Source organism: Acinetobacter sp. 5862 (assembly GCF_024494585.1).
In the GTDB taxonomy this organism is placed as follows: domain Bacteria; phylum Pseudomonadota; class Gammaproteobacteria; order Pseudomonadales; family Moraxellaceae; genus Acinetobacter.
Map to the genome: position 1 here is coordinate 1 of NZ_JANHGP010000021.1, position 57,671 is coordinate 57,671.

A 57,671-nucleotide genomic window follows, 5' to 3' on the forward strand; every position below is an offset into this window, starting at 1 on the left:
TGCGGGATGGAGCAGTCTGGTAGCTCGTCGGGCTCATAACCCGAAGGTCGTTGGTTCAAATCCAGCTCCCGCTACCAAGTTTCTAAAAGAGGCTCACAATAAGGTGGGCCTTTTTGCACAGTGGACTTCGGTTTTCTGTGTAACATAGGGGCGATTTACGCCCTTTTTTATTGGTTGTTTAGCTATCGTGTAGTGTTCGACATCAATTGGTCAAATAGTCGTGCTTCACTATACGGTTAAGATTGATTGGCTCGCATGAGAGCGACGAGAGTAAATGAAATTATCAAATAAATCTCAAGCATTGAATGATCTAATCGCGCCAGCAGTAGCTGCGTGTGGTGTAGATCTATGGGGGATTGAATTCCTACCACAAGGTAAACGTTCTTTATTACGTATTTATATTGATAAAGCAGTTGATGAGAATGTTGAACCTATCTTGAATGAAGATGGCGAAGTTGAACAAGGGCGTGGTATTGGCGTTCAAGATTGTGTTTTAGTGACACAACAAGTGGGTGCAATGCTTGATGTTCATGATCCAATTTCAGGTGAATATGCTTTAGAAGTCTCTTCACCAGGCTGGGATCGTCCATTTTTCCAACTCAATCAATTGCCTGCTTATATTGGGCAACAAGTGGCTTTACGATTAATTGCTGCCGTCGAAAATCGTCGTAAGTTTCAAGCGAAATTACTTTCTGTAGACTTAGAAAATGAAATTATTCAAGTTGAAGTGGAAGGTAAGCATGTACTTGAAATTGATAGTAATAATATTGATAAAGCAAATTTAATCTATCAAGACTAATATTAACTTAATTTTATAAGAAATCGGTAGGTGACTTATGGGCCGCGAAATTCTTACCGTTGCAGAAACGGTTAGTAATGAAAAAGGTGTTAGTCGTGAGGCGATCTTCCAAGCATTAGAGCAAGCACTTGTTGCAGCAACGAAGAAAAAGTTTTACGAAGGAACCCATTCAGAAGAAGCACAGCTTCGTATTGAGATTGATCGTAAAACAGGTGATTATCGCACTTTTCGTCAGTGGACAGTTGTGGCGGATGAAGATCATGAAATGCCAGCTTGCCAAGATGCAATCTCAGATGTTGATCCATCAAAATGGTCAATCGGTGATGTGCGTGAGCTAGAAGTTGAGTCAATTGAGTTTGGTCGTATTGCTGCTCAAATTGCGAAACAAGTCATTGTACAAAAGATTCGTGAAGCTGAGCGTGCTTTGGTTGCCGATGCCTATGAATCTAAAGTGGGTGAGTTGATTTACGGCGAAGTCAAAAAACAAACCAAAGATGGTTTCATCATTGATCTAGGTGATAACGCTGAAGCTTACTTGGCGCGTGAAGAAACCATTCACAAAGAAATTTTGCGTCCTAAGCAACGTATCAATGCCATTTTATACAGCGTAAACCGCGAAGGTCGTGGCGCGCAATTATTATTATCTCGTGCTCGTCCTGAGATGTTAATTGCATTGATGAAAAAAGAAATTCCAGAAATTTCTGAAGAAATCATCGAAATTAAAGCAGCTGCTCGTCAACCGGGTGTTCGTGCTAAAATTGCAGTGAAAACCAATGACCATCGTATTGACCCTGTAGGTGCATGTATTGGTATGCGTGGTACACGTATTCAAGCAGTACAACAAGAGTTGAATGGTGAGCGTATTGATGTCGTGGTGTGGTCAGATGATCCAGCACAATATATTGCAAGCGCATTAGAGCCAGCTGATGTATCAGGTATTGTACTAGATGAAGATGCACGTAGTGCAGATATTATCTTCGCAACGAATGATCAGTTAGCACGTGCAATTGGTTCGCAAGGGCAAAATGTTCGTTTAGCATCGGAATTGACGGGTTATAAACTCGACATGATGTTAGAAGAAGAGTATCGTGCTCGTCAGCAAAATGAAGCACAACAGTATTTAGATATGTTTGTTACACGTCTCGATATTGAAGAAGATTTAGCAATGGCATTGGTGGAAATGGGCTTTACTTCATTAGAAGAGATTGCTTATGTTCCAGCTGAAACATTTGATGAAATTGAACTAGATGCGGATTTAGTTGAATTGCTTCAAAGCCGTGCTAAAGAAGCTGCTTTAACTGATGCACTGAAACAGCAAGAAAATATTCAAGAGCCAAGCGCAGAACTTCTCGGTATGGATGGTATGACCACTGAGATTGCTTATGCATTGGCGGCGCGTGGTGTGATTACAATTGATGATTTGGCTGATCAAGCGACTGATGATATTTCGGATATCGAAGGTTTAGGTCATGACAAAGCAGGTCAATTGATCATGAAAGCACGTGAATCATGGTTTAACTAGGAGATAATAGATGACGGACAAGTCGATTCAAGAGTTAGCGCTCAGCGTAGAACGTCCTGTAGAGAAACTCCTAGAGCAGGTTCGCGAAGCAGGTCTACCACAGCGTAAAGCAGATGACATTATTACCGCTGAACAGCAAAATACTTTGGTCAATCATTTGAAAAAAGTACATGGTCAGGACAGTGGTAACACAGGAAAAATTGCGTTGAAACGTAAAACAACCAGTACTGCTAAAGTAACAAGTACTTCGGGTAAAGCAAAAAACATTAATGTTGAAGTTCGCAAGAAACAAGTTTTTGCTAAACCAAATCCAGAATTACTTGCAGCAGAAGCGAAAGCACGTGCAGAAGCAGATGCTAAAGTACGCGCAGAGCAAAATGCACGTGATTTAGCTGTTCAAAATGCACGTAATGTAGCTGAACAAAAAGCCAATGCAACGTTAGAAGCAATGCGTGCAGCACATACTTCTGAGAGTGCTTCACAAGCTCCTGCAAAAACCGCAGTTGTGGTGAAGAAACGGGGTAGCGACAAGGTAATTAAAGCACCTGTTGTCAAGCCAACAGAAACACCTGAACAGAAAAAAGCCCGTGAAGCAGAAGCAGCCAAGTTAAAGGCGACTGAAGAAGCTGTACGCCGTAAAGCTGCGGAAGAAGCACAGAAGCGTACACTGGAGCAAATGCGCCAGATGGCTTCAAAATATTCAAGTGATGATGCAACCACAACCATTCGTGTGATTGATGATTCACCTTTAGCCGCTGGACTTGTTGGTCAGGCATATGAAGATTCTTTCAACAAGGAAGACCGTGAAATCAAGCGTGGTGGTGCGACTGCAAATCCACGTGCAAGCAAGAAAGGTGGCCGAGGTGGTGATGCTCAGGCTGAGCAGAGCTTCAGCAAAAGTCATCATAAGCGCGGTTTGAAAACCAGCCAATCCAACAAGCATGGTTTTGAAAAACCTGTGAAAAAACAGGTTTATGATGTTGAGATTGGTGAGAAGATTATCGTTGCCGATCTTGCACAAAAAATGGCGGTTAAGGTTCGTGAAGTCATTAAGACCCTGATGAAAATGGGTGAACTTGTTACTCAAAACCAAGCGATTGATCAAGATACAGCAGTATTGGTAGTTGAAGAATTGGGTCACAATCCAGTTTTAGTTTCTGATACACAAGCAGAAGACAACTTATTAGTTGCAGCTGAAGAAGCTCGTGGCGAACAAACGACTCGTCCGCCAGTGGTCACAATCATGGGTCACGTTGACCATGGTAAGACATCGTTACTTGATCGCATTCGTCGTTCTAAAGTGGCAGCAGGCGAAGCGGGTGGTATTACCCAGCATATCGGTGCATACCATGTTGAAACTGAGAAAGGCATTATTACTTTCTTAGATACACCAGGACATGCTGCGTTTACATCAATGCGTGCACGTGGTGCGAAAGCGACTGATATCGTGGTACTTGTTGTTGCTGCTGATGATGGTGTGATGCCACAAACAGCGGAAGCAATTGACCATGCGCGTGCTGCGGGCACACCGATTATTGTTGCTATTAACAAGATGGACAAAGAATCTGCTGATGTCGATCGTGTATTAAATGAATTAGCACATAAAGAAATCGTGCCTGAAGAGTGGGGTGGGGATACACCTATCGCTAAAGTTTCAGCACACTCTGGTGCGGGTATCGATGAGTTACTTGATCTCATCTTGATCCAAGCTGAATTGATGGAGCTTAAAGCTTCAGCAGAAGGCGCGGCGCAAGGTGTGGTGATTGAAGCACGTGTTGACAAAGGTCGTGGTGCAGTAACATCAATTCTTGTACAAAATGGTACATTGAACATTGGTGACTTGGTTCTTGCGGGTTCATCTTATGGTCGTGTACGTGCGATGGTTGATGAAAATGGTCAACGTATCACTTCAGCGGGTCCTTCAATTCCAGTTGAAATTTTAGGTTTACCTGATGCACCAATGGCAGGTGATGAAGTTCTTGTCGTGAATGATGAGAAGAAGGCACGTGAAGTTGCAGATGCTCGTTCAGATCGTGAACGTCATAAGCGTCTAGAGCGTGCCAGTGCAATGCGTCTTGAAAACATCATGGCATCTATGGGTAAAAAAGATATTCCTTATGTGAATGTCGTACTCAAAACAGATGTACGTGGTACTTTAGAAGCATTACATGTTGCGCTTGATGAACTTTCTACAGATGAAGTGAAAGTCCGCATCATTGGTTCTGGTGTTGGTGCAATTACTGAGTCAGATGTGACTTTAGCTGAATCTTCAGAAGCAGTATTATTAGGTTTCAACGTTCGTGCAGATAACACGGCTCGTCAAAAATCTGATCAAGATGGCATCGATATTCGTTATTACAGCGTCATCTATCATTTAATTGATGATGTAAAAGCTGCAATGAGCGGTAAGCTTGCACCTGAACATCGTGAAACGATCTTGGGTGTTGCAGAAGTACGTGAAGTCTTCCACTCAAGTAAGTTTGGTGCAGCAGCTGGCTGTATGGTACTTGAAGGTACATTGCATCGCAATAAACCGATTCGCGTATTACGTGATGACGTGGTTGTATTCCAAGGTGAACTTGAATCTCTTCGTCGTTATAAAGAAGTGGTTGAAGAAGTTCGTGCTGGTATGGAATGTGGCCTTGCAGTCAAAGGTTATAAAGACATCAAAGTTAAAGACAAAATCGAAGTCTATGATGTTCAATTGATTAAACGGAGTCTTTAATGGCGGGTAGCCAACGCTTAAAGCGCATGGCGGATTCAGTACAACGTGAGTTGTCTGAGCTGATCCGTCAAGAGCTTAAAGATCCTCGCTTAGGTGGTCTAGTGACCATCTCTGCGGTGAAAGTTAGTGCAGACATGGGTTATGCTGAAGTTTATGTCACTGTGATGGGACGTGAACTTGGTGATGAGCAAAGTGAAGTCGCAAATAAAGAAACTTTAGATGTATTGAATAAAGCTTCTGGTTTCTTGCGTCATGAATTGAGCCGTCGTATCAAGACACGTATTACGCCAAGATTGCGTTTCCATTACGATAAAACGAATGCCTATGGTAACTATATGTTTGGTTTGATCGCGGAAGCTGTGAAGGATCTGCCTGAACAAGGGCAAGACGATAAAGAATAAGTTCTAAAAGAAAGCCACCTTCGGGTGGCTTTCTTTTGTGCTATAGATCATTGTTTAGATTGATATGATTTTTTCTATTAAAATTATATCTTTCAGCGAGTTAATTGGTTTAGGCTTTCTAAAACTTAAAAAAATACATTGAGCTCAATAAAAAGACCAACTTACAGTTGATCTTTCTTTTCTGCATTACGACGATAACGTTGCCACGGTAGCGGACGATTTAAAGCTTCTGGAACATCACCACTGGTTGAACGCAAACGTAAATGAATTGCAGCTTGTGCCATTAAATTTGCTGATACTGGGGCAGTAATAAAGGCAAATAAAGTAATCAATAATTCAGCAAAACCGAAACGACCTTGAGTCGCTTCAAATACCATAGCTGCAATTAAAAAACTCCCCAAGCCTAACGTACTTGATTTAGTCGGTGCATGCAGACGCATAAATAAGTCGGGTAGGCGAATCATTCCGATGGAACCTACGAGCATAAAAAATGCACCAAAGATCAAAAAGAACGAAATGATAATCTCAAAAATTATTTGCATAACCTCTCTCCTTAATCAATCACATGTCCAGTGGTAAAATAGCGAGCCAGTGCAACAGTTGAAACGAAACCGAGCATCGCTACCAACAAAGCACCTTCAAATACATTGGTACTTGCCCAATAGATGCCTAACACCACAATTAGGCATGTTGCATTAAGAAAAAGAGTATCGAGTGCTAACAGGCGATCAACAACAGATGGTCCAATGATCATGCGGATGAGACAAAGAAACATGGAAATAGTGATTGCCACTAAACTAATCGCAAGTGCATAAGGTAAAATGGTCATTTTGCTGCTCCTTCTGCAATCTTTACATCAAAGATTTCGAGCAAAGGTAGCTCATAACGATTTTTGATGTCTTGAATATCTAATTCAGCATTATCGGTACTGAGTGCATGAACTAAAATATCTCCTCGCTCTTGATCAATCCCTGCTGATACTGTACCTGGCGTCGTTGTAATGATCATTGCGAGTAGCGTATTTACTTGCTCATGTTCAGTTTCTAATGGCACGCGATACCATTTTGGACGCAACTCATCCATTGGTCCAAGCACCATTTTAGCTACACGAAAGTTGGAAATCACAATATCCCATAACACCACAAAAAAAAGTTTGATTGCAGGTAACCAATGAATATGGGGTGTGCGTGCAATAAAAGGACTTACCAAACGTGAAACAAAGATACCTAATAGAATTGCAATAAAAATATCTGTGATGTCTAAACTATGTGACAGCATGAGCCAAGTCACAAAAATTAAAAATGACACAAAGGGGTGGGGAAACCAACGATCAAGCAAAGCACGTTTTTGCATTAGTGTTCCTCCATCGGTTTTAATTGTGTGGCATTTGGAATAGTTGGATTTGATAAAGTTTGCTCAGCAATTTGACGTTGTTTATATTCCGAAATATGTTCGCCTTGTAGCATCGGTTTTGAGATAACATCTGGAATTAATACCGCATTATGATCCTCAACCTCACCGCCATATTTAGTTTCAGGTAAATATGCTGCATCAAATGGCTGCACGCTAATGGCACGACCTTGACTATCATGTTTTAGAATCGCTTGTTGATAAAGCGCATGATTTTGAATTTGTTGTGCAGTTGAAGTTGTATAACTTTGAATTGGTGCTGCAAATACAACATAACTCATCAAAGCAATCAGTAATACATAGATTGCTTTTTCATTCCGATGAGGTGCTGTATCAGGTAGTGATTGATAAGCGGTATATGCTGGTTCTTTAGGATTTTCTTCGGGTGGACTAGCACGCCAAAAAAGGATAAAACCAACACGTGTGAATGCGATAATGCTAAGTAAGCTAACAATCAGAATAACAGCAATAATCCAACCCTGATAAGGCGTTTCAGCGGTAGCCTGTAAGATAAAAACTTTACCTAGAAAACCACTGAAAGGAGGTAAACCTGCCATCATGAGTGCAATGGTAAAATAAGTAAAAGCAGCCGCTTTTTCCTGTTTGATTTTCGGTGCAACTTTTAAATGATCTTTGAATGAACCACGTTGCGCAGTCATCCAACCACAAAACAAATAGAATGCAGCCGCAATTAGGGTGCTGTGGACTAAATAATACAATGCTGCTGACCATGCTTGGGTATTCAACATGGCAATAGCGATGAGTAATGTTCCAATCGATGACAACACCATAAAGCCAACAAAACGGCGTAAGCGTTCAGCAGCAATTGCGCCGATTACACCATAGAGTGAAGTAATCAAACCAATCATTAATAAGCAGTTTTTGAAAATACTCTGTGCCATTGCATCATCAAAAACAGTACCATTGACACGCAGAATGGCATAAATACCAACTTTGGTCATAATAGTAAAAATTGCAGCAACGGGTGTGCTTGCAACAGCATAGGTTTTTGGTAGCCAAAAGCCGACAGGTAGCATTGCTGCTTTAATTCCAAATACCACAAACAGTAACAAGCCACCCGCGATTGCAAGTTTATGTTGATCGCTGTCTAAGGTTGGGATAAGGCGACTCACATCAGCCATATTTAAACTACCAACGCTGCCGTAGATCATCCCTAAACCAATCAAAAATAGCGCTGATGCGAGTAAGTTAATCGTGACGTAATGTATGCCTAGCTGGAAACGTGGTCGCCCTTGACCATGTAATAGCAATACATAAGATGCCATTAACAGGATTTCAAAAAACACGAATAAGTTAAATAAGTCACCTGTCAGGAATGCACCCGCTATACCCATTAACAAAAAATGGAACATGGTGTGGAAATAGCGCCCACGGGTATCCCAGTTATCACTTGCATACCAAATGACAGGCACTGCAAGTGCATAAGTGAGTACCAACATGAATGCAGCAAGACGATCAAGAACTAAAACAATTCCAAAAGGAGCAGACCATTCACCAAGTTGGTAAACGGTAACTTGCCCTGTATTGGCGATCATCAAATAACTGATTGCTGTGATTAAGCCTAGAAGTGCAGAACCTAAGCTAATGCCACGTCGCCAAGGTTGGCGCCAATCTTGTTTTAGAGAACCAGAACCGGGATTGCCTAATAAAAGTAATAAAAAACTCGTAAATGCTGGAATCAAAATACTTAAAATAGGAGTATGAGCATGCCAAAAATTATTGAAATCAAACATTATGGCTCATCCTCACGTGGGTCATAAGTCACAGTTGCTTCTTCTTTGGAGTCAACATGATCTGTTCCAGATTCATAACGACTGCGTAAAGCAAGCTGTACAATAAAAGCGGTTGTTGCAAAACCAATCACAATCGCAGTGAGTACCAACGCTTGCGGTAACGGATCTGTTACTTTAGTTGTTTCTGTAATGATTGCAGGTGCATTAATTTGAATACGACCGACTGCAAATAAAAATAAATTTACGGCATAACCGATCATGGCCAGACCGAGTACGACAGGAAAGGTTCTAGCACGTAAAATTAAATAGATGCCTGTTGCTGTTAGCAGACCAATTCCTGAAGCGAGTAAAAATTCAATACTAACCATGTTTATTTATCTCCACTTGGAACAGGTCCTGACATACTTGAGTGACGCGAATCCCCTAAGACTGAAATTAGCAGCATTGTCGCGCCAACAACGGTCATATAAACCCCGAGATCAAATGACACAGCCGAAGCTAAATGCATTTTTCCAAATAATGGTGGTTCTATATAAATATGTGCTGTTGTTAAGAATGGGCGTGTCCAAAACCAAGCTGCAATACCTGTTAAACCTGCAATTGCTAAACCTGAGCCAATCCAAATCTCATATAAACGACCAGATTTTGCTTTGATCAGTTGTTCGGTTCTATCCTGACCTAAAACAATATATTGAATAATCAGCGCCATTGCCGTAATCAGACCTGCAATGAAGCCACCCCCCGGATAGTTATGACCACGCATAAAAATGTAGATACTGACGACAAGGGCAAGGGGAAGTACCCATGAGGCTGAAATTCGTAACATCAATGGTGAAGGGTTAAAACGATAAGATAAACCTTGTGTCATGGTGGTGCCATGTGCACGCATACCATCCATGAGGCACAGTGCTCCTATTGCTGCAATACCCAATACTGTAATTTCACCGAAGGTATCAAAACCACGGAAATCAACAAGGATAACGTTGACGACGTTTGAACCACCGCCTAATGGGAGGGATTGCTGTAAGAAGAACCATGAGATTGAATTATGTTCTCGCGTTAATATTAGCCATGTAATCCAACCAATACCGATACCACCTGCGATTGCTAAGCTTGCATCTCGCCAACGGCGTGGACGGCTCGATTCGTAAGGGGTTAACTGCGGTAATAGTGATAAGCTCATCAACAATAAAACAGTAGTAACAACATCAACAGTAATCTGCGTAAGTGCAAGATCTGGTGCAGATAAGGTGACAAACACCATGGTGACGACAAGTCCAACAGCACCACTAATTAAAACAGCTTTAATCCGTTCGTGGTGGAACCACAACATCATCCAACAGCCAGAGAATAATGTGAGCCATAAGACTACGGCAATCCATGGGGCATGGGTAAGCTCTCGTGTGCCAGTTGTTAAACCCTGATTAAATAAAGGTAAACCCACCATAATAATGCTAAAGAAAACAATCCAAAGAAGATAACTTTGTAGAGAACCTGTTTCAGTCTTTTGTTTGATTTTTCGACTGGTAAGTAAGAGATGCTTCAGGAATGATTCAAATAAAAGTTTGCCTTGGAATTTACCTAAATAAGGGTCTAAGTCAATTTTACGTAAATGCTGATTTTTAATGAGGCTAAAGTAAAATAAACCACCACCCATTAATGCAACTAGACTCATGATTAAAGGTGCATTAATACCGTGCCAAATCGCTAAATGAACACCCTCAAATTCAGGTTGAGCCAAACTCGCGCGCGTTACACTATTCACGACTGTTCCAGCCAATAGTGCAGGCAGAATGCCGACCAGAATACATAATGTCGCTAATATAATCGCAGGTAAGCGCATTCCGAGAGGCGGTTCGTGTGCATCTTTATTAGGAACGTGTTTACCAAGCCCACCATCAAAGAACACGCCATGTACCAAGCGAATAGAATAAGTAACAGCAAAAATACCGGATAAAGTTGCCACGATCGCTGCAATTATCATTACTGGACCTGATAGGTTTGCCAGTAATTCCGTAAAGAACATCTCTTTGGAAATAAAGCCATTGGTTAGCGGTACACCAGCCATCGAAGCAGCGGTGATCATGGTTAAAGTACCTGTGAACGGAAGAAGTTGCCAGATACCACTGAGCTTACGTAAATCACGTGTTCCTGTTTCATGATCAATAATACCTGCAATCATGAAAAGAGCAGCTTTGAATGTTGCATGATTAATGATATGAAAGATTGCTGCTGCAACAGCGAGTGGTGAACCGATGCCGAGTAAACAAACAATCAAACCTAAATGGCTGATAGTTGAATAAGCTAAAAGCCCTTTGAGATCTTCTTTGAATATGGCGAAACCCGCTGCCATACATAAAGTGAATAAACCGACGAAAGTTACGATATTGTGGTACAACGCTGCCCCAATAAAGAGCGGAGCTAAGCGGGCTAATAAAAATATACCTGCTTTCACCATCGTTGCTGAGTGGAGATAGGCTGAAACAGGCGTAGGTGCTGCCATTGCATTTGGCAACCAAAAGTGAAATGGGAATTGCGCACTTTTGGTAAATGCACCTAGTAAAATGAGCAGTAGAGTGGGAACAAATAATTGATGCTGCTGAATAGACTCTTTCATTAACACCAATTGGTCAATCTGGTAAGTACCTGCCATCTGTCCTAAGAGGACAAAGCCCCCTAGCATCGCCAAACCGCCCATCCCTGTGATCGTGAGTGCCATACGCGCACCACGTTGGGCGGCATCATATTGACTCCAATAGCCCACGAGCAAGAATGAAGAAATACTTGTCAGTTCCCAAAATACAAGTAAGATAATCAAATTGTTGGAGAGTGAAATTCCAAGCATCGCTGCCATGAATAGCATGAGCAACTGATACAGTTTACTGAGTGAGTTTTTAGGGCTGAGATAATAATAGGCATAAATATAAATCAGTGTGCCGATCCCACTAATGAGTAAACCGAACAATAATCCTAATGCATCAAGGCGAAAACTAAGATTGATGCCCAGTTGTGGAAGCCATTCCCAACTCTGTTGCAGGGCATTACCCTGTAAAACCGTTTCAGCTTGGCTAAGCAGTAAAATAAAACAACTCAGGCTAATGCCAATTGCTCCAATTGCCGTCATACCCCGTGAAATACGTTGCAATTGTGAGACAAGGGTTGTGCCAAGTATGAGTGGTAATAAAATAATAATCGGTAGCACACTGGTATCCATGTCGATGATTTAGGTCGAGAGAGACCTAATGGTGGATTTTCTTCCAAGACTTAAGGCATTCAAAGAGAAAGCCAAAGTTTCAAGTCTCGAAACCCAATCAAGTTAACGGAAAGGGCAAGTTGTATTGCACAACTTGAAAGTAAAAAATGAATTTTATTTTACTATAAAAAATCAACAAAAATCTGATGTTATTACATGAAAATAACAACATCTTTGTCGCTAAAACTTGTCTATCAACGTTTTTTGTTCGCTATTTAATTGAATATTTTCCATTCGATTATCTGTGTACCTAACAGGGATAGAGATCTGGTCTTGGATCAAATGCTTGTCCCTACAATCTAGTGTTTCAGTACAGAAGACCTATTCAAAAGAAAAAATTGACCTCTAGTTTATAAGGATTAATGATGCAATCAATCTTAAAGTGATGTCTCTTGAGGGGTATCATCAATTTTAAGTAGATGAAGTAAATGACTCTTTTCTTGTTCATCAAGCGCTTGGATTTGATGAAAGAGTTCATCAACTTTACTGACCAAATTTTCTGATTCTAATAAGTGTTGATTCTGCTGCAAGAGAACGCTTTCTGATTGACTTAACTCATTATAGAGTTGTGAAAGTTGTTGTTGAGATTTCTCAAGATTAATCTCATAAATTTCTTTATCACCTAACCTGAAGTATTGATATTCTAACGCATGTTCTAATAATTCATCGCGATTGCCTGAAGCAATAATTTGTAGTCTTGGAAATGCTTGATGCAAACGCTCTAAAATTTCAGCACTCATATTTTGATCTAACTGATGCTCAATTTGATCAATTAATAATATGCCTTCACCTTCTAAACATGGGTCGAAACAATGTGGATTAAGCAAGCATAAACGACGTGTAATGTCACCGACCAATGCAATCCATGATTTAAGAGAGGCCGATAATTGCTGAAAGGGAATGGTCTGATCTTTGTAACGCACCATTAATTGAAGTTTAGGAATATATTGAATATAGATATCATTCAATTCTGGAAAGATGGTATGTAAGCTTTTTTTCAGCGCATATAAATTAGGTGCTGAAAGTTGTTTAGGATGATTCATCAGTTCTTGTTGTAATTGCTGCAAAACCTCTGATTGATTCTGCTGACTGAAATCGTTGCCAATAAGACGTCTGACGATATGGGCAGAGTGAGCATTTTCAACATCACTAATTTCCCGTAGCCACTCAAAGAAACGCGCAAAAGTTGTGTATGGAATCGCTGTTAAATCGTAGGCAGCAATATCTTGTAGTGTTCCTGGTGCATTCTTGCTTTGTAAATTAACCTCTTGTACAAAGCGTTCGGCAGGATAATACGCAATTAACGGTAATCCAAATAATGGATCTTGAAGACTGGTTTTTTGGTATAGCGATACCATTTGATCAAGTTGCTGCGTTTCAACTTGGCTAATTCCAACGCCTTGACTGTTAAACGTTTTAAATAACTTCCAACTACAATTCTGAGTATCAGTCGTTTGTGCAGAGCTACTTTCTGGTAGATGATGAGTTAATTCACTGCTCATTCTAACTTGGACTTGAACTTTGGCTTGTAAGCGTGTCAACAAAATATCTTGATCAGCAATCACGACACCTGCAGTACGAATATCTTTATAACGTGCGGAAAACCACGTTAAGGCTTGATAGATATTTTTTAAAATTGTAGTTTTGCCTGTAGCTTGCTCACCTAAAATAAGTGTAATTGGACGTTGAGTCGGTTGAAATTCAATAGTTAAGTCGCGAAACATGCCAACATGTTTAAATAGCACTGATTCAAGTTGCATAAGCTCTCCCTGAACATAAGCGCTTTAACCTACGGACTGGCGAAGACTTGAGGGAGCGCCCCGTTTTAATTGTTGTATTAAATCGTAAAGATGATGAATATTTAAACTTACTTTAGCACGAGTACAGGCAACATAAAGTAGTCTTAATTCCTCATCTGTAATTTTATGTTCTAGGCCATTTATTTTAAATTGGTAATCATCTTCAATATGCACACGATTCCATTCCAAGCCTTTGGCTTTGTGTGCAGTTGAAATGACATAATCTGCTTGCTCAATCGGCGTGATTTTGGCAAGTGCTTTCTTGAGTGGCTCAGTACCATGATCATCGACCAGTTTGACCAAAGGTTTGATGTCGCTCCCGTCATTGGTTTCGCAATATTCATGTACATCATGCCATGAATTAAACCAAGCAAGCTCTGGTACATCAGTGATTCGTTTGCCTTGTTTGAGTAAACTAGCGGCATCCACAAAACGACTGAGTTTCTGATGATCAGCTTGTAGGCTGACTTTGTCGCCATGCACTAAACCAGAAAGTAGGAGTTCCATTGCACGCGCATTGGTACGACACAAAATTGCATCGCGCATTTTGGTATGGGGTTTATTCACTATACTTGATTTAACATTTGGATTACCCAATAGCGGAACAGTTTCGTTTAATGCACCAAGCAGACTATTGGCAACATCAGCAATCGCATCACCAAAACGGAATGAAGTCGTTAAGCGACTTTCATGTAAAGGCATCTGTTGCATTGCATTGACTGCACCACGCCACGCATAGATTTGCTGATGTGCATCACCGACATAAATCACTTGTGTGCTTTTTTGACGTAGTAAAATACCCAACATGAGTGGGTCAGCATCTTGTGCTTCATCAAACAGAACATAATCTGTTGGAATATTAGGTTCTGATAATGCCCAAAGTTTGAGGTAAATATCGTGACCAATCCCTGCTTGATGGTTTTGATCAATTGACTCTAACCAACGGCGTTCAACTGCTGGATATAAGTGTTGTTGTAACGATTCAATATCATCTTGATGCAACCAGCTTGGCGCTTGAATATGGCGAGGGGCAGGATATTGTGAGCTGGTCGAGCAGAAATAGCTGACAGCATTGGCAACCAAACTCGCAAGGCGACTTGGCATCAGCACATATTTTTCGTAACGTCCACCCATTAAACGACGGAGCGTAATAGGCTCTAAACGATATTCTTTAGCAATAAAACTTGGGCTTAAACGTGGTAGTCGTAATTTATCAGTCACGCCACGGGGTACGCTACGAAAGGCAAGAGAGTGAAAGGTACGACAATTGACATTGCCGTGAAATTTACTCTGTGCTTCAGATGCAATCGCTTTGTTAAAAGCCAAATACATACCACGCCGTTCGGGCATGGCATCACTGATCATTTGTAAAGTCGTGGTTTTACCTGTGCCAGCATACGCAATCACTTTAAAGGATTGACCTAAACGCGCGTTATCTATTGCAATCGCTTGCTCGTAGGTAGCTTTGGGTTTCTCGATATTCGACACAGGCGAGGTTTACGCTTCTTGACTACGATTGGCTTTTTCAACCAAGCCAGATAGACCTTGGCGACGAGCAAGTTCATCAAGGACTTCTTGTGGATCAAGGTCGAAGTAGCCGAGCATGACAATACTGTGGAACCATAAATCTGCAACTTCATAAATCAGATCGTGCTTATTTTCTAAAGAAGCATGTGCTGCATAATCTTTGGCTGCAATAATGCTTTCCACACTTTCTTCGCCGACTTTTTCTAAAATTTTATTGATGCCTTTTTTGTATAGGCTGGCAACATAAGAACTATCTGCTTCAGCTTTTTTGCGTTCTTGCATCAAACGACCTAAGTGACTAAGTACGTCAACTTGTTCAGCCTGACCATGATCGTGTGCTTCGACTTTCGCAGATGCACCGTAAATTGCAGTTGGATCTTTCAGTTGAGCATCAACAATTTCCCAACCTTGTGGTGTGAGTTTACGATAAAAACAAGACTCACGACCCGTATGGCAAGCAATTCCGCCGTGCTGTTCAATTTGTAGAATAATGACATCGGCGTCGCAATCTAAACGAATTTCATGCACTGTTTGAAAGTGCCCTGATTCTTCGCCTTTGTGCCACAATTTTTGACGTGAACGTGAGTAATACACGGCTTGATTTTTTTCAGCCGTCAGTTGTAATGCTTCACGATTCATCCATGCAACCATTAACACTCGACCAGTCTGATGATGTTGTGCAATGGCAGGAATAAGACCATTGGAATCAAATTTAACTTCATCTAACCAGTTTGACATGAGTGAAAAATCCATTGAGTGGAAAGCCGTTAGTGTAGCGTTTGTGGCTTAGGTTGGCTATGCTTGTTGGGTAAAAAGTCATGGATCAGGCTTTAAAGATAGTTCGAGATTTCAATCAAGTTCTGATCTGGATCACGTAAATAAACCGAAAGAATTTTTCCGATTGCCCCAGTTCTTTCGATTGGACCTTCAACGATGTCAATATTCTGTACTTGAAGATATGCGATCACTTCCTCTAATGGCGTTTCGGCAATAAAACATAAATCTGCTGAACCAGCGGTGAGGTGAAAAGCTTTGGGTTCGAACTCTTTACCAACCTGATGCAGGTTGATTTTTTGATGACCAAATTACAGTGCTTTGCGGTTTTTACCAAAAGTAATGACTTCAAAATTCAGGGCAGATTGATAAAACTGACAACTGATTTCAATATCAGCGACTGTCAGAACTAAATGATCTAAATGACTTATTTTCATTTTTAATTCAAATCCTATTTTTGCGCTTAGTCATATTCAGGTAGTGATTGATTGTTTTGAATTAACGCATTTTCATTGTGTGGGTATGTCGCAATCTGTTGATAGCTCATTTGTTCGAACATACCCTTTTTTAAGCCTGAAATGGTAATCGCCATTTCTTTACGGAAATAGGGGATTTGATACATCCACGGGAAAGTAAGATCACGTATGCTACCCGCCCACCAATGATCAGATTGATAAAGTGGAGTCAGTAAACGACTAAGGAACTGATAGAATTGAGTCGAGGATCGACGCTGTTGGTGATAGTGTTGCCATAATATTGACCAGTCAATTTGCTGATTTTTCTGAGCAGCTTGTAATGATTGGGAAAAAGCCCACGCATCTAAAAGCGCCATATTCGCACCTTGTCCCAATTGTGGACTCATTGCATGTGCAGCATCACCAATTACACCGATTCGACCTTGTCCGTATTGAGACATCACCACATCACGATACTGTGCCGAGAGCCATGTGGTTGATTTTGTTCATCCAATAAAAGTTGTTTAAGCCATTCTGCGACTTCGGGCCAGCGCTTAGAAATTTGCTGTAACCAATCCTGTTTTGATTCGTCCGTTTTTAAGAATGATTGCAGTTGTGAAGTCGGCAAACTCCAAAATACACTGGAAAGCCTTTGCTGAGGAGCCGTTGGGATAGCACCTGTTGGCAGAACGCCCATCATGATTTTAGAACGATCATAGAATTGATGCAGAATTTCAGGATTTAAGTTTAGACATTCAGGCACGATGCTCCAAGCTGCACCCGCGGATAAGCTTGATCAACTTTGACCCAAGCTTTAGGACGAAGTTGGCTGCGCGCGCCATTGGCAGTCAGTACCGCATCGAAACAGTCATCAAAGTTGTGTTGTTGATCAGTGCCAAATAATCGAATTTCATTCGGCTGTTCTTCAATTTTCTCAATGTTATGACTCATTCGCCAAGTAACATGACTTGCATATTCCGCCAATTTTTCAGTTAAGACATGACATAAGGTTGCACGATGAATACCGAGACCATAAAGGTTGTTACCTGCCTGATGATAGTCGCTATTCACCAAGAGACGTTTATTGGGAAGTTGCCCTTCTAAACCTGTGACTTTTGCACCGAGTTTTAATGCCTGATCGAGTACGCCTAAATGTTCAAAAACAGCTAAGCCCGCAGGTTGTAGTAATAAACCAGCACCAACTGGAGAGAGTCTGTCAACTTGTTCAAAAATCTTAACCATAAAAAAACCCTTGTCAGAGCAAGGGATTTTTGAACTTATTTCATAATTCGCCAAACTGCAATCAGTGCACTTAATACGATTAAAATGATGGAGACAAACCAAGGACTAATAATCGCAATGGTGAGTATAATCAGCATAGTGCTACCAAACATCCAACTACGGCGTTGCTGTTGTTGCATTTGTAAGCGCATTTGCTGAATTTCACGGAGTTGCTTATCTTGCCAAGCCGATTGATTTTTTAAACCATTTAAACTATCAATTAATAATGTTGGTAAATCTTGAGCACCTAATAATAGATCTGGAATCTGTTGTCCAATTTCTTTGATATTTTTAACAGGATTCATATTGGCTTTGACCCATTCGGTCAGAATCGGCTTTGCCAGTTTCCAAATATCGAGTTGTGGGTAAAGATCTGTGCCTAAGCCTTCTACGTGTACCAATGTTTTGAGTAATAGCATCAATTGCGGCGGAATTTCCAAATGGAAACGACGTGCAATATCCATCACCTGAATCAAAATTCCTGCGAAATCCAATTGATCCATCGGTTTTGATACCATTGGACCAACAGTGCGGCGCATTTCACGTGACAAGGCATCTTGATCTGTGCCTGGTGGAATCCAACCTGCTTGATGTACGATCTGAATCAGTTGCATAAAGTTGCTATTCATTACTGCAAGCAACATACGGGCAACTGTCATTTGGTCATGTTTGGACAGTTCACCCATGATGGCACAGTCCAGCGCAATAAAGCGTGGATTACTTGGGTTAATGGTTTCGACAAAGACATTGCCGGGGTGCATGTCGGCATGGAAAAAGTTGTCTCGAAATACTTGGGTAAAGAAGATGGTTAAACCTTTTTCAGCCAAGTCCGCACGGTCCATACCCAAACGATCAAAAGTAGCAATATCAGAAATTGGCACACCCGTGATGCGTTCAGCCACCATCACATCCTTACTGTCCATATAGACTTCAGGCACATACATCATGCTTGAGCCCGTAAAGTAATGACGCATTCGGCGGGTATTGTCCGCTTCTAGACTCAGATCAAGCTCATTCAAGATAATTTGACGATAGTCCTGAATGATCTCGGACAGGTGCAGCGCACGGGCAGCTTCCAGACGGTTTTCCAGCCAGTCACCCAGCCATGCCAAAATTTCAAAGTCCTGAAGAATCTGGTTGCGAATATCAGGACGAGTGACTTTGACCACCACTTCACGACCATCATGTAGAGCCGCAGTATGAACTTGTGCAATCGATGCCGCAGCGAGGGGTTGCTCATCAAAGCGAGAGAATAGTGTGGATACATCAGCCTTGAGCGATTCTTGGATGCGTTGTTTTGCCAATTGGGTGTCATATGGTTTGACACGGTCTTGTAACAACACCAATTGTGATAATACTTCTGGTGGAATCAAATCACGACGAGTAGAAAGCAACTGACCCAGTTTAATCGCTAAGGGTCCCATATCCTCTAAAGCTTCTTTGAGCTTGAGCGGATTCTTTTTCTCTCGACTTGACCATGCCGCAGGATGAGTTTTGATAATGTTTAGGGCATGGCGGGCTTTTACTGGTAATTCTTCCGCATGGAACAGGGTGTCAAGGCGATAATGTGCTGCAATACGCCAGAGTTCGAGTAACCGTGTAACATGCGGAATCATATAAAATCTTACCTAGTCTTGTGAGGAATGTTTTGCTGGATTAAATGAAGCGTGTAACTGTTGAAATTTCGCTTCTAAACGATCTAATTCTTGATTGAGTTGACGCGTTTTGCGATGAAGATCATCCATTTGCCAACGTGGTGCAAATAAACCGCTATCCTCTTTTAAAGTATCTTCAATAAAGAACAAATGGCTTTGTAATGAACGCTTGAGTTGTTTGGGTGCAAGTTGAATCTTACCCAATTCATGTGCCAGTTGTGGACCAATCCAAGGCGATAAATGCGCAGCGAGATCAGGCTCTGCTTGCTGCATAATTCTTTGAATATCTTGTAATAAATGGTAATCGCCTTGTAGGGGAATATTGCCAATCTGGTCCATATCACTGAGCAGAAGTTTGACTAATTCGACCACATTGGCGACATGCAGGGTGGCTGTGGCATCTGTAATTTTATTTTGGACATCGTAGGGACGCTGTTCAAATATTGATGGGGTTTGACTGTGTCCAGTCACGGTAGGTTCCAGACGAACTTTATTTTCATCAAAAAAAACATCAACCGAGAGCTGTGGATGATCGATCACCACCCGCAACAATTGACCTTGTAGCTGATTGAGCTGAATACGGGTAATCGCATCCAGATCAATCACCTGATGAATGATACGTTCGACTGCACCCAGTGCTAAAATCGACCACATATCTTAAGCCTTAAAGTTTGAATCCGCGGTGAACTGCAACAATACCACCAGTGAGGTTATGGTAGTCACAGCTTTGGAAGCCTGCATTTTCCATCATGCCTTTGAGGGTACGTTGGTCTGGATGCATACGAATAGATTCTGCAAGATACTTGTAACTTTCAGAGTCATTGGCAACGAGTTTACCCATGATTGGTAATGCAGTGAATGAATAAAGATCGTAAAGCTTAGAGAATGGTTCGAACACAGGTTTAGAGAATTCGAGAACCAATAAACGACCACCTGGCTTAAGCACACGGTACATGGCTTGTAGTGCGGCATCTTTATCCGTCACGTTACGTAAACCAAAACTGATAGTCACTAAATCAAAACTATTATCGGCAAAGGGTTCTAAAGTTTCAGCATTGGCAAGTACGAAATCAACGTTAGTACAGCCTGCATCAATCAGACGATCACGACCTACATTTAGCATGGATTCATTGATGTCTGAGAGTACGACATGACCTTGTGGACCGACTTCACGGCTAAATACTTTTGCTAAGTCACCTGTACCACCAGCAATATCCAGTACATGTTGACCACGGCGAACACCTGACATATTAATCGCAAAACGTTTCCAAATACGATGGATACCGAATGACATTAGGTCATTCATAATGTCGTATTTACTTGCGACTGAATGAAAAACTTCAGCAACTTTTTGTGCCTTATCATCACTGCTTACAGTTTGATAGCCAAAGTGAGTGGTTGCTCCAACATTTCCCGTGTTGGCACCACGTGGCAAATTATATTTTGGTACTGATGTATTCGGTGTTGATGTTGAACCTTGTTCTAACGATTGCTGTTGACCTTGAGGCGCTCCTTGAGGAAGTGGAGAACTGAGGAAAGGACTGACTTTGTCTGAACTTGGGTTTTGCTCAACTTCTGGGGTAGGCTGTTGGTTTTCGTTAGACATTGTTTTCTCCTAAACTTTCGCTCTAGCGGCACGAATCAGCAAGCATGATGACAGATTTTGTATTTTTTTACAGGGTTTAGCATATCATTGTTATGAATAATATACAGAAAGTCACACGCTCAAAAGCATTTTTAATTTTTGTTTTGGAATTCAATAGTCCCTCCGAATACGAAGAGGGATGGCTATCAATTCAATTTAGTCACGAAATGGGTTTGGGTGACCAGCGTGGACTTTTTCGATGATTTCACGTTCTTTTGCCGTAAATGTTTTGATAAACGTTGCAGCAGACTTCATCGGTTTCATTGCAGCAAAACCTTCTTGGATAAAATCGTACATAGGTTCAAATTGATATTTGGTTGCAATGCCTTTACACATTTTAAAAGCCGCATACATCATCGTAGAGCGCATATACTTATCTAATGTGAGACCAAGCTCGTCAAGTAATTGTAATTGTTCATAACGTACATCGCCTTGATCGAGTTTGACTAAGGTCTGGCGCATGATTTCATCAGTGAGTGGTGTTTCCAAAGGATAATCTTTGAGTAGTTGTTCTGCGACTTGTTCATCGAGTTGAGTGGCAAGTACAGCAAGACTGACCGATTTTGTTCCTGTTTTAATTGCATTTTCAGGGAGTAAGCTTTCTGCTTTATGTGCATATTTCAACAGGCGTTCGATTTGCTGTGCAATTGCCTCAAAATCAGGACCGCCATACAAGCGATTAAGAAAATACTGTGCCATCAGTTGATTTTCAGGCAGAGCAAAAAATTCTTTATGGGTTTCTGCGATGCGTGCTTTCATCCACGCTTGTACTTCATGCAGACGTTGCTTAAGTGCTGGATTTTGGTGGTAATTCAGAGTTTGGTATTGTAATAAAAGATGATCAAATGCAGCGAGTTTTGACATATTCGAACTCAAATAAAATAAAACCAGAAAATCATAGGCTGCATCATAACGAAGAACCATGACAGCATAAACTCTAAATGTCTAACAATCGGTCACTATGTTGATACACGGATTGAGTTCTACAGAAACTGTACAAGGGTTTTGCATGCAGTGAAATAGATTTCATTATACTTATTCTTAATAATGAGCCATTTAGAGCCGAATATGAGTATACAACAACCCAAATTTGAATTACGTGATGAAGATGCGTTGTCTTTAGATTTGATTGAAGCACAATATGCCTTAAAAGATAGCCAAGATAAAAAAAATGCAAAAAGTGTTCTGATTTTAGTAAGTGGGATTGAATTAGCAGGGAAAGGTGAGGCGGTTAAGCAATTACGTGAATGGTTAGATCCACGCTATTTAAGAGTTAAAGCAGATGCACCACGGTTATTAACGACCTATCAAACTTTTTGGCAGTCTTATACGCGTTTTATTCCTGCCGAAGGTCAGATCGTGGTGATGTTTGGGAATTGGTACAGTGACTTGCTTTCAACCGCCATGCATGTGTCAAAACCATTGGATGAAACATTGTTTGATGCTTATATCGAACAGATGCGTTCTTTTGAACATGATTTACAACATAATAATGTGCATGTGGTCAAAGTTTGGTTTGATTTATCGTGGAAGTCCTTACAAAAACGCTTAGACCAAATTGATGCTTCGGAACAGCATTGGCATAAATTACATGGTTTGGATTGGCGCAATAAAAAACAATACGATACTTTGCAGGAGTTAAGCCAAAGATTTACCGATGATTGGTTTGTGATTGATGGTGAAGACGAAGCTCTACGTGATCAATGTTTTGCTCAATACATATTACAAACATTGCAAGAGTTGCCTGACCATCAAACTAAAGTCACCGAAAAATGGCAACAAGCACAGATTCCCACAGCACTGTTAGAACCGTCAAAACAAAGCTTAGATAAAGATGACTACAAAGAAGAATTGAACAAATTAACCAAAAAAGTAGCTGATGCATTACGTTATGACGAACGAAAAGTGATTGTTGCTTTTGAAGGTATGGATGCCGCAGGTAAAGGGGGAGCAATAAAAAGAATTGTTAAAAAATTAGATCCACGTGAATATGAAATTCATAGTATTGCTGCACCTGAACGTTATGAATTACGCCGTCCTTATTTGTGGCGTTTTTGGAATAAACTCAATGATGGCGGAAAAATTACCATTTTTGATCGTACATGGTATGGGCGTGTGCTGGTGGAACGTGTAGAGGGTTTTGCTTCAGTCGTTGAATGGCAACGTGCTTATAATGAAATTAATCGGTTTGAGGAAAATTTGGTTGATAGTCAAACCGTGATTGTAAAAATTTGGCTTGCAATCAGTAAAGATGAACAAGAAGTTCGATTTAAAGATCGTGAACAAACTCCACATAAGCGTTTCAAGATTACTGAAGAAGATTGGCGTAATCGTGATAAATGGGACGATTATTTAAAAGCCGCTGCAGACATGTTCGAACGAACCAACACAGATTATGCACCTTGGTATGTAATCGCTACGGATGATAAAAATACAGCACGGATCGAAGTTTTAAAGGCGATTTTAAAACAACTCAAGGCGGATTAAACCGCCTTGTCGTTATCAAATATTATGATTAAGCCACAATGGTACTACGACTTTTTTGTTGAATGCGTTTAGCAAGGTTATAGCAATCTTGAATATGTGCTTCGGTAATTTTACGCATCATAAAATAACCGAGGCTTGCAGCAACCAATTGTCCGCCTAAAGGAATAAACTTGGTCACTTGCTTGGTGGCAATTTTCGTGAAAAAACCATTAAAAGACTTTTTCATGGCTGTGCGCGCCACCACCAAACCTGAAAATTCAAAACCACGTTTACGTAGCTCATCCCAATGTACTTTTTTGGTTTCAGGATCATAGACACTGATATGTTCAGGTGCTAAACCAAAACGCGTATTAATATAAGGAATAATTTGAGTGAGCATGCCCAAATCAACGACCACATCAAAAAATGGGATGGGTACAATCGCTGCACCTGCAGACCAATATGCACGATTTTTGGTCAGTGCCAAACACTCTTCGCGAATTTGCTCCAAGTTTAAGTTTGGATCAATCGAATCAGGAATTTTTTCAATTTTCATAAAGTTATACCTAAAGTCTATCCCTCGATAGTATATTCAAGCGTATTGAGTGGTGAATTTCAAAACAATTTATTTATTTCCTTGTATGTTTAACGTGACATAGTTACATGAAGTTGTATAGTGATAAATATGTATGTTTTCGTGCAATACAATAAGCATTCCTGATGAGGTCATATTTGTAGATGGGTATTCATGTTATTCAAAGTCAAAGCCTTGAAGTGTTATTACAAGGTGTGATGGCATCAATCACCCAACCGAGTTCTTCTCCATTTCAGGTATTTAAAACTCAGCATTTTATTGTTCCCAGTCCTGCACAAGAACAATGGTTGACGCAGAAAATTGCCGAACAACAAGGCATGACTGCCAACTATCAATTTCATCAACGCATTCGTGGTTTTCAGTGGTATGCATACCAGCAAGTATTAGAAAATAAAGAACAAGTGCGTAAAGCCAATATTCCGCGTTTGATTTTAAAGTGGCGTATTCATCAAGCTTTACAGCCTTTTATTCAAGCCGAACATAATACTGTTGTGAATGAGCACCCTTTATATTCAATTGTGCAACGGATTTACGACAGCGCCGATCAACTGCAACAAGGCACTGAAAAACAACTAAAAAAACAAAGTATGCTGTATTGGGTGGCGGAGCAAGTTTCGCAGCTGTTTAGTAACTACATGATTTATCGCGGTCATTGTCAACGCGGCTGCCAAAGCAATTGTACCTGTGTGGGGAATTGGCTATCGACTTGGGGACAGAATAAAGCCTTAAATATCGAACAATTGATTGCTCAAACAGATCAACAAACTTCAGCCTTTAGCCTACAACAAACCGAACAATTAGAAGCTTGGCAGCGTTGGTTGTGGCAAAACTACTTTCATGATGATTTTGTTGAAATACAAAGCATTGATGCTGATTTTTGGCAACTTCTAGACGATCAGCAGACACGACCCCGAGCTTTGGCACAACTGCCAAGTCAGGTGATTGTATTTACGATTTTAGATTTACCACCGAGCCAACTGCAATTTTTACGTCGTTTGGGGCAATATCTAGATGTGGTAATTTTGCACTATAACCCATCACAAGAATATTGGGCTGACAGTGTCGATCCACTCTGGAAGAAGCGTTATGACTTGGGGGTGAAAGAGCGCTATATTGCCAAACATCCCAATGCCAGTGATGCAGATATTGCCGCATTCTTCGACAGTTTTAGTTTGGGGTTTAATGCCTTAAGTCGTGAATCACGACATCCCTTACTGACACGGTTAGGTAAGCAAGCGCGTGATCATTTTTCCCTGTTATCACAACTGGCAACAGGAGAGGAGGGAAAGTGGGTCGATGCTTTTGTGGAGCGGTTTCCTGAAACGCTACTGGGTAAAATTCAATCCGATATCTTCTATTTGGCAGAGCCACAGTCGCAGCAATATGAGCTTGCAGCAGAAGATGAATCCATTCAGATCCACGTGTGCCACTCCAGCATACGACAACTTGAAGTCTTAAAAGAACAGTTGCTGCATTGGCTGTCTCAAACAGATACGACACCGCGTCGCCCAAGTGATGTGCTGGTTTTGACCCCGAATCTAGCCGAGCTTGAGCCTTTAATTCGCAGTGTCTTTCCTGCAGTTGCAAATGAACATGAAGTCTTTTTACCTGTTAAAATTGCTGGCGTTGCGCAATTAGATGCCTTAAACGCATGGCGTGCTGTACTTGGACGTTTGCAACTGACACAGGGTCGTTTTACGCAGGATGATTTTGCGGATTGGCTTAATCTTTACGCGACGCAGCAGTGTTATGGATTGGACTATACGCAGGTGCAACGCATTTTAGCCCTGCTCAATGATGCTGGTTTTAAACGTGGTTTAGACGAACAACACTTAAAGCAAAGTCTGAGTGACGAAGATCAAGACTACCGTTATAGTTTTAAATTTGCTTTGGACCGTTTGGCTTTAGGAATTGCTGTGCCTGCCCATGTGATGGTGCAGGATATGCTCAGTTATGCCTTGGTGCAGCCAAGTGATTTTGAACTGATTGGTATTCTGATTCAGATCTATCAAGATTTAGCAGCGCGTCGAGATTGGTTGGTGGCACATGAACAAGGCCAACGTTTGCCGGTCGAGTTTTGGTTACAGCGAATCAAGGCGGATGTACAGGAGTTTGAGCAAGCCGATGTGGTTGCTTTAAAAGCAATCCGTGAAATTATTCAGAAGCAAGAACGTATGCTGACTTTGGCCAGCTATTATGAAGATACCGAAACCCAGTTACGTCAAATTTCCTTGCCTTTGCCTTATATTATTGAGGAAATTCAACGCACTTTAGAAAGCCAGTCTGCGCAAGTTGAACCGACAGGACAAATTACCTTTAGTCAGATTGGACAAATTCGCCCGATTCCTTATCGGCTGATTGTACTGTTGAATTTGGATACGGGTAAATTTCCAAATCGGGACAGTCATATTCCGTTTGACTTGATGGATGCACTGCGTCAGCAATTGGGTGATCGTTCTCGTTTGGAGGATGATCAGGGGGCATTTTTGGATGCCATCTTATTGGCACAAGAGCAGGTTTGGCTGTTTTATAATGGCTTTGATCTCAATGATGGCGAAGTCAGAGAGCCATCCAGTGTGTTGCAGGGCTTCCGTGATCATTTGGCTTTGATTGTAAAACCGACAAGCAGCGAAGATGGTTCTCCTTTATCCGAAGTGGATTTGGCTGGATTGGATGCTTTGCAGGTCCCCACACAGCTTTATCCGCTGTATCATTTACATCGGTTACAGCCGTTCGATCCACTCGGCTTTGTTTCGGATCGACCTGTGCGCTTTCAAGACCAATGGTTTAAGGTCGCTTCACAGATTCAGCAGATGAAAGGTGAGCGGCAAGCATGGGTCAATACCGCCTATCCCGTTGAACAAAATGAAATGATCATTTTGGAGAGTCAGCAATGGATTCAGGATGTTACTTTCCCTGCGCGATTGTATTTAAAAACCTTAGGTGTGGAAAATTTAACTGCACAAACATTGCTTGATCAAGCTGAACCATTATTACTCGATGGTCTCGGTAAATATGCCATTCGGCATTTTTTACAGCAGCAGGATGACCAGCTCTCTCCAAGTCTGTTGCAAGATCAGCTGCCCGTTGGCAAAGTTCAGCACAGTGCTTGGCAGCAAAGTCGCTTAGAGCAGCAACGCTTGTTGGAGCGCTTGCAGCAGTATGCCCCAGCGCCTACTGAAACCACGCAACGGGTTTGGCGCGTCTCGAAACAATTACAAATCGCCTGTGTGACTCCGAAACAGCTGACACAAGATTGGGTCAGTTTGGATGCTTCCAGTGCACGTGCCAAACGCTTCGCCAAAGTCTGGCTGGAATATTTGTTGTGGCTGGCTGTGCTGAACGATGACTCCGCTACAGAAAAACGCCGTATCGTAGTGTTTAGTGACCAGACCGTGATTTGTGAAGGCCTAAGTTCACAACAGGCGCAGCATTATTTAAATGCGTGGTTACAGCTTTGGCACGATGCACAGCAGCAGCCTGTGGTCTTGCCTGCTGCCTTAGTGTTAAAGCCTTTGGAAAAAGGCAAGCAATATGAGTGGATTGAGCTGGATTCAACTCAGGTTTTAACTGAAGATAGTCAAAAGCAAGTATTGAAGGACTGGAATGATACGGGGGATTTCTCGGGTTTTGATATGACTCAGAATGAAGCCTGTAAATTGCACCGCGATTGGCAGTTCATTTTGCAAGAGCAAGATGCAACCGCTTTATTACAGTATGCCTGTGATCATTATTCCTATGCTTTGTATCAACCGATTTTTGAATTTTTACGGGTGGAGTAAGACATGAACTCAAAGTATCCAGTGTCTTATCAGCCGATTGGAGATATTCAATTTCAAGGGCTGCATTTAATCGAAGCCTCTGCAGGAACAGGGAAAACCTATACGCTATCCAGTTTGATGGTGCGGATTTTCTTAGAGAAATATCTGCCTAATCAGGTGATTGCCACCACCTTTACCCGTGCTGCAGCAGCAGAACTGAAAACGCGTATCCGTTTGCGTCTGGTCGAAATCCTTGAATTTTTAGAGCCTTTCCGTGATGTATTGGAACAAGATATTCAGGCCAAGGCATTACAAGAGTCTGATCCCTTAAAACAACAGGTCTTACAAAACTTTGCGCCAAGAATTGCCTATGCCTGTGAACGGCTAAAATTGGTCATCGATCAATTGGATGAATTATTTGTTGGAACCTTGGACAGTTTTAGCCAAAAGCTATTGCGTGAGTTTGCCTTTGAAAGTGGAAAAATTGAACGCGCAGAAATTACTGAGGATGCCAAAAGCTACACCCGTCAATTGATTCATGATGTGTTGCGGGAGTGGATTCAGACCCAACCACAGCAAGTGATTGATTTTTTATATATGAGTCAGCAACTAAAGAGCGTAGATCAGTATATTAAAGTGGTTGAAGAAAGTTTGAATTTTAGTTCAGCACATTTGAAACAAGTAGATTTGCCTGTGTTTAGCACAGTTGAGTTTGAATCATGCTTGTATCAGTTCGCAGCAAGTTCATCACAATATTTACAAGAGTTACAGGATTATTATCTACTCGATGGTGCATATTATAAATTTATTAATAAAAAGGCTTTTGCAAAAGATCGTTTTCATTTCATTTTTCAAACAGGCTTAGTTCGGCTGGCTCAGCAAATTCAAAAGCAGGGTATAGATATTTATTTTGATCAAAAGGCGTTCAAAGACGTCGATGTTTTATTTTTAGATTCCAAAGGACAAGCTCGAAGTAGTATTTTTAATAAATGTGATCAAAGCATTCAGGACTGTTTTTACCAGCATCCTTTGATTCAGTTATTAAAAGATATTTGGGAGATGAAACTTAAAATTCAAAATGATTTAGATCAATTCAATACCTATTTACAGTTTCATCTTTGTCAGCAAGTCAAAAAGCGTTTGCCTCAAGTGTTGCAGCAAAAAGGCGAGACCACCTTTGCTCGGCAAATCAAGACGTTGTCTGAAGCTTTAAAAGGCGAGCAAGGACAATCTTTTGCGGTATTTGTACAGTCACGCTATCCATTGATTCTGGTGGATGAGTTTCAGGATACCAACCAAGATCAAGATGATATGTTGGCCAGTATCTGGCGCCATCCACAACGTTACCAAAAAGGCTGCATGATTATGGTGGGTGACCGTAAGCAGGCGATTTATGGTTTCCGTGGCGGCGATATGCTGACCTTCCTGAATGCCTATCAGGATATTATGGCGAAGCAGGGGCGTGAATATAAACTGATCCACAACCACCGTTCGGTGAAAGAGCTGGTTGAAGTGGTGGATGTGCTGTTTCAGCGGCAAATGGATTTTGGCGAGCAGGTGATCTATGACCCGATTCAGGCTGGTTCGCGTCCACATCCTGCCCTGATTGACAATGAACAGGCCAATCCCGCGCCGTTGCGCTGGTTGCAACTGCAAGAGGGCAATGAGCAAGCTACTCAAGTCGCATGGAAAATTCAAAGCTTGCTGAATCAGGCACATTTACAGCAGCTGTGCCTGGATGGTGAGGTACGCAAAGCCATTTGTGAAGATGATATTGCGGTACTTTCCCGTAGCCACCGACAACTGGACGAGGTGCAGTATGCACTGGAACACTTGGGAATCCGAGTCAATCGGCCCTCAAAGCGCAGTGTGTTTGATTCAAAGATTGCACAGGATATAGGTGCTTTACTCACGGCCTTGCTGCATCCTTATGATGAAGCCAAGCTCAAACGGGCTTTACTTAGCCGTTTATTTGGCTTTGATCTGGCTCGACTGTTGGCCTTAGAACAAAGTGCAGAAGGCTTGAGCCATTATATTCAGCAATTCGATGACATCCGTGAAATGTGGCTGAATCAGGGATTTTTGGTGGCATGGCAACGCTGCCTGAACCAGTTTGGTATCTGGCAGCAACTGGTTGCAACGCAAAGCAAGGACAATGAACGGGCAGTGGTGAATCTGCGCCATCTCACTGATATTCTGAGTCAGCATAGTGAGCATGTGCAGGGAGCGCAAAACCTCTATCACTGGTATTTAAAGCAGCTCAATTCTCCAAGTGACCGTGAATGGGAACTGGAACATAAGCTTTCCAGTGAAGCTGGGGTGCAGTTGATGACCATCCACCAGTCCAAGGGTCTGGAATTTAAAATCGTCTTTTTGCTTGGAGCAAATAAAGCAGCACCAGACTCAAAAAAAGAGGCTTTAAATTTCTCAACCACAGAAATCCGGCTGCCAGAAACAGGACAAACTAGAACACAACGTGTGGTGGCGATTGCGGATAAAAACTTTCTGCAACAGAATGAGCTGGATCAACATCAGCAACGCGCTTTAGCGGAACAAAATCGTTTGTGGTATGTGGCACTAACACGTGCCAGTCACCGTGTTTATGCTGTGTTTGAACCTGAAAAGGGTGATAAGAACAAACTGTCAGGATTGGCATTCTGGAAGAATCAGGGTGAAGCATTCCAGCATCCACATTGTCTGGATGAAGCACTGGTTCTGGAGCGGCCGCAAGCATTGCACCGCCAGCAGCAGACCCAACAAAGAATTCCACTTTCCGCACAGCCTTTACCTATGCAGCGTTTTTATGCACGGGGTAAAACCAGCTTCAGTTATCTGGCACAGCATTTAAGGCACAAGGCCAATCATGCGGATCGTCTGGCCAATATTGAGCAGAACTTTGATCAGGCGGAGGATGAGATACATGTTCGGCTGACAGCATCTGCACCTGCCTCCCAACCCATTGCGTGGATTAAACAACACTTTCCGAGAGGAACGCTGGCTGGAAATTTCCTGCATGAGATTTTTGAACAGATTAATTTTCAGCAACCCCACATGTGGGTAGAAGAAATTCGCCGTCGTTTTAAAAATACCTATCAAAGTTTATGGTCAGAGCTACTATTTCAATATCAACAGCATTTCCCTGAACAAGAAAATAGCGAGCAACAACTGTATCAATGGATTGCTGACTGGCTTGGTGAGGTATTACACACGCCACTCAATCAGGGTTTTCAGTTAAAGCAATTAGCTGCAGGACAATACTTGTCTGAATGTCCTTTCTATCTGGCTTTATCGGATCGAGTGCTAGCGATGCAGCGTGTACAGCAGCTGTTTGAGGAATATGGCATCGAAATGCCAGAGTTACTTGAGGCTAAATCTGCCCGTTACTTGAATGGCTCTATTGACTTGGTTTACTTCGATGGTCAGCGTTACCATATTGCTGATTATAAGAGTAATTATCTGGGAGCGGAGCAACTGGATTATCAGCAGCCTCAGATTGCAGAAAGTATGTCGCTGTCGAGTTATTGGTTACAAGCAGCGTTATATCTTGTGGCACTACATCGTTATCTGTCGGTGAAATTGCAGGATTATGATATGCAGCAGCATTTAGGCGGCGCATCTTATCTGTATTTGCGCGGCATGAATGGGCAAGCGCAGCAAGGCTGTTACTATTGGAAACCTGAGGATGAGTTTATTTTACGCTTAGATGCAATACTTGGATATTTTTCTGAGGATAAAATGGGCAAACCAATGTAGATAAAAGTTATGAATTTAGATTAAACAACAGTTTATCATGTGGATAAATGTGTTTATAACCTTGTGGATAAGCGTGTGGGTAAGTTTGAGGATAACTCTGTGGACAAACAAGTTGATGATCAGTCAGCACAAATGACATGGTTAAATATGTGGAGTAACTACCTCTCACAAGCACCATTTTCTCAATCTACTCAAACCGTTAACGCTGCACAGGTACTACAACAACTGGTTGAAGCCAGCTTACAAGGAGACAGTTGTATTGAGGTTGAGCCAAGCCAGATTGCGGCATTGGCGGATTTGGCTGTTTCCAGCGAAATCGCAACCACGCAGGTTGCCCCTTGTGTCTATGATCAGCAGGGCTTGGCATTATACCGATATTGGCACCTAGAGCAACGCCTCGCACAGCAGATTTGTCGATTAAAGCGACAAACGATTCAGGCTGTTGATGCCGAACAGTATCAAGACTTACTCAGTGATGAACATCAGCAGGCTGCACTGAAAATGGTTTTGCAACAAGGCCTGAGCATTATTACAGGCGGGCCAGGGACAGGGAAAACCTATACTTTGGCACGTATTATTGCAGCCCTCAACCAGACCATTCCCGATATTCGTATTGCCATGGCGGCACCGACAGGTAAAGCCGCTCAACGCATGCAGGAAGCGTTGCAGAACTCTTTTAATGATCCAAAATTATTGGAATCAGGACTCATCACCGATGAGTTGCGTAATCAAACCACGCAAACCTTGCACCGTTTACTGGGTATGGGCAATCGACAAATACCACGCTTTCATCCCAAACAGCCTCTGCCCTATGATGTGATTGTGGTGGATGAAGCCTCAATGCTGGATTTGAATTTGGCAACCCTGTTATTCGAGGCAGTCCCAGAACAATGTCGACTTATTTTGCTGGGTGATGCCAATCAGTTGGCTTCGGTTGATGTCGGCTCGGTTTTGGCTGATTTACAGCAAGTACAGGCATTGACTGAAAATCGAGTCCAGCTACAGACCAGCCGTCGTTTCTCTGGTGAAGCCAAGATTGGGCAATTCGCACGATTTATTCAGGCCCAGCAAGGTCTCAGCAGCCCTGATTTAGTTTTATCAAAACTAGAGACGGAAATTGTTCAGGCTGCATCTTTGCAAACGATTTCTTTAAATAAAGATATGCCTGATCTGATCCAGTTGGAATATCTACCCGAGCAGCAGGATGTGGAGATTGAACCTTATCAACAGAAGCTAATGGCTGGATTTCAAGCTTATATTGAAGCTTTAAAACATTATATACAGGCAGATGAACCTGTCGAACAGATTCAGAACGTGATTCAAGCCTTTGATGATTATCGAATCTTAACGGCAGTTCGACATGGCCCGTTGGGAATCGAGCAACTGAATCGTTATGCGGGGCATTGGCTCAATCAGCAATTGAAACAAATCGCTGTTGGAGACTGGTATATCGGACGTCCTGTAATGATGACCTATAATGACTATCAGCTTGGGATTTCTAATGGTGATATTGGCATTTGTTTTAAACATCGCACCCAGTCACAGCAATTCGAAGTATTTTTCCCGAGCTTAAATAAATGGATTGCAGCGCACCGACTGCCACGCAGTATGCAAACCGCTTTTGCTTTAACCATTCATAAATCACAAGGTTCGGAATTTACCCATACCGCGATTGTTTTGGATGTACATGCCGAGAAACTATTGAGTCAGGAATTGATCTATACCGCAGTCACTCGCGCTAAAAAAGTAGTGAGTATTCTGGCTGATCCGAAGGCATTACAACAGTCATTGATGATTAGAACCATTCGTCGAAGTGGTTTAGTGCAAAAGATCAATTTAGAGGGATTGTGAAATTATTCTTTAAAATTCACTGTTCTGTAAGTAAAAGCTTACAAAGATTCGAGATATTGTCGCTAGAGTGAAATAAATGTTTTTGAGATCATGTACACACAAAGAGCCTAGCATGGAAAGCTAGGTAAATCGCAAAAATATAATAATTAAGTCAATGAGACAGCGAACTTACAGTGAGGTAAGTGATAAAAGAGGAAACTTACAGCCGCTAAGCCTTGTAGTTTTGGGAGAGACTACAGGGCTTTTTTATTTTTAATCTTTAATCTTACTAATGTCATGATAGTTATTGTATTTATTTTAATCAAAATGATTTTAATGAAGAATCTCTACCTCTAACTGTGTGAACCAAACATTAATTTTTCTATAAAAATTTTTAACTAAAAGTTTAAATTAAAAACATGATTGTTTAACAATTTTTATGTATTATTAAGTTAAATGTTATACAGCCTTGTACGTTTTTGCTTACATAGAGATAAGAAAAATGCTATTTTTCTCCACAATTGGTGCTGACAGAATAATCGGTATAAAGAAGATACACACTGAAAGCAAAACATAAGAAGTGATGTGTAAAATACGTTCAGAGGGGCTGAAAGTAGCTTAATAAGAAACATAAAGAATAATAATAGAAAAATGAAAAGAACCTTGAATAACGCGCAAAAGCCCAAGTCAGACTTGGGCTCTTTTTTTGCTGCGATCAAATTGAATTAGACGATGTCTGCCTCGTGTCGATCTGTTGCGAATAATGAACGACGTTGATTCTTTGGAATCTTCGAGCAGTTTGTTGAGATTTGATATAATGTTTTGGCAAGAGCAGGGAGGTGTGTCCCAACGACAGATTTTCCTGTGGTAAGCAACGATACACTAATATCACGCTCTGGATCTGCCCAACATAAAATATTAGAAAAACCAATGTGCCCAAAAGCCTGGCCAGTCATTGGACCAAATAAACCGACTGGATTACTACCAAGCATTGGACCTAACGCATAACGCATTGGGGCGAGTAGAGTACGGTCTATGCTTGTTCCTGATGTTGGTAGGGTTGAGCGAAATACAGTTTTTGCGCTCATGATCTCTTTACCCTGATACTCACCACCGCTGAGTAACATTTCAAAAAAACGACCGATTTGTTCAGCGCTGGTATAAATGTTCCCAGCAGGACAAATGGTATCCATGAAACGAGTATCGTTGGTTACATCCACTGCAAGTTGTAAACCGCCACCAAGTACATGATTAAGATAATGGTCTGTACCTAAGCTTGGGTGAATTCCTGTGGCATAGTTTAGTGCAACATTATCTCGATATTGTGGTTTCAAACCATAGTTGAAATAATCCATCCCCATTGGTTTTTCAATATTTTCAGCTAAAAACTCACGTACGCTTTGTCCAGTTACACGCTGAACGATTTCACCTAGGATATAACCAGCGGTAACAGCGTGATAAGCAAGATGTGTCCCTGATGGCGAAACAGGTTTAGCTGCGCAAAGTACTTTTAAAATTTCTTCTTGGTTAAATAAAAGTTCTGGTGTGACTTCTGTATCAATACGTGGAATCCCGCCACGGTGAGAAAGCAAATGGAAAATAGTCGCACGACGTTTACCATTGACCCCATATTCAGGAATATAGTAGCTAATCGGATCGAGCAGATTTAAATCACCACGCTCATCCAACATATGGATCAGCATTGCTGTAATCATTTTTGATGCAGAGAATAAACATACAGGCGTATCAGGCGTACCAATTTTTGCATCCGCGGCTAAGCCATCTGGGGAGTTACCCTGTGCATAACCAATACTGCGGTTCAGTAAAATTTGTCCTTGACGTCGCAAACATAATGTAACGAGTGGATAGTTTCCTGTTTTATACAGGCATTCAACGCTATTCCAGATCTTTTGAATCTGCTTTTCAGTCATTCCACCCAATTCAGCCGCAACTTCATCTTTTGAGCGAATCACTTGATTTAAGTCATTTGGTACATAACAAGTATTGGTTGATAAAATTTTCACGATTCCCTCGCAATATTTTCGTTTTCTTTCGTCTCTGTCATAAATTGAAAACAGATATCCGATAGTGTGCCTATTTTGTTCAATGCTGTCAGCTGCCGAAATGCCAGCAAAGTTAAAACATTTTTGCAATATGGTGATAGATCACTTAAAATAGGCGACTTGCTGTAGTGATGCACGGCAGTCAGTTGCTTACAACTGATCATTATCATTTTATTTTTTAAGCATCTCGGAGAAATCGAATGGCTTTAACTAACGCAGATCGCGCAGAGATCATTGCTAAATTTGCTCGTGCAGAAAACGACACTGGTTCACCTGAAGTACAAGTTGCTTTATTGACTGCTCAAATCAATGATTTGCAAGGTCACTTTAAAGAACACAAACATGACCACCACAGCCGTCGTGGTTTGATTCGTATGGTTAACCAACGTCGTAAATTACTTGACTATTTAAATGGTAAAGATCACGGTCGTTATGTTGCTTTGATCGGCGCATTAGGTTTACGTCGTTAATTCGATTTGGCTTTATTTTCGGTATTTCGCATGTTGCAATGCTTTAACGCTGAAAACAAAGTTTCGCCTGATTTAAGTTAGGCGATTTTAGAAGGGGCGCATGTTCGCTCCTTCTTTGTGTTTAAATTTATTTAAAAATTTTGATCTGGTGCGATGGCTTCTAAGCTTTGTCATTTATCTACACATGAGTTGTGGTCTGAATGCCAAACCTTAGGGGTCTCACTAGAATAACTTTTTAAAAGAAACCAGGAAAATATAATACATGTCAATGTTTAATATCGTTCGTAAAGAATTCCAATTTGGTCAGCATCAAGTTGTTTTAGAAACGGGTCGTGTTGCACGTCAGGCAAATACAGTTTTAATCACCATGGGTGGTGTCACTGTGCTTGTTGCGGTTGTGGCTCAGCCTAAAGCAAAAGCGGGTCAAGACTTTTTCCCGTTAACTGTAAATTATCAAGAAAAACAATATGCGGCGGGTCGTATCCCTGGTGGTTATGGCAAGCGCGAAGGTCGTGCGTCTGAAGCTGAAACTTTAATTTCTCGTTTGATTGACCGTCCAATTCGTCCGTTGTTCCCAGAAGGTTATTTCAACGAAATCCAGGTCACAGCAACAGTTGTGTCTTCTGATAAAACCATGGATGCTGACATTGCTGCAATGTTGGGTACATCTGCTGCCTTGTCGATTGCGGGCACACCTTTCCGTGGTCCAATCGGTGGTGCGCGTGTTGGTTTAATCAATGGTGAATATGTTCTTAACCCAACGTTAGAACAACTTGCACAATCTGATCTTGACCTTGTGGTTGCAGGTACAGAATCAGCGGTGTTAATGGTTGAATCTGAAGCGAAAGAACTTTCAGAAGACCAAATGTTAGGCGCAGTACTTTTCGGTCATGACGAAATGCAAATTGCTGTACAAGCAATCAAAGAATTTGCTGCTGCAGTTGGTGCGAAAGAATCAGAGTGGGTTGCTCCAACACACAACGAAGAATTACGTGCGAAATTAAAAGAAGCATTTGAAGCAAAAATTTCAGAAGCCTATACCATTGCAGTGAAACAAGATCGTTATGCAGCTTTAGATGCACTTTATGCAGAAGCGAAAGCGCAATTCGTTCCTGAAGAAGATGTTGATGGCATCGCTGATGAAGTTGATTTCTTATTCGAAGATCTTAAATACCGTACCGTACGTGACAACATCTTGTCTGGTAAGCCACGTATCGATGGTCGTGACACCAAAACAGTTCGTGGTATCGACGTTCAAGTAGGTGTATTAGGTCGTGCTCATGGTTCAGCATTGTTTACACGTGGTGAAACACAAGCACTTGTAACTGCAACTTTAGGTAACACACGTGATGCATTGATGGTTGATACCTTAGCGGGTACGAAAACTGACAACTTCATGTTGCACTACAACTTCCCAGCGTACTCTGTAGGTGAAACAGGCCGTGAGTCTGGTCCTAAACGCCGTGAAATCGGTCATGGCCGTTTGGCTCGCCGTGGTGTGCAGGCAGTACTTCCTCCAGTTGACCGTTTCCCGTATGTGTTGCGTGTAGTTTCAGACATTACTGAATCAAACGGTTCATCTTCAATGGCATCTGTATGTGGTGCTTCACTTGCGCTTATGGATGCGGGTGTTCCGCTTAAAGCGCCAGTTGCTGGTATTGCAATGGGCTTAGTGAAAGAAGGTGAGCGTTTCGCAGTTCTTTCTGACATCTTAGGTGATGAAGATCATCTTGGTGATATGGACTTTAAAGTAGCAGGTTCTGCAAACGGTATTACTGCGCTGCAAATGGACATTAAGATTGAAGGGATCACTGAAGAAATTATGGAAGTTGCGTTAAACCAAGCATTTGCTGGTCGTATGCACATCCTGAATGAAATGAACAAGGTGATTTCACGTGCTCGTGCAGAAATCAGTGCGAATGCACCGACTTTCGAAGTCATTAACATCAATCCAGACAAGATTCGTGATGTGATTGGTAAAGGTGGTGCTACCATTCGTGCCATTACAGAAGAGACCAAAGCTGCGATTGATATCGAAGATAATGGTACAGTACGTGTATTTGGTGAAACGAAAGCTGCTGCTCGTGCTGCGATTGCAAAAATTCAGGCACTGACTGCTGAAGTTGAGCCAGGTACAATCTATACAGGTAAAGTGATTCGTATCGTTGAATTTGGTGCATTCGTCAATATCTTGCCAGGTACGGACGGTTTGCTTCACATTTCGCAAATTTCAAATGAGCGTATTGCCAACGTGACTGACGTGTTAAAAGAAGGTCAAGATGTGAAAGTACAGGTTGCGGATGTTGATAACCGTGGTCGTATCAAATTGACCATGAAAGACATCGAACAAGTGTAATCGCTGCAATCGACTGACAAAAAGTCCGCCTTGTGCGGGCTTTTTTATGGCATGATATTTTTAGGATTTAAATGAATATCAGGGTTATGCAGCTTTATTATTTTTATCGTCATAACAGTGAAGATACGATTTTTATTAGTGCCGAAGAACAATCAGAACATACGCTGGAATTTTTGTGGGTGGATAGTTTAAGACAGGATCTGGTTAATCATACCGATTCTTGGCAAAAAAATATTTATGAGCATACAGGTGTAGTGCTTAACGAATTTCATATGCGTGATTTGCTCAATATTGAACATCCTTGTGCTTTCGACAGTGTCGAGGAATATGACCTGCTGGTGTTCCGCAAACTGATTAGCCCAGACGATCAAATTTATGAAAGTGACAATTCTTTAGAATCTCATGAAAGTATTTTTGGCCTAGCAACTACACCGATGGGTTTTATTCTAACGCCGAACATTTTGGTGAGTGTGAGGGAGCAGGGGAATAAAGCAATCGAAAGCTATATTCAACGTATCCAGACCATTATGGGGCGGGCGATTGAGGAGCAGAATAAACCCCGTAAACTGGCCAGTACCCCAGCGGATCTCTGTTTGCGCCTGCTCAACAGCATGATTGATGGCTACCTAAACCTGCGCACCCCACTAACACGTCGTGTTGAATATTGGCAACAGCAACTTTTGCAGGGGAACCGCCGTTTTAAACAGTGGCATCAATTGTTTCATGAAGATATGGCTTTCCAGCAAATTGAAAATTTATGTGAGGAACAAATAGAGACCTTGCAGGAGTTCCGAGATGAACTGGTGGATAATTATCATCATGTGATGGGGGAACATAAGCATAAGAATCAAGACATTCTCTTGGTTCGTCTCAATGATTTAATGAGCCATGTAGAGCGTGTTCAAAAACATACCTTGCGTTTAAGAAATGCGATTCAATCGGCGATTGATTTGCATTTTTCAGCTATTGCGAATCAAACCAATGAAAATATGCGGATTTTGGCGATCATCACCGCCGTATTCGCACCCCTGACTTTGCTGACGGGAATTTACGGAATGAACTTTGAGTTTATTCCAGGATTAAAGTCACCTGTTGGTTTTTGGATTATGCTGGCGGTGATGTTATTAAGTACAGTACTGTTGCTGTACTATTTCTATCAGCAGCATTTGGTGGGACGGGGCGAGCGTAGTGTCATTGACCTGCTGGCACAGCAGCATAAACAACGCAACCTGAACCTGCTCTGGTTTCTGGATTATGAACCGATTAAACAAACCCTCAAAGAGGTTGAGAAAATGACTAAACTTAAATAAAGCGTTTAGTCATATATATTGATGTTACCTTAGTGAAAATGTTTTAACTGCCTGCGGAGTTGCTGCACTTCATCAATCAGGTCCAGCATCACCGCAACTGCTGATAAGCTAGCATCGAAGTCACGTTGTAAACGATAAGCTCGACGTGCTCGGGCGACATCTTCACCGATGAACTGATAACTTTGTGGATCGGCTTGGATTTGTAAAATTTCATAATCAATCAGTTTTAAAACCCAATCTGTACTTTGGCCACATGCTTCTGCAAAGTGTTCGAGATCAAGTGCCAATTGTTCATCAATAATTTCAACTTGGCAGTGACCGTCATATTGAATTTCTTTGTATTGAATAGTTGTCATGATCTTACTCCTTATGAGGCACGAGGTCGGAAAGTGGAGAAGGCTTCGGCAAACTGTTGATAAGCCTGTTGTTCTTGCTCACTGTGTGCTGGTGGTAAAACAATATTAATAATTAGATATAAATGCCCTGCGGTTTTATTTGGTATCCCTTTATCTTTAAGACGTAATTGTTGTCCATTCTTAGCATTTTTAGGTAAATTGACTTTGAGTTGTCCTGCGGGAGTATTGACTTCAATGCTTTGTCCTAGAGCTGCTTCCCACGGACTCACATCAATAGTTTGATAGACATCAGCCCCTTCAATACGAATGCGGTCAGTATCTTTATATTGGATTTCAATATAAAGATCACCATTTTCACCGCCATTGATACCACTTTGTCCTTGACCATTTAAGCGAATTTGCTGGCCTTCTTTCATTCCTTTTGGAATCTTAACCTGTAAGGTTTTTCGCTGGACTTCAGGTTCACCATAGACGTTATAAGTTGGAATTTGTAAGGTAATCTGTTGGGTTGAACCGTGATATGCAATATCTAAATCGACTTGAATACTGGCATGCTGATCTTCACCCCGATAGCTACGTTGTTGACGTTGCGAACGTTGTTGTCCGCCACCAAACCCTGCGCCAAAACGGCCGAATAAGTCTTCAAAACCACTAAAGTCTGCACCCCCATCGCCTGAACTTTGGCGATAGAACTGGGAACCATCAAAACCACCCGTACCTTGACCAAATCCACCTGTACCCTGGCCAAAGCCTGCAAAGCCCTGTGGATGATCCAGCATCTGGTCATATTCAGCTTTTTTCGTGGCATCACCCAAGGTATCGTAGGCGACATTAATCGCCTGCATTTTGGCTTCAGCATCTGCTTCTTTACTAATATCTGGATGATACTTCTTTGCTAATTTACGATAGGCTTTCTTGATTTCGTCTGCTGAGGCATCTCTTGAAACACCTAGCTCTTCATAATAATTTTTTGCCATGATCTTAAATATAATAATGAAATGTTTCTTTCATTATGAAACGAATCCAAGAGATTTCAATAGATTCGATTGTATAAGAGTTGTTTTGTTGTTTTGGAAAAAAATGCCAGCACTTTGGCTTAGCTGACACTGATGATGATGTCCATTGAACTATCACTTTAAGTCAAATAGAGTTTTGGGTAAATATCTTATCCAGTAGACATTCATATCAAATAAAAAAAGACGGAAGCCCGTCTTTTTTATTTTACTTTTCAATTAACTTAAATGTTCACCAAATAAGCCTAAAGCTTCTTCTGCACTAAACTCATAACGTGCATTACAGAATTGGCAATCCATCTGGATTGGATTTTGTGCTTCTAGTGTTTCATGAACTGCATCCACACCAATTTGAATCAAAGCGTGGGCGCAGCGTTCCTTTGAACAGGTACAACCGAACTTTAACTGCTCAACTTCAGGTAAACGAACCTCTTCTTCGTTATACAAACGATAGAGAATTTCATTGGCTGAAAGATCCGTCAATTCCTCGGGTTTAAGGGTTTCAGTCAACATGGTCAAACGGGGCCACAGGTCTTCATCAACCAACTGTTGTTCTTCTTCATTATTACGAGGGAGTAGTTGGATTAATAAACCACCTGAACGTTGACCATTAGTTGCCAGTACGATATGTGTTGGTATCTGTGCAGACAAATCGTAATACTGCTTTAAACAACCTGCTAATGTCGGTTGATCAAATGGTACGATACCTTGGTAGCGTTCGCCGTGTTCAGGTTCGATATTGATGAACAGCACAGGGTTGCTCAGGGCAGCAAGCACGGTACGACTATCTTTACCTTCTGCGAAGCGCGGATCTTCTTCGTAATCTGCGAGCGCACGAACTTCACCTAAGTGATTGCATTCGGCCATAGCCCATTTAAATGTTCCGCTTGCTTGAATTTGTAAGCTAATACGACCACGAATCTTGAGTGTACTTGCAAGTAAGGCGGTTGCACTCAGCATTTCACCCAAGAGACTTTGTACCGCAGGCATATATTCACGTTGCGCCAAAATGGTTTGTAGTGCTTCTTCCAAATGAACCACTTCACCACGAACAGGGCAGTCTTCAATAAAAAAGCGTTGGCGTAAATCAGACATATTTTTCTCCAGTGCTCCTTCGAGGGAGCGCAAAGCAACGCTTTGCTTTGTAACGCACTTCAGAATTTATCAAGAGGTGCATGGTTATGCAGTCAATAATGGTGTCAGTTTGCCAAAACTCAAGATGTTTCATTGAGTGATTTTGCATCACATTGTGTGTTTTGATCATTGCTCGCACGATCTAAAATCAAAGTTTTTGTATTTGCAAATAAATACTCAAGCTCGGCAATAGCACTTGGATGGTTTTTAATGATCTCTTGTTGATTAGAATTCCAATGTTGCTGCATAAGCCGTTCATCTTCTTGTTTAAAATGCATCATCAAATTTTGTGCTTCATCTTCGGGAAGGCCTGTTTCAACCAAGGTTTGCTGCGCCATACTTAACGCAGATGCGTAGGTTTCACGCCAAACTTGTGAGATACCTAAATCATGAAGTAATCGTGCATGATGACGATCTCGAGCACGAACCAAAATGGTTAAATCTGGATAATTTAAACGCAGATGTCGTGCTAGATTCATGCTGTCCTCAACATCATCAATCGCAATAATCAGTAACTTACAGTATTCAATACCTGTAGCGCGTAGGTTTTCGATTTGTGTAACATCGGCGTCAATAAAATGATGTCCATATTGTTCAATAAAGTCAGCATCAGGTTGGTTGCTATCTATCACGTTAAAGTGTTTGCCTTGCGCATGTAAAGCACGTGCAATGACTTGCCCAAAACGGCCAAATCCAATAATGAGAATTGGATGTTGTGGGATATCAGCATCAGCCACAGCGGCTTTATTTTTTTGCAGCATCGGTAAAATTTTCCGATTAAACAGTGCGTAAAGTAAAGGTGTGAATAGCATCGAACCCAAGATAATGAGAAATGTCGGTGCTAATAATTCTGTGCTAACTAAATTTTCGCTTTCAGCTAGCTTGAGTAGAATTAAACTGAGTTCACCACTTTGTGCCAAGCTTACGGCAAATAAGGTACTAAATTTGGCATTGCGTTGTTGATAATAGCTGATCGCACCGATCACAACTGCTTTGATTAAAACCAATGCAAAGATTGAACCTAGAATCAAGAGTGGAGATTGGCTTAAAGGTGTCAATGAAAGCCCCAAGCCAATCGCCATAAAAAACAAGCCTGTCGCCGTATCTTTCAAGGGTTCTAGAATACGCTCAACTTCAACTTTAAATTCAGTCTCAGCAAGTAAAAGTCCAGCTAAAAATGCAGCAATCAAAATATGAAGATTTAAAATATCCATAATCAGGATGGCTGAAAGCAGGATGAATAAACTGAGCACAGCAATGAGATGGAGACTTTTTTTATGTACTAAGAAACGAAATATAGGACGAACTAAATAACGATTGGCTAAAAATAGACCTGAAATCGTAGCGATGAGCGCTGCAAAATAGGCGATTCCGTGTCGAGTAGAGGCTGTGTCTTCTAGCAAAGGAAAGAGTGCAATCAGAATGACGGTAATAAAAGCCTGCAATTGTAAGGTGGCTAAAGTAGCTTGTTCTAATTTATGGTTGCTTTGTTGTTTTTGTTGGAGTAGTTGTTGTGGAAGAATCAACGCGGAGAGCGCTAAAGCACATCCGAGCATCAGACTGTGCCATACTTGATCAAGCAGTAAGAAGCATGCTCCAACTAGAAGGATCGTGATGATGAAGTATTGTAGGCCACTATTTTTTAGGATGCCTCTGCGTTCTCCCCACAGTTTTAGCGGGCGAAAAGCAAAGCCAATAAAGAACATCACGGCAATCATACCGAAATGCAGCAGTTGATTAATCAGTTTAGGATCTTCAATCAAACCAGAAACACTGGAACCAAGTAAAAGTCCTGCAATCAGATAACCCAAGACAGTCGTGCCTGTGTAACGCTTCGCTAATGGAGCAAAAATTAAAGCTGCCGCCAGTAAAACAATAGCTTGTGGTAGGAATGACATGTTCTGCCTTGATCTGCTGATTTCTTTCAGCTGTTACATTAACTTAAAAATTGGGTGAGTTTGTAAGGGAAATATGAATTTTTCTTTTGGATTTTTATTTTTAAACGCTCTTGAGATGTACGCCTCCATGTCAAACGATATCACGTGAGTTTCATGGAGGTGCAGTATTTATAAAGTAGATGATGTTGTTGGGCGCAATAACCATTTCACAGAAGCATCAATTGAATGAGCCACTCAGAAAATGCATGGCTCATTCATATGAAAATAGGCACTTATTATTCTCAGAACAATAAATGTGAGGCAGTGGCTTAGTATTTAAATTTCACATTCAAACGAATCATACGAGGATCACCCCAATTTACTAATTGCGCATTTGGTGTCGTACCTGCTAGGTATTCTCGGTCAAAGAAGTTTTTAATCGTTAAGCCAGCTCCCCAATGTTTTGCCTCATAACCTGCATTAACATCAAACACTGTATAGCCTGGTAACTCAATATAGGTTGTTCCACGTTGTGCGGTACGTAAACCTTGATAGCGAATGCCTGCACCGATATTCCAGCCTAGTTTGTCAGGACTAAAATAATATTGAGTCGATAATGTTCCCGCATTTTTAGGTACATGGTTGGCTCTTTCCCCAATTTCACTTTCCGTTACACTTTGCATCACTTTCGCAGTTGGGATGTAACTATAAGTGGCAGATGCATTCCATTGATCCGTCAAAGATGCTGCCATTTCAGCTTCAAAGCCTTTGGTTTTTTGTTCACCTGTTTGGATGGAATAAGCACCACTGGCATCTGATTCAGTTACATTTTTACGTGTGAGGTCATAATAAGCAACATAACCTTGCAAGCGTTGATTTAAGGCTTGAAGTTTAATACCGATTTCTGCTTGTTTACCTTCTTCAGGATCGAGTAATTCGCCATTTGCACCTGTATCTGTCACTGGCATAAATGAAGTCGCATAGCTGATATAAGGCGCAAACATATCATTGATGCGATACATGACAGAGGCACTACCTGTAAAGGCTTGATCAGAGTTCTGTGTCGTGGTGTTTTTTAAGATGTTGTCAATTTCAACTTGAGTCCAGTCATGGCGTCCAGATAAGCCAATAATCCAGTTGTCATCAATCTTAACCGTATTGCGAAGATATAAACCTGCATATTGACTATAAGTCAGCTCTTGAGTTGGTGTACCCAGTTTTACGCTGGTAATACCATAACTTGGATTATCCGCATTGAATGAATTAATAGTATCTGTTCGGCGGTAATAATCACTACGCTCTTTCATCATATCCAAGCCAACCATGACATCATAATTGACTCGTCCAAAATTAAAGTTGCGCTGTAAATTACTATCCAACGCATAGTTGATATCTTGCTTATCTTGATTGTTAACTGCACGTTTAATGGTTGGCAATGTGGTATTGCTCGTAGCTAAAACGGCATCACCTTGAGTATCTGTTTTGGTGACAGCAAAGTTTTGTTTATAGATCCAACCATTATCAAAATAATGTGCATAGTTTGCTCCAGCACGATAGACATCAACGTTATAGCCGTGATCTGGCTCACCAAAGAAAAGATTGTGTGAATAACTCTTATAGGTTGAACTATTGCCATGTGGAATGCCCTGTTGGCGAGCATATTCACGGTGCTGATAACTGGCAATAACAGATAAATCGTCCTTTTCACCTAAATCAAAGTTATAAGACGGCGCAATGTAATAGTTTTTGAAATACACATAATCGGTTGGATCATCTTGATCAGAGACTCGACCAACGAGACGGAAAGCACCTTTCTCTGTGTTATTCGGTGCATAGTTAATATCAAAAGTGCCTTCTCTGAGATTGTAGCTACCATAGCTTAAAGTTCCCCGATAAGCGGTTTCTGCCTGTGGGCGCTTTGTGGTTAGGTTGACTAAACCACCAGGTAAAGCAAAACCGAAGCCAACAGAAGTAGGACCTTTGACGACCTCGATCGATTCCAAGCCTGAAATATCTTCTGCTCTTAGTACATTGTCTGATGTCTGTACTCGTAAACCATCAATATAGGTTTGTGAGCTTGAAATTTGTCCACGAATAATAAAGTCATCCCAACCACGACGACCATATTGTCCAGAACTAACACCAGCCACGCCTTCTAAAGCTTCGGAAATGGTTTTTGCTTGTTTCTGCTCGATTTGCTGATTGGTTACCACACTAATTGATTGGGCTGTTTCAAATAAAGGGGCATTTGATCTGAGCACAGCTGTGGCAGTCTTTGCTGCATAGCTATTTTTTTCTTGTTTTTCTGCCTGAACTTTAATCTTCGGCAAGACCTGTGTTGAGGTAGAAGATGCGGTATCTTCCTGTTGTTCAGATTGAGCAAAAGTATGACTTGCCATGACAGCAAGTATAGAAAAAGCGAGGGAGGAGGTGCGGAATCGCATGGTGAAATAATAACCTTACAAAGATAATGCTAATTATAATTATTTTCATTTGCAAAGTTAATGTTTATTACGAATAGTTTGATTTCTTTATTTTTTGGAAATGATTTTTAATATCACAAAATTTAATAAACCACTGATTTAACTAAACTCTTGTGGATCAACATCGATCGAGAGTCTGAGCAAATGCTGACGTGGTAAATGTACCACTTGTTGCCACCATTGACGTAAATAAAAGTGCAGTTTGGCGCGATCAGTGGATAAAATCACCATATGCGCGCGATAACGACCAGCTTTACGTTCCATCGGTGCGGGAATGGGCCCCCAAATATCAACTAAATCTCCAGCCATTGTCCGTAATTGTTGTGCAATATCTGCCAAGAATTGTTGGCTATAATCTCTGTCTTTAGATTCAACCCGAACCAATACTGCATAACGATAAGGTGGTAGCAGGGCAATTTTGCGATCAGCCAGCATTTGTTTGGCGACAGTACGATAATCATGTTCAATCAATGTGGTCAGCATCGGATGATCCGGACGCAAACTTTGCAAATAAACACTGCCTTTATGCTCACCACGACCAGCACGGCCAGCGACTTGCACAATCAGCTGTGCAGTTCGTTCAGGTGCACGTGGGTCAACACTGAGCAGTCCTGCATCAATATCTAAAATCGCAACAAGGGTAACATGCGGAAAATGATGGCCTTTGGCCAGCATTTGTGTGCCCAACAAAATGCTCGGTTTATTTTGCTGAATGCGATCATAGATTTTTTGCCAGCTACCGACCCGGCTGGTGCTGTCACGATCGACCCGAATCACTTCATGATGTGGGAAAAGCTCCTGTACATGTTCTTCAAGTTTTGCTGTTCCTGCCCCAATCGTTTTTAAGCTTTGTTTCTGACATGCAGGACAATGATCAGGCAGACGATTGATGGTGCCGCAATGATGACAATGCAAATGATGGTAGGGCTGTGAATGCAAAGTAAAATGCGCATCACAATGTGGACAATTGGCTTGCCAACCACAGCTTTCACACAGCAGGATCGGCGCATAACCACGTCGATTTAAAAAGATCAGCACTTGTTCTTTACGTTCTAAAGTATGTTTGATCTGTTCGATGAGCGTTTGGCTGAGTCCGTGCTTCTTTTTTGCGACTTTTAAATCCACCACATACATTTTCGGCAGTACAGCGATGCCCGCACGCTGATTTAACTCAAGCAAATGTAACTTGCCCGATGCCACCAAGTGATAACTGTCAATACTTGGGGTGGCTGAACCGAGAATGACAGGGCAGTTTTGCAAATGGCCACGATACAACGCCACATCACGGGTATGATAGCGGAAACCTTCTTGCTGCTTAAAGGAAAGATCATGTTCCTCATCCAGAATAATCAAACCTAAATGGGGCAGTGGTGTGTAAATGGCTGAGCGTGTGCCAATCACAATTGAAGCTTTACCCGTCTGGGCATGTTGCCAGGCCTGTAGGCGCTTTGAGTCATTCAGGCCTGAATGCAGCAAGGCCACATCACAGTGAAAGCGGGACTTAAAACGGGCAACGGTTTGAGGGGTCAGGCCAATTTCAGGCACCAGCACCAGCACCTGTTTGCCTTGTTTTAAGACCTCATGCATGACTTGCAAATAAACTTCAGTTTTGCCACTGCCAGTCAAACCATCGAGTAAAAATGCCTGATAGTGATGTTGTGCTTTGAGGATCTGTTGAATGGCTTTCTTTTGATCTTCGTTCGGTATTAAAGGCACTTGAGCCAATTGTACAGGTGTAGGGGTGAAATCATGCGGTTCTAGGCAGCATTCAACCAAGCCCTTTTTTTCTAATGCCTTTAAAGTTGAGGTTTCTACACCACTCAGGTTAAGTATATTCTCGGTAGCTCCATGTGGATGAAGTTTTAACACCTGATAGGCATCATACTGTTTTTGAGAGCGTTTTAATAAGGCATTCGGGTCATTGTGAGGGATGATTTTCCATAAATGAAACAGAATGTCTAAGGCGCGACCTTGTCTTAATAAAGTAGGTAGGGCACTTTGCATCACTTCACCAATCGGGAATTGGTAATATTGGGCTGACCATGTCAACAAAGTTAAAACTTGTTGGTCTAAAATCGATTCCTGATCGAGTAATTCTGTGATGGGTTTAAGTTTAAATTGCCCTGTAAATGCTTCGTTTGGATCAACTTTTTCAGTAATAATTCCCACGAGGTTTTGCCGTCCAAAAGAAATGGCAACGCGTGCACCGATTTGAGCTTGTGCGTATTGTTCAGCGCTGACCGTGTAGTCAAACGTGTCGTATACATAAACGGGTATTGCAACTCGAATACGGTACAGAATCGCGTTAGAATTTTCGGTAGGCATATAGGCTTCATTCATGGATAAAATGGCATGACTGCATGTCATGGAATTATGCTAAAGTGCGAAGTGTTATGTCGATGAATTTCTTGTGAAACTCTCAGGTTTCATTTCAAACACGGATGCAACTGTAACAACAACTACTTTGGGACAATTAGAACAGAACCATGCCTGCTTATCAATTTACTGCGCTTGATGCCTCTGGAAAGCAACATAAAGGTGTGCTGGAAGGGGATTCTGCACGCCAAATTCGTCAACAGTTACGGGATAAAGCATGGACACCCATTGCGGTCGATGCCGTTGAGCAAAAAGACAAACAGCAACAACGCTCATGGTTTAAAAAAAGCTTTAGTGCCTATGATCTTGCCCTGATGACCCGTCAGCTTTCAGTCTTGGTCGCTGCAGGAATTCCACTTGAAGAAGCACTGCGTGCAGTGAGTAAACAAAGTGAAAAATCACATGTGCAAAACCTATTAATTGCCGTACGATCCAAGGTTTTGGAAGGACATTCACTGGCGAAAAGTATGCAGCAGTCGGGGCGATTCCCTGAACTGTATATTGCAACGGTTGCTGCGGGTGAGCGTTCAGGCCATCTTGATCTGATTCTAGATCAGCTTTCGGATTACACTGAAAATCGTTTTGCCATGCAAAAGAAAATTCAGGGCGCAATGATTTATCCGATTGTACTGATGTTGATGTCTTTCGGAATTGTCATGGGCCTAATGACCTATGTCGTGCCTGAAATCGTCAAGACTTTTGAGCAAAGTAAAGAAGCCTTGCCATGGATTACGGTTGCCTTGATGAAAGCCAGTGCTTTTATTCGGCATACTTGGATTGCTATGCTGATTCTCGCTTTTATTGCCATGATTCTGTTTACTCGTTTCCTTAGAACGACTGCAGGGCATTATGCATTTGACCGATTAACACTCAGATTGCCACTATTTGGTAAACTTTCACGTGGTATAAATGCGGCGCGTTTTGCCAGTACTTTGTCGATTTTAACCCGTTCAGGTGTGCCTTTGGTTGAGGCACTACGGATCGGTGCCGAAGTGAGTAATAACTGGGTGATTCGCGATGCGATTGAAGTGGCGATGGAACGTGTAACAGAAGGTGGTAATTTAGCAACACAATTGGAGCGTTGCGGTTATTTCCCACCCATGATGGTACAAATGATTCGAAGTGGTGAAGCGTCAGGTGAACTGGATCGGATGTTGGATCGTGCATCGACCATGCAAGATCGTGAGGTGACGACCTTTATTTCTACATTACTGGCCTTGCTTGAACCTTTGATGCTGATTTTTATGGCGGCAATTGTATTGGTGATTGTGATTGCAGTAATGTTGCCAATTATTAATATGAACAATATGATCTGATGAGTAAGATGTAAGAGATGAATATGAATAATTTAATAGATAAACAAAATGTTGGACGTAGCTTGAATGCTTCTACCCTCGCGGAATCTTGCAACTCAGAGTCCGAGTATAATCTTAATCCAGCCACTCGAAGCACAGCTTCTCGCATTGCGGCAGGGTCGAGCGTTGCTCGAATGAATCGTGCCTCAGGATTTACACTCATTGAGGTGATGGTTGTTATTGTAATTCTAGGTGTTTTGGCTGCGCTGATTGTACCCAATGTGATGGGACGTGGTGAAAAAGCCAAAGTAGATACCACCAGTATTACCTTAAAAGGTGTTGCTGGTGCTTTGGATCAATATAAGCTCGATAATGGTCGTTATCCATCGATGCAAGATGGTGGTTTAGATGCTTTGGTCAACAAACCTGCGGCCGCTAAAAACTGGTTGCCAGGTGGTTATGTTAAAGGTGGTTATCCAAAAGACAGTTGGGAAAATGATGTTCAATATGTGATTCCTGGCCGTGAAGGTCGCCCGTTTGATTTATATTCGTTTGGTGCGGATGGTAAAGAAGGCGGCGAGGGTAATGATGCCGATATTTATTATCAGCCATAATGCTTGAATAAAATATCACTTCATTTTTTGATTAAATAAATCGAGAGTGAAGTGATAATGTTTATTGATTAATAATTTTTATTTAAGGTTTTGAAAAATAAATAAAAATAAAATATTAACTATGTGAGATTTATAATAAGAATTATTCCCATACTTAATGGTTACAAGAAACAATGAATTATGTAGGCAAATAGACTTTTCCTTTAAATCAAAGCTTTGCATAATAAATTCAGACCATTTAAATCAGGCATGGAGTGAGCAAATGAAAGCATTTTTTATGTTGGATGAACTGAATCAGTTTCATTGGGCAATGCTTAAATCTGTCTTACTGATTTTAATGTTATTGCCGATTACAGAAGGGGCTTTAAGTTTATGGCATGCTACAGAAGGTAGCAGCCAGATCATGATTGGTTTTTTTGCATTAAGCATGTTGAGTGCATGGTTTGTACTGTGTTTTCTAAGTGCCTTAAAAACAACCGTATGGGATAATCAGGAGATGATTTCCAGATATGAGCAATTGTTGTTTAAGGCTTACCGTTATATTCCGATGTTGTTTTTATCGAGTCTGGTTGCATATTTATCCGTGCAATTGCCATTGGCCTTGTAACTCAAAGATCAATCCCGTTATAAAAAAAGAGCGTTGATTCAAACGCTCTTTTCATCTTACCGCCGTGACTTAAAGGAAACATCAACTTTACGTGGGCGATAAATCCATCCCATCACTAACAATAATAGTGAGAAAATCAAGATTGGATAATCACTCAAACGATTATATAACGTTTGCCCTTGCATTGCAGGTAAATCACCACGTAATACGAACTCTTCATCCAGAGGTGCTTGTTTCACGATATGGCCATTGTGGTCAATAAACGCAGTCACGCCTGTATTGGTAGCACGAATAAACCAGCGACCATTTTCTTTGGCGCGCATTTGTACCATTTGTAAATGTTGCCAAGGACCTGCTGTACCTGTAAACCAAGCATCATTTGAAACAGTAATTAAAAAGTCACTATTCATCGCATTACGACGGGTCAGATTAGGATAAGCTACTTCATAACAAATGGCAGCAGCAAGCGCATGTCCTTTGATGGTTAGGGGCTCTTGGTTGGGTTCTCCACGTGAAAAACCACTCATACTGATATCATTTTGCATCGCAGGTAAAACCCATTTCAGCATTCCTGAAAGAGGAATATATTCGCCAAATGGAACAAGACGTTGTTTTTTATACAAGCCATGCGAGTCACTGCCTGAAGCCATAATACTATTGTAATATAAGGGTTCACCCACTTGTTGAGACTTTGGCAGATCCCAGTAAGGGATGCCAGTCACCCAAGCGCTATCTGCTTTTTTTGCTTGAATATCCATTGCTTTTAAAAAGTCTGGAATATCCGTTTGAAATAAGGGAATAGATGATTCAGGCCAAACGATAAGATCACGACCCCATTCCGCACGGGTTAAAGTGGCATAAATTTCTAAGGTTTTAATTTGATACTCAGTCAGCCATTTCAGGTCTTGAGGAATATTGCCCTGAATCAGAGACACACTCAGTGGCTTGGCAGCTTTTGGCTGAACAAACTGGATGAATCCAGCACCCCATGCACCCGCTATCAGTAGTGCAGAAGGAATAGCCCAGAACCAACGACGATTTAAAATTTCGACCAAAGCACATGCCAACACAATGACCACAAATGAAACTGCATAAATGCCAAATAAAGGCGCATAGCCATCGAGTAAGCGTTCAGTGAAGGCATAGCCTGCAAATAGCCATGGAAAACCTGTGAATACCCAAGTTTTTGCCCACTCAAATAGCACCCAGAGTGGAGCGAAGGTTAACGGTGTTTCTGGGAAAAAGCGACGGTACAGCCATGTTTGAAAAGCAGTAAATAAGCCCATGGCTGCTGCCATAAAGACAATCATCAGGATGCTTAAAAAGGCATTGGTATCGCCATAGGTATGGATGGAGGTGTACAGCCAGAACGCACCGACAAACCATAAACCAAAACCATAGGTCCAACCTAGCGCAAAAGCTTGGCGTGGGTTACGCTGACGTAATACAGCATATAATAGAGCTGGTGATAGAATCGCCAGCCACCAAAAATAATAAGGTGCTAAAGCTAAACTAAAGATTGCACCTGAAATGAGTGCAATCAAAAGAGGGAAAATAAAGGGTAACTGTTTTTGCGGTTGAGAAGTTTTTAACAGCTTTTCAAAATAGGCTCTCATTGACGTACAGCTCGAATCAGATGAATAGTGCGTGCATCTGCTTCAATAATGGTAAATTGCCAATCTCCAAGCTCAATGGTTTGACCTTGTAAATCGCTCACTAAACCAATCTCTTGCAGTAGCAAACCGCCCATAGTTTCAACTTCATCATCAGAAAAATCAGCATCTAAAATAGTGTTGAAATGTTCAATTGGTGTAAGTGCCTGCACAATCCATGTATTGGCTGTAGTGGGATCGTTGTCAGGTACGATATATAGTGCTTCTTCATCGGCAATATCGTGTTCGTCTTCAATTTCACCGACGATCTCTTCGAGAATGTCTTCAAGGGTGACTAGGCCAGAAGTTGAACCATATTCATCGATGACAATCGCAATATGTGTTTGAGTGTTTTTGAGCATACGTAACACTTGGTCTGAACGTGCACTTTCAGGTACAAACACAGGTTGGCGCATCAGGGCGCGAATATCGACTTTGACATTGCGCTCAGTCAAAAAAGGTAAAAGATCTTTTGCTAATAAAATACCGACCACATTATCGCTTTGATCTGCTGAGAACACTGGGAAACGCGAATGCGCTGAATCAATCAGCACATGCAGAATATCAAGTAACTGGTCATCTTCCTGTAAGCTGATAATTGCTGTACGTGGTGTCATAACCTCTCGGATTTTTGTTGCTGGCAGATCGAGAACACCCTCAAGCATAGCAACAGTATCTGGCTCTAAAAAGCGGCGTGAGTCTTGAACTAACTTGAGTAATTCATCGCGGGTTTCAGGTGCAGTACCTAACCATTTTCTTAAGCCACGCATACCCCACGACGGACTGGATTCCTCGACCATGATCTTTCCTAAAGACTCTCTATATCAATTAGATGATTTTCATCATACCGAAGAAAAAGCGGATATGCATCAATAAAACGATGCAAGAAATGTACAGTTTTTCAAAAAAGTGCAGGTGATTTCTACAGTATGACTTTATGATAAAATGTGAAAATTAGCATATTTGAGTTATATGATGTCTGAACAAACCAAACTCCCAACAGTACAACTTAATACCCGTGGTTTACGTTGTCCTGAACCAGTGATGATGCTGCATCAAGCGATTCGTAAAGCAAAATCTGGGGATGTGTTAGAAGTTTTTGCAACTGACCCTTCAACTTCTTGGGATATTCCTAAATTCTGCATGCATCTAGGACATGAATTACTGTTGAAAGAAGAGTCTTTAGACGAAAATAGCAATACTGAATATCATTATTTAGTGCAAAAAGGTTAATCGTTTGCTTTCGACCTATTTCTCAGGTTTTGCGCTGGGACTTTCACTGATTCTCGCAATTGGTGCACAAAATGCTTTTGTTTTAAAGCAGGGATTGCTCAAACAGCATGTATTTTGGGTATGTCTGATCTGTGCTTTATCCGACGCATTTTTAATTTGTTTAGGTGTGTTTGGATTTGCTTCAATATTGAGTCAACAAGCATGGTTGATTCAAGCTATGAAGTATTTCGGCGCACTCTTCTTGTTTATTTACGGCGCCCGCAGCTTTTATAATGCTTATAATTCGCAGTCAGGTTTAATTGCTTCTGAACAAGAAACAACGACTTTCTGGCAAACGATAGTTTTATGTCTCAGTTTCTCTTGGTTAAATCCGCATGTCTACTTAGACACGGTTGTATTATTAGGTTCAATATCTGCTCAATATGCAGATAAGATCTCTTTTGCTAGTGGGGCAGTATCAGCGTCATTTTTATTCTTTTTTAGTTTAGGATTTGGGGCGAGATTATTGCGTCCTGTATTTGCAAATCCTAAAGCTTGGAAAGTCTTAGATCTATTGATTGGCTGTATCATGTGGTTGATCGCACTTTCACTATTAAGATAGGTTTTTATGCACCTATCTTTTTGATTTAATTACTTTTCGACTGATCCAGTAATCACAACTTACATATCTTCCACCGCCAAGAACAAGTAGTGCACCCAACATAACCAAATAGGTCACTGCAAACTCAACGCCATTATTCAATATGACAAATGAGCCACTAGATGTAAGCCAATCATAATTTCCATAAGTGCTCAGAATCTCTCTCGCTTTCTCTAGTTTTTCAGCCGATTCAATCACTTGCATATTTGCAAAAGGAGCATGTGGATCAGCAATGGCTTGCCATCCATTTTGAATGTGGACGGTAAAGATAGCGACCAGCATAGTGATAATCAATGGAATACAAATCAGTCGCGTTGCAAGACCTAAGGCAAGTAAGACAGCACCACCTAACTCAGCCGAAATTGCAAGGCTAGCCATAACCAATGGGAAGGGCAATCCCAAGCCCCATTCACTATTGCCAAACCATTCAACCGTATCATTGAAATGTTGTAGTTTATTTTGTCCAGCCATCCAAAAAATAGGAATTAAATATAGGCGAAGCGCTAAAGAGGCGATTCCATCAAAATAATTTAAGTTGGAACCCAAATTCTGATAGCGTTTATGTAAAGAATAAATTAGATTTTTCATGAGAAATTCACAACGAATAAGTTTTATTAGTTGTTAGTCGTTTGAATTTTTGATTTCTTACACAAAAAAAAGCTAAATTTGACTGTAATAATTTGATTGTTCGCACGTCTAATTTTATGTACCTAGTACAAAAGCAATATTTACTTCAAAGGAACTTCACAATGAATAAATTAAACTCAATGACTTCGGTTGCCGCTTTAGTTGCATTATCTATGGTTGGTGCAGCAACCCAAGTTTCGGCAGCATCGACGACGACTGAAACACATGTGACTAAAACTGCAGATGCAAAATGTGGTGAAGCGAAATGTGGTTCAGATAAAGCGAAAAAACAACACAAAACTGCAGATGCAAAATGTGGTGAAGCGAAATGTGGTTCAGATAAAGCGAAAAAACAACACAAAACTACTGATGCAAAATGCGGTGCAGATAAAAAAGCTGCGGATGCTAAATGCGGTGCAGACAAAAAAATGGCAGATGCAAAATGTGGCGCTCACTAAGCCTTATGCAGACGGTTGATGACAGCATCTAAAAAGATGGCTGTCATTCACCAAAGGGATTCTTTATGGATGCAATCACAAGTGTGGGTCTTGGTCTAAGACGAGATTTTATCGAGGCATTTTTAGGTGCGACTCATCATCCTGACTTTATTGAAGTTGCTCCAGAAAATTGGATGGGTTTTGGTGGTCGACATGCGAAACTTCTAGCTCAGTGTGTAGAAAAATCTCCATTAATTTGTCACGGACTCTCTTTGTCGATTGGTGGACCTCATCCCTTAAATATTGATTTTATTCATCAAATAAAAAAATTCTTAGATACTTATCAAGTCGAGATTTATTCGGAACATCTGAGTTATACCAATGATGGTGGCTATCTATACGATCTCTTGCCTATCCCAATGACTGAAGCTGCTGTGAAGTATGTAGTGGAACGAATTTCTCAAGTTCAAGATATTTTAGGGCGAAGATTAGTATTAGAAAATGTTTCTACTTATCTTATGCCGAATGCTGAAATGTCTGAGGCAGAGTTTGTCCGTGAAGTAATCACACAAGCAGATTGCGAATTATTGTTGGACGTGAATAACGTTTATGTAAATAGTATCAACCACCAATCAGATGCTTATGCTTTCATTGAAGCGATGCCGAAACAACGTATTCGTTATTTACATATAGCAGGGCATGAACAGGTGAGTACAGATTTACTCATTGATACGCATGGTGCTGAAGTATGTGATTCCGTGTGGGCATTGTTGGAATACACTTATCAGTTTTGTGGTGTGAAACCAACGTTATTAGAGCGCGATTTTAATATCCCAACATGGCAGCAACTTCAGAGTGAATTGAATAAGATTCAGCAGTTACAGCATCAATATTCAAATCAACATACACTAATCCGAATGAGCCAGAATTTGGTCGATGGGGTGAATGTATGAGTATGAATGAGCATACTTTTCAGCAGACCCAACATGATTTTTGTGACTGGCTGCGTTATCCAAATTCAGTAAAAGATGTGCCTTTTGCTTTGGATCGTATGCAAGTTTATCGAGAACTGTTGTTCAACAATGTTTGCTCATTTATCAATTTGGTTTATCCGGTGGCTCGATCTTTATTGCCAGAGCAGCAATGGCAACAGTTACTGGCAGATTTTTTTCGAGAATCTCAGAATCAGTCTCCGCTTTATAACGATATCTCATTGCAATTCAGAGAGTTTCTCACAGAAAAGCAGCATCCTATTTTATTTGAATATCCGTGGCTTGCTGAGCTATTGCAATACGAATGGCTTGAACTGTACTTGGATACACTTGAAATTGAAGATGTCACTTTGAATGCCGAATTAAATTGGCAGCTGACTACACAAGTTTGGGTGTTGGTGTATCAATATCCTGTTTACCAGTGGTCAATCAATCAAATTCACAAAGATCCCGCTCCAAGTGCCATCATGGTTTGGCGGAACAAACATGATCGGGTTTGTGTTGAAATATTGACTCCATTAACCGCTTATCTAATTGAGCAATTAGCACAACAACCATTGCCGCGAATAGCACTCGCTGAGTTTATCCAACAAATAATTCCAGATCTATCGGTCAGTGAAGTGAATACTCAACTGGATGAACTTGCAGAAGATTTGATCCGCTTAGAATTGTTATACAAACCTGACTAGCATAGTGAGAAACGCGATGCCTGAAATGACAACATCGAATGC

At 41.3% G+C, this 57,671-nt stretch carries 44 protein-coding genes, 1 tRNA gene and 2 pseudogenes (1 of these 47 running past the window's edge); 21 read left to right on the forward strand and 26 right to left on the reverse strand.

The genetic code is table 11. From position 1 onward, the window contains the following. The 5 genes from NO346_RS03370 to NO346_RS03390 all read left to right on the forward strand — a co-directional run bounded on the left by NO346_RS03370 (nt 1) and on the right by NO346_RS03390 (nt 5,447). Nucleotides 1-77 (forward strand) — tRNA-Met (locus tag NO346_RS03370). Nucleotides 78-274: 197 nt separating this feature from the next. Continuing rightward, nucleotides 275-799 carry a ribosome maturation factor RimP gene (rimP, locus tag NO346_RS03375; protein ID WP_256414229.1) on the forward strand — a complete coding sequence of 175 codons (525 nt, stop codon included), beginning with the start codon at nt 275-277 and terminating at the stop codon, nt 797-799. 37 nt (nt 800-836) lie between these two features. Next, nucleotides 837-2,321, forward strand: coding sequence for a transcription termination factor NusA (gene nusA, locus NO346_RS03380; RefSeq protein ID WP_005218583.1), 1,485 nt, complete (start codon nt 837-839; stop codon nt 2,319-2,321). A gap of 10 nt (nt 2,322-2,331) precedes the next feature. Continuing rightward, nucleotides 2,332-5,046, forward strand: a complete 2,715-nt coding sequence (gene infB, locus NO346_RS03385) for a translation initiation factor IF-2 (protein ID WP_256414230.1) — start codon at nt 2,332-2,334, stop codon at nt 5,044-5,046. Next, nucleotides 5,046-5,447, forward strand: a complete 402-nt coding sequence (locus NO346_RS03390; protein ID WP_004659268.1) for a ribosome-binding factor A — start codon at nt 5,046-5,048, stop codon at nt 5,445-5,447. Before infB ends, NO346_RS03390 begins: the two co-directional genes overlap by 1 nt. 161 nt (nt 5,448-5,608) lie before the next feature. Here NO346_RS03390 and NO346_RS03395 read toward each other — a convergent pair whose 3' ends face one another. From NO346_RS03395 to NO346_RS03465, 15 genes and pseudogenes are all read right to left on the reverse strand, one after another. Continuing rightward, nucleotides 5,609-5,989: a Na+/H+ antiporter subunit G gene (locus tag NO346_RS03395; RefSeq protein WP_256414231.1), complete on the reverse strand. Its 381-nt coding sequence runs from the start codon at nt 5,987-5,989 to the stop codon at nt 5,609-5,611. An 11-nt stretch (nt 5,990-6,000) separates the two neighbouring features. After that, complete coding sequence (locus tag NO346_RS03400; RefSeq protein WP_004659265.1) at nt 6,001-6,276, reverse strand: monovalent cation/H+ antiporter subunit F; 276 nt, start codon at nt 6,274-6,276, stop codon at nt 6,001-6,003. After that, entirely contained in the window at nt 6,273-6,800 is a 528-nt protein-coding gene (locus NO346_RS03405) for a Na+/H+ antiporter subunit E (protein ID WP_256414232.1), read from the reverse strand. Before NO346_RS03405 ends, NO346_RS03400 begins: the two co-directional genes overlap by 4 nt. Next, nucleotides 6,800-8,611, reverse strand: coding sequence for a monovalent cation/H+ antiporter subunit D (locus tag NO346_RS03410; protein WP_256414233.1), 1,812 nt, complete (start codon nt 8,609-8,611; stop codon nt 6,800-6,802). The genes NO346_RS03405 and NO346_RS03410 overlap by 1 nt, the downstream gene beginning before the upstream one ends. Next, nucleotides 8,611-8,979 carry a Na+/H+ antiporter subunit C gene (locus NO346_RS03415; protein ID WP_005218581.1) on the reverse strand — a complete coding sequence of 123 codons (369 nt, stop codon included), beginning with the start codon at nt 8,977-8,979 and terminating at the stop codon, nt 8,611-8,613. The genes NO346_RS03410 and NO346_RS03415 overlap by 1 nt, the downstream gene beginning before the upstream one ends. 2 nt (nt 8,980-8,981) lie before the next feature. Next, nucleotides 8,982-11,825, reverse strand: coding sequence for a monovalent cation/H+ antiporter subunit A (locus NO346_RS03420; protein WP_256414234.1), 2,844 nt, complete (start codon nt 11,823-11,825; stop codon nt 8,982-8,984). 416 nt (nt 11,826-12,241) lie between these two features. Then, the gene (locus NO346_RS03425) at nt 12,242-13,624 is read right to left on the reverse strand and encodes an AAA family ATPase (RefSeq protein WP_256414235.1); all 1,383 of its coding nucleotides are present in this window, start codon (nt 13,622-13,624) and stop codon (nt 12,242-12,244) included. Nucleotides 13,625-13,648: 24 nt separating this feature from the next. Next, nucleotides 13,649-15,151 carry a UvrD-helicase domain-containing protein gene (locus tag NO346_RS03430; protein WP_256414236.1) on the reverse strand — a complete coding sequence of 501 codons (1,503 nt, stop codon included), beginning with the start codon at nt 15,149-15,151 and terminating at the stop codon, nt 13,649-13,651. Between the two features lie 9 nt (nt 15,152-15,160). Further along, nucleotides 15,161-15,928, reverse strand: a complete 768-nt coding sequence (gene hisIE / locus NO346_RS03435) for a bifunctional phosphoribosyl-AMP cyclohydrolase/phosphoribosyl-ATP diphosphatase HisIE (RefSeq protein WP_256414237.1) — start codon at nt 15,926-15,928, stop codon at nt 15,161-15,163. Between the two features lie 92 nt (nt 15,929-16,020). After that, a pseudogene (locus NO346_RS03440) lies at nt 16,021-16,401 on the reverse strand (VOC family protein). A 26-nt stretch (nt 16,402-16,427) separates the two neighbouring features. Further along, a pseudogene (locus NO346_RS03445) lies at nt 16,428-17,658 on the reverse strand (FAD-dependent oxidoreductase); the annotation flags it as partial. Between the two features lie 38 nt (nt 17,659-17,696). Then, nucleotides 17,697-19,316: an AarF/ABC1/UbiB kinase family protein gene (locus tag NO346_RS03450; protein ID WP_256414238.1), complete on the reverse strand. Its 1,620-nt coding sequence runs from the start codon at nt 19,314-19,316 to the stop codon at nt 17,697-17,699. A 12-nt stretch (nt 19,317-19,328) separates the two neighbouring features. Beyond that, entirely contained in the window at nt 19,329-20,009 is a 681-nt protein-coding gene (locus NO346_RS03455; protein ID WP_178882993.1) for an SCP2 domain-containing protein, read from the reverse strand. A gap of 10 nt (nt 20,010-20,019) precedes the next feature. Then, nucleotides 20,020-20,961, reverse strand: coding sequence for a bifunctional demethylmenaquinone methyltransferase/2-methoxy-6-polyprenyl-1,4-benzoquinol methylase UbiE (gene ubiE / locus NO346_RS03460; protein WP_256414239.1), 942 nt, complete (start codon nt 20,959-20,961; stop codon nt 20,020-20,022). Between the two features lie 195 nt (nt 20,962-21,156). Next, nucleotides 21,157-21,864 (reverse strand): hypothetical protein, encoded by a 708-nt coding sequence (locus tag NO346_RS03465; RefSeq protein ID WP_178882992.1) that lies wholly within the window; start codon nt 21,862-21,864, stop codon nt 21,157-21,159. A 204-nt stretch (nt 21,865-22,068) separates the two neighbouring features. On the opposite strand from NO346_RS03465, the gene NO346_RS03470 reads away from it, so the two are divergent. Next, nucleotides 22,069-23,487 carry a phosphate--AMP phosphotransferase gene (locus tag NO346_RS03470; RefSeq protein WP_256414240.1) on the forward strand — a complete coding sequence of 473 codons (1,419 nt, stop codon included), beginning with the start codon at nt 22,069-22,071 and terminating at the stop codon, nt 23,485-23,487. 28 nt (nt 23,488-23,515) lie between these two features. Here NO346_RS03470 and NO346_RS03475 read toward each other — a convergent pair whose 3' ends face one another. Continuing rightward, nucleotides 23,516-24,022 carry a hypothetical protein gene (locus tag NO346_RS03475; RefSeq protein WP_005162854.1) on the reverse strand — a complete coding sequence of 169 codons (507 nt, stop codon included), beginning with the start codon at nt 24,020-24,022 and terminating at the stop codon, nt 23,516-23,518. Nucleotides 24,023-24,204: 182 nt separating this feature from the next. Between NO346_RS03475 and NO346_RS03480 the strand changes: the two genes are divergently transcribed. The 3 genes from NO346_RS03480 to recD all read left to right on the forward strand — a co-directional run bounded on the left by NO346_RS03480 (nt 24,205) and on the right by recD (nt 33,426). Next, nucleotides 24,205-27,843, forward strand: coding sequence for an exodeoxyribonuclease V subunit gamma (locus tag NO346_RS03480; RefSeq protein WP_256414241.1), 3,639 nt, complete (start codon nt 24,205-24,207; stop codon nt 27,841-27,843). Nucleotides 27,844-27,846: 3 nt separating this feature from the next. Further along, the gene (locus tag NO346_RS03485; protein WP_256414242.1) at nt 27,847-31,575 is read left to right on the forward strand and encodes a UvrD-helicase domain-containing protein; all 3,729 of its coding nucleotides are present in this window, start codon (nt 27,847-27,849) and stop codon (nt 31,573-31,575) included. A 99-nt stretch (nt 31,576-31,674) separates the two neighbouring features. Continuing rightward, on the forward strand, nt 31,675-33,426 hold the full coding sequence (gene recD, locus NO346_RS03490) for an exodeoxyribonuclease V subunit alpha (protein WP_256414243.1): 1,752 nt from the start codon (nt 31,675-31,677) through the stop codon (nt 33,424-33,426). A 704-nt stretch (nt 33,427-34,130) separates the two neighbouring features. On the opposite strand, the gene NO346_RS03495 is transcribed toward recD, so the two are convergent. Next, nucleotides 34,131-35,429: a serine hydrolase gene (locus NO346_RS03495; RefSeq protein WP_005162848.1), complete on the reverse strand. Its 1,299-nt coding sequence runs from the start codon at nt 35,427-35,429 to the stop codon at nt 34,131-34,133. Between the two features lie 239 nt (nt 35,430-35,668). On the opposite strand from NO346_RS03495, the gene rpsO reads away from it, so the two are divergent. The 3 genes from rpsO (at nt 35,669) to NO346_RS03510 (ending at nt 39,604) form a co-directional block, all read left to right on the forward strand. Beyond that, entirely contained in the window at nt 35,669-35,938 is a 270-nt protein-coding gene (rpsO, locus tag NO346_RS03500; protein ID WP_004637724.1) for a 30S ribosomal protein S15, read from the forward strand. Between the two features lie 268 nt (nt 35,939-36,206). Continuing rightward, nucleotides 36,207-38,294, forward strand: coding sequence for a polyribonucleotide nucleotidyltransferase (pnp, locus tag NO346_RS03505; RefSeq protein WP_256414304.1), 2,088 nt, complete (start codon nt 36,207-36,209; stop codon nt 38,292-38,294). An 86-nt stretch (nt 38,295-38,380) separates the two neighbouring features. After that, complete coding sequence (locus tag NO346_RS03510; protein ID WP_256414305.1) at nt 38,381-39,604, forward strand: magnesium transporter CorA family protein; 1,224 nt, start codon at nt 38,381-38,383, stop codon at nt 39,602-39,604. Between the two features lie 29 nt (nt 39,605-39,633). Here the strand turns inward: NO346_RS03510 and NO346_RS03515 are convergent, their stop codons facing one another. The 6 genes from NO346_RS03515 to NO346_RS03540 form a co-directional block, all read right to left on the reverse strand. Further along, a complete protein-coding gene (locus NO346_RS03515) occupies nt 39,634-39,960 on the reverse strand; it encodes a chaperone modulator CbpM (RefSeq protein ID WP_256414250.1) in 327 nt (108 codons plus the stop codon). Nucleotides 39,961-39,971: 11 nt separating this feature from the next. Further along, complete coding sequence (locus NO346_RS03520; protein WP_256414251.1) at nt 39,972-40,937, reverse strand: DnaJ C-terminal domain-containing protein; 966 nt, start codon at nt 40,935-40,937, stop codon at nt 39,972-39,974. Between the two features lie 255 nt (nt 40,938-41,192). Then, nucleotides 41,193-42,068 carry an Hsp33 family molecular chaperone HslO gene (locus NO346_RS03525; RefSeq protein WP_005162836.1) on the reverse strand — a complete coding sequence of 292 codons (876 nt, stop codon included), beginning with the start codon at nt 42,066-42,068 and terminating at the stop codon, nt 41,193-41,195. A gap of 119 nt (nt 42,069-42,187) precedes the next feature. Further along, the gene (locus NO346_RS03530) at nt 42,188-44,005 is read right to left on the reverse strand and encodes a cation:proton antiporter (RefSeq protein ID WP_256414252.1); all 1,818 of its coding nucleotides are present in this window, start codon (nt 44,003-44,005) and stop codon (nt 42,188-42,190) included. A gap of 308 nt (nt 44,006-44,313) precedes the next feature. Further along, nucleotides 44,314-46,428: a TonB-dependent siderophore receptor gene (locus tag NO346_RS03535; RefSeq protein WP_256414253.1), complete on the reverse strand. Its 2,115-nt coding sequence runs from the start codon at nt 46,426-46,428 to the stop codon at nt 44,314-44,316. A 138-nt stretch (nt 46,429-46,566) separates the two neighbouring features. Continuing rightward, nucleotides 46,567-48,792 (reverse strand): primosomal protein N', encoded by a 2,226-nt coding sequence (locus NO346_RS03540; RefSeq protein ID WP_371924494.1) that lies wholly within the window; start codon nt 48,790-48,792, stop codon nt 46,567-46,569. A 161-nt stretch (nt 48,793-48,953) separates the two neighbouring features. Here NO346_RS03540 and gspF point away from each other — a divergent pair, with 161 nt between their 5' ends. From gspF to NO346_RS03555, 3 genes are all read left to right on the forward strand, one after another. Beyond that, the gene (gspF, locus tag NO346_RS03545; RefSeq protein WP_004659210.1) at nt 48,954-50,159 is read left to right on the forward strand and encodes a type II secretion system inner membrane protein GspF; all 1,206 of its coding nucleotides are present in this window, start codon (nt 48,954-48,956) and stop codon (nt 50,157-50,159) included. Between the two features lie 23 nt (nt 50,160-50,182). Then, nucleotides 50,183-50,752, forward strand: a complete 570-nt coding sequence (gene gspG / locus NO346_RS03550; protein WP_371924495.1) for a type II secretion system major pseudopilin GspG — start codon at nt 50,183-50,185, stop codon at nt 50,750-50,752. Nucleotides 50,753-51,014: 262 nt separating this feature from the next. After that, nucleotides 51,015-51,359: a hypothetical protein gene (locus NO346_RS03555; RefSeq protein WP_005162813.1), complete on the forward strand. Its 345-nt coding sequence runs from the start codon at nt 51,015-51,017 to the stop codon at nt 51,357-51,359. Between the two features lie 56 nt (nt 51,360-51,415). On the opposite strand, the gene lnt is transcribed toward NO346_RS03555, so the two are convergent. After that, nucleotides 51,416-52,975 carry an apolipoprotein N-acyltransferase gene (gene lnt / locus NO346_RS03560; protein WP_256414257.1) on the reverse strand — a complete coding sequence of 520 codons (1,560 nt, stop codon included), beginning with the start codon at nt 52,973-52,975 and terminating at the stop codon, nt 51,416-51,418. Then, nucleotides 52,972-53,811, reverse strand: coding sequence for an HlyC/CorC family transporter (locus tag NO346_RS03565; RefSeq protein WP_256414258.1), 840 nt, complete (start codon nt 53,809-53,811; stop codon nt 52,972-52,974). The genes lnt and NO346_RS03565 overlap by 4 nt, the downstream gene beginning before the upstream one ends. Before the next feature lie 175 nt (nt 53,812-53,986). On the opposite strand from NO346_RS03565, the gene tusA reads away from it, so the two are divergent. Further along, nucleotides 53,987-54,244 carry a sulfurtransferase TusA gene (gene tusA / locus NO346_RS03570; protein ID WP_256414309.1) on the forward strand — a complete coding sequence of 86 codons (258 nt, stop codon included), beginning with the start codon at nt 53,987-53,989 and terminating at the stop codon, nt 54,242-54,244. Nucleotides 54,245-54,248: 4 nt separating this feature from the next. After that, nucleotides 54,249-54,845: a LysE/ArgO family amino acid transporter gene (locus NO346_RS03575; protein ID WP_004916736.1), complete on the forward strand. Its 597-nt coding sequence runs from the start codon at nt 54,249-54,251 to the stop codon at nt 54,843-54,845. Between the two features lie 12 nt (nt 54,846-54,857). Here NO346_RS03575 and NO346_RS03580 read toward each other — a convergent pair whose 3' ends face one another. After that, the gene (locus tag NO346_RS03580; protein WP_125297368.1) at nt 54,858-55,472 is read right to left on the reverse strand and encodes a DoxX family protein; all 615 of its coding nucleotides are present in this window, start codon (nt 55,470-55,472) and stop codon (nt 54,858-54,860) included. Between the two features lie 161 nt (nt 55,473-55,633). On the opposite strand from NO346_RS03580, the gene NO346_RS03585 reads away from it, so the two are divergent. The 4 genes from NO346_RS03585 to NO346_RS03600 form a co-directional block, all read left to right on the forward strand. Further along, complete coding sequence (locus NO346_RS03585; protein ID WP_151707741.1) at nt 55,634-55,969, forward strand: hypothetical protein; 336 nt, start codon at nt 55,634-55,636, stop codon at nt 55,967-55,969. A 65-nt stretch (nt 55,970-56,034) separates the two neighbouring features. Then, a complete protein-coding gene (locus tag NO346_RS03590; RefSeq protein ID WP_212388002.1) occupies nt 56,035-56,901 on the forward strand; it encodes a DUF692 domain-containing protein in 867 nt (288 codons plus the stop codon). After that, nucleotides 56,898-57,629: a DUF2063 domain-containing protein gene (locus NO346_RS03595; RefSeq protein ID WP_212388006.1), complete on the forward strand. Its 732-nt coding sequence runs from the start codon at nt 56,898-56,900 to the stop codon at nt 57,627-57,629. Before NO346_RS03590 ends, NO346_RS03595 begins: the two co-directional genes overlap by 4 nt. 16 nt (nt 57,630-57,645) lie before the next feature. After that, nucleotides 57,646-57,671, forward strand: the start of a protein-coding gene (locus tag NO346_RS03600; RefSeq protein WP_039047662.1) for an RNA polymerase factor sigma-70. Its footprint extends 592 nt past the window's final position; the window shows 26 of its 618 coding nt (coding positions 1-26); its start codon is at nt 57,646-57,648; its stop codon lies off the right edge, out of view.

Coding starts and splice junctions, on each gene's coding strand:
- NO346_RS03470 (WP_256414240.1), top strand. CDS start 22,069: ATGAGTATACAACAACCCAAATTTGAATTACGTGATGAAGATGCGTTG.
- NO346_RS03405 (WP_256414232.1), bottom strand. CDS start 6,800: ATGCAAAAACGTGCTTTGCTTGATCGTTGGTTTCCCCACCCCTTTGTG.
- NO346_RS03595 (WP_212388006.1), top strand. CDS start 56,898: ATGAGTATGAATGAGCATACTTTTCAGCAGACCCAACATGATTTTTGT.
- NO346_RS03510 (WP_256414305.1), top strand. CDS start 38,381: ATGCAGCTTTATTATTTTTATCGTCATAACAGTGAAGATACGATTTTT.
- NO346_RS03565 (WP_256414258.1), bottom strand. CDS start 53,811: ATGGTCGAGGAATCCAGTCCGTCGTGGGGTATGCGTGGCTTAAGAAAA.
- NO346_RS03530 (WP_256414252.1), bottom strand. CDS start 44,005: ATGTCATTCCTACCACAAGCTATTGTTTTACTGGCGGCAGCTTTAATT.
- NO346_RS03465 (WP_178882992.1), bottom strand. CDS start 21,864: ATGTCAAAACTCGCTGCATTTGATCATCTTTTATTACAATACCAAACT.
- nusA (WP_005218583.1), top strand. CDS start 837: ATGGGCCGCGAAATTCTTACCGTTGCAGAAACGGTTAGTAATGAAAAA.
- NO346_RS03475 (WP_005162854.1), bottom strand. CDS start 24,022: ATGAAAATTGAAAAAATTCCTGATTCGATTGATCCAAACTTAAACTTG.
- NO346_RS03580 (WP_125297368.1), bottom strand. CDS start 55,472: ATGAAAAATCTAATTTATTCTTTACATAAACGCTATCAGAATTTGGGT.
- NO346_RS03410 (WP_256414233.1), bottom strand. CDS start 8,611: ATGTTTGATTTCAATAATTTTTGGCATGCTCATACTCCTATTTTAAGT.
- NO346_RS03455 (WP_178882993.1), bottom strand. CDS start 20,009: ATGTGGTCGATTTTAGCACTGGGTGCAGTCGAACGTATCATTCATCAG.
- NO346_RS03395 (WP_256414231.1), bottom strand. CDS start 5,989: ATGCAAATAATTTTTGAGATTATCATTTCGTTCTTTTTGATCTTTGGT.
- lnt (WP_256414257.1), bottom strand. CDS start 52,975: ATGAGAGCCTATTTTGAAAAGCTGTTAAAAACTTCTCAACCGCAAAAA.
- NO346_RS03555 (WP_005162813.1), top strand. CDS start 51,015: ATGAAAGCATTTTTTATGTTGGATGAACTGAATCAGTTTCATTGGGCA.
- infB (WP_256414230.1), top strand. CDS start 2,332: ATGACGGACAAGTCGATTCAAGAGTTAGCGCTCAGCGTAGAACGTCCT.
- rimP (WP_256414229.1), top strand. CDS start 275: ATGAAATTATCAAATAAATCTCAAGCATTGAATGATCTAATCGCGCCA.
- rpsO (WP_004637724.1), top strand. CDS start 35,669: ATGGCTTTAACTAACGCAGATCGCGCAGAGATCATTGCTAAATTTGCT.
- NO346_RS03420 (WP_256414234.1), bottom strand. CDS start 11,825: ATGGATACCAGTGTGCTACCGATTATTATTTTATTACCACTCATACTT.
- NO346_RS03515 (WP_256414250.1), bottom strand. CDS start 39,960: ATGACAACTATTCAATACAAAGAAATTCAATATGACGGTCACTGCCAA.
- NO346_RS03525 (WP_005162836.1), bottom strand. CDS start 42,068: ATGTCTGATTTACGCCAACGCTTTTTTATTGAAGACTGCCCTGTTCGT.
- NO346_RS03425 (WP_256414235.1), bottom strand. CDS start 13,624: ATGCAACTTGAATCAGTGCTATTTAAACATGTTGGCATGTTTCGCGAC.
- NO346_RS03485 (WP_256414242.1), top strand. CDS start 27,847: ATGAACTCAAAGTATCCAGTGTCTTATCAGCCGATTGGAGATATTCAA.
- NO346_RS03415 (WP_005218581.1), bottom strand. CDS start 8,979: ATGGTTAGTATTGAATTTTTACTCGCTTCAGGAATTGGTCTGCTAACA.
- hisIE (WP_256414237.1), bottom strand. CDS start 15,928: ATGTCAAACTGGTTAGATGAAGTTAAATTTGATTCCAATGGTCTTATT.
- NO346_RS03400 (WP_004659265.1), bottom strand. CDS start 6,276: ATGACCATTTTACCTTATGCACTTGCGATTAGTTTAGTGGCAATCACT.
- NO346_RS03540 (WP_371924494.1), bottom strand. CDS start 48,792: ATGCCTACCGAAAATTCTAACGCGATTCTGTACCGTATTCGAGTTGCA.
- NO346_RS03585 (WP_151707741.1), top strand. CDS start 55,634: ATGAATAAATTAAACTCAATGACTTCGGTTGCCGCTTTAGTTGCATTA.
- NO346_RS03390 (WP_004659268.1), top strand. CDS start 5,046: ATGGCGGGTAGCCAACGCTTAAAGCGCATGGCGGATTCAGTACAACGT.
- NO346_RS03450 (WP_256414238.1), bottom strand. CDS start 19,316: ATGATTCCGCATGTTACACGGTTACTCGAACTCTGGCGTATTGCAGCA.
- NO346_RS03520 (WP_256414251.1), bottom strand. CDS start 40,937: ATGGCAAAAAATTATTATGAAGAGCTAGGTGTTTCAAGAGATGCCTCA.
- ubiE (WP_256414239.1), bottom strand. CDS start 20,961: ATGTCTAACGAAAACCAACAGCCTACCCCAGAAGTTGAGCAAAACCCA.
- NO346_RS03590 (WP_212388002.1), top strand. CDS start 56,035: ATGGATGCAATCACAAGTGTGGGTCTTGGTCTAAGACGAGATTTTATC.
- gspG (WP_371924495.1), top strand. CDS start 50,183: ATGAATAATTTAATAGATAAACAAAATGTTGGACGTAGCTTGAATGCT.
- NO346_RS03480 (WP_256414241.1), top strand. CDS start 24,205: ATGGGTATTCATGTTATTCAAAGTCAAAGCCTTGAAGTGTTATTACAA.
- tusA (WP_256414309.1), top strand. CDS start 53,987: ATGTCTGAACAAACCAAACTCCCAACAGTACAACTTAATACCCGTGGT.
- NO346_RS03535 (WP_256414253.1), bottom strand. CDS start 46,428: ATGCGATTCCGCACCTCCTCCCTCGCTTTTTCTATACTTGCTGTCATG.
- pnp (WP_256414304.1), top strand. CDS start 36,207: ATGTTTAATATCGTTCGTAAAGAATTCCAATTTGGTCAGCATCAAGTT.
- gspF (WP_004659210.1), top strand. CDS start 48,954: ATGCCTGCTTATCAATTTACTGCGCTTGATGCCTCTGGAAAGCAACAT.